Origin of the sequence: Pseudomonas eucalypticola (assembly GCF_013374995.1) — a bacterium.
In the GTDB taxonomy this organism is placed as follows: domain Bacteria; phylum Pseudomonadota; class Gammaproteobacteria; order Pseudomonadales; family Pseudomonadaceae; genus Aquipseudomonas; species Aquipseudomonas eucalypticola.
Map to the genome: position 1 here is coordinate 4,660,761 of NZ_CP056030.1, position 57,671 is coordinate 4,718,431.

Here is a 57,671-nt window from a genome sequence, read left to right on the forward strand (position 1 = left end):
TTGTCGATCACTTTACGGCCACGGTATACGCCTTCTGGCGATACGTGGTGACGCAGGTGTACTTCACCGGTGGTCTTTTCGACCGACAGGGTGCTAGCCGACAGGGCGTCGTGCGAACGGCGCATGTCACGGGCAGAGCGGGATTTTTTGTTCTGCTGAACAGCCATAATTGATTAACTCCTAAACGTTTGGGTCACGCTTTAACTGCGCCAATACACTGAACGGGTTGGACCGCGTTACCTCGTCCTCGCTCGGCTCGGGCTCATCTGCGCCCGCCGGCTGCTGGCATTCTTCCGGATGATGAGCAGGCACAATGGGCAAGGCGAGCAGAAGCTCCTCCTCGATCAATGCCTGCAGATCCAAAGGATCTTCGCCCAGTTCCAGCACGTCATAACCTTTCGGTAACGACTGGGTGTTCGCACCCTCCTTCACCACAGCGTAACTGCACTCGCTGTGGATCGGCAGGGTCACCAGCTCAAGACAACGCTGGCAAACCATCTTGACTTCGACGTCGAGATGGCTGTGGATAACCACTGCCTTTCGCTCGTCTCGTTCGAAAACGAATTTAGCCTGCACCGTACCGACGTTATCGGAAAGCGGGTCGCAGAGTCTCTCCAAATCGGATAATGGCAGCGAACCTTCTAGGGTTACGCCACGATCGGCCAATTTGCGCGGGTCAACGTGAGGTGGAATCGGGTCATTCAACATAGGCGCAGCATTCTAGGGACGACCCCCTCCCCTGTCAAAGGAAATTAGGCCTCAAGGCAATGATAGAATGACCGTTCATCCTCAGGAGACCGCCATGCAGCCCTTGCTACTCGCTTCAAGCTCGTCGTACCGCCGGGAATTGCTGGCCCGCCTGCGCCTGCCGTTCACCTGCGCGTCGCCCGACATCGACGAAAGCCGGTTGCCGGAAGAGCCCGCCGAAACCCTGGTCAAGCGCCTGGCCGAGCAGAAAGCCCGCGCCCTGGCCGAGAGCCACCCGGGGCACCTCATCATAGGCTCCGACCAGGTGGCCGTGCTGGGCGAGCAGATTCTGGGCAAGCCCCACACCTTCGACAACGCCTGCACGCAGCTGCTGGAAGCCAGCGGCACCAGCGTGACCTTCCTCACCGGGCTGGCCCTGCTCGACGCCACCACAGGGCGGTGCCAGGTCGATTGCATCCCTTTTACCGTGCACATGCGCGAACTGGACCTGGCGACCATCCAGCGCTACCTGAGGGCCGAGCAGCCTTATGACTGCGCAGGCAGCTTCAAGGCAGAGGGGCTGGGCGTGAGCCTGTTTCAAAGCACCCACGGGCCGGACGCGACAAGCCTGGTGGGGCTGCCGTTGATTCGCCTGGTGGACATGCTGCTGCAGGAAGGGGTGCAGGTGCCCTGACCCCCAGTGAATGCACGGGCCCGCCCCAGTGGGACCGGACGACGTTCGGCCCCACTGGGGCAATGCCCCCAACCATTCGGTCAGCGCAGGGACGGGCCGTTGAAGCCCATGTAGATCGCCAGCTTCTCGGCCACGCTGGCCCCCAGCTTCTTGGAAAAACGATCAAGCGCCGAGTCTTCGACGGTGAAGTCGACCAGCTCTTTCTCGCCCACAACGTCACGCGCCACGGAACTGGCGTTGCCCAGCCCATCGATCAGCCCGAGCGGCAGCGCCTGCTCACCGGACCAGATCAAGCCGGAGAACAGCTCCGGATGTTCCTTGTCCTTCAAGCGGTCACCACGGCCCTGCTTGACCACGCTGATGAACTGGTTGTGCGTGGTGTCCAGCACCCCTTGCCAGAACTTCGTCTCATCCGGCTTGGCCGGCTGGAAGGGGTCGAGGAACGACTTGTGCTCACCGGAGGTGTACGCACGCCGCTCCACCCCCAGCTTCTCCATGGTGCCGACGAAGCCGTAGCCGGCTGCCGTGACCCCGATGGACCCCACCAGGCTGGCCTTGTCGGCGTAGATCTGGTCGGCGGCGCTGGCAATATAGTAGGCACCGGACGCCCCCAGATCACTGATCACCGCATACAGCTTGGTATCGGGATGTTCCTTGCGCAGGCGACGAATCTCATCGACCACGTAACCAGCCTGCACAGGACTGCCGCCCGGGCTGTTGATGCGCAGCACCACGGCCTTGACCTTGGGGTCCTTGAAGGCCGCACGCAGGCTGCCAATGATGTTATCGGCGCTGGCGGGCTCCTGGTCGGCGATCATGCCGCGCACTTCGATCAGCGCCGTGTAGTGGTCACCACGGGTCGCACTCTTTTCCATGTCCATCAGGGGCGTGAACATGGCCAGGGCGAAGAACAGGTAAATGAAGGTCAGCAGCTTGAAGAAAATGCCCCAGCGCCGGGTGCGCCGGTGTTCGATCACGTTGGCCTGCAGGGTTCGCTCCAGCAGTTGCCAGCTTTTGTCGTCGCTGCGCTTTTCGGCGTCGGGCGCTTTCCATTCATCAGACATCGTTCAGTTCCCTTGGAAAAGTCAGGTCGTCGCGCCTGTCAGCCAGGCATGCAATTGGGTGAAGCGTTCGATGGCCAGCACCGGCTCATGCACCAGCAGACTGTCCAGCGGCATGGCACCATAACCCACGGCCACGGCATCAATGCCGGCGCTGCGCGCCATCAGCAGGTCGAACGACGCATCCCCCACCATCAGGGCGCGTTCGCGCGGCACCTGGCAATGGGCAAGGATCTCCTCGAGCATCAGCGGGTGCGGCTTGCTGCGGGTTTCGTCAGCGGCACGGGTGATGTCGAAATAGGCCTCCCACCCATGCGCCTTGAGCACCCGATCCAAGCCGCGACGCGCCTTGCCGGTGGCCACCGCCAGGCGGTAACCGGCCGCCCGAAAGGCCGCCAGCGACTCGGCGACGCCCGGAAACAGCGGCGACGGCTCGCTATCCATGGCCATGTAGCAGTCAGCATAGTGCTGGCGGAACTCCACCACCTGCGCATCGCTGAGCTGCGGATACAAGGTCAGGATGGCTTCGGGCAACGCCAGGCCAATGATGCCCTTGATCGCCTCGTCATCGCGCTCCACATAACCGGCCGTGCGTGCCGCCACTTTCATGGCCTCGACGATCCGACCGATGGAATCGGCCAGAGTGCCGTCCCAGTCGAAGATCAGCAGGTCATAGTCAGGGTGCACTGGCAAGGCGCTCCACGGTCTTGGCCCACATCTCGTCCACGGGCGCTTCGAGCTTCAGCGCACCGCCATCGGGCAGCGGCACGGTCAGTTGGTAGGCGTGCAGGAACAGGCGCTTGCCACCCAGCTCGCGGATTTCGCGACTGAAATCCTCATCGCCGTATTTGCTGTCGCCGGCGATGCTATGGCCGGCATGCAGGGCATGCACACGGATCTGGTGGGTACGACCGGTGATCGGCCGCGCCTCGACCATGGTGGCGAAATCGCCGAAGCGGCGCAGCACCTTGAACAGGGTCAGGGCTTCCTTGCCTTCTTCATCAATCTCGACCATGCGCTCGCCCGAACGCAGGTTGCTCTTCTGCAGCGGGGCGTTGACCTGCTTGCGGGCGGTGGCCCAATGGCCGCGCACCAGCGCCATGTAGCGCTTGTCCACGCCGTCGCCACGCAGGGCCGCGTGCAGGTGGCGCAGCATGCTGCGCTTCTTGGCGATCATCAGCAGGCCAGACGTGTCGCGGTCGAGCCGGTGCACCAACTCCAATTCCTTGGCATCGGGGCGCAACTGACGGAACGCCTCGATGACCCCGTAATTGAGGCCACTGCCACCGTGCACGGCAATGCCGGCCGGCTTGTTGATCACCAGCAGCGCCTTGTCTTCGAACACGATCGAGGCTTCCAGGCGCTGCAACAGCCCCTGGGCGAGCGGCACGGGCTCGTCGCGCTCGGGCAGGCGCACGGGTGGAATACGGACGATGTCCCCGGCCTGCAGCTTGTATTCGGGCTTGATCCGCCCCTTGTTCACCCGCACTTCACCCTTGCGGAGAATGCGGTAGACCAAGGTTTTAGGCACACCCTTGAGCGCGGTGATGAGGAAATTGTCGATGCGTTGGCCGGCATATTCCGGCGCAACCTCGAGCAGCTGGACGCCGGAGGTTGGAGGGGTTGTAGTCGTCATTTCCCCATAATAACAATTTTTTATGGATTTGAAGCACTTAATGATTGCTGCTATAGTCGCGAACGCCGCCAAAAGTGGCGGGCAAGCGGATATGCGGTAGTAGACCGGCCCTTGCCTACGCAATTCATGAGGACGCGAGGCCGTCCGACGGGGTTTTCGCTTGATTACGGGGTGGTATGCAACGTAACCGGCGCAGATGTGAGAAGACCGAGAGAAAGCCAAAAAGAGCGGTGTTTTTGCACTCATTTTCAGTTTTTTTTCGATGCCACTCCCATCCATCGCGGTCGTTGTCACTCGGTACCGGCGAATGCTTCGGAAATACAAAGCCTTAGCCATAAATGCGCAAGCGCCCTGTCGGCACTTGCGATAAATGCCAACCCGTTGCGGATTCAGCGCGCGGCAGCACCCGAATTATCAGGGATACGTGTAGGGTGGAGATGCACAATCGTCGGACCGTGTAGCACCGCGTCATGTCGAGAACTGCCACAGGCGCCTCACGACACGACCAGGGCTTGATCAAGACGCTTACGGGCGTCCACGCAGGACAATTGATTCCTCCTCCTGACTGAGTGCTTTTGACACCACAGCAAGCAGGAAGCGTCGTCGCGACTTCATCCCCGTTGGATGAACCTCGCTGGACACTGCAGTGGCCCCGCCACCGCTGACGCACCTGACACCGACCGTGAGAAGTCGTGTGTGCCGAACGCCGTTTCCGGCAGCCCGGAAACCGACGGTACTACATGAAAAGAATGCTGATTAACGCAACTCAACCCGAAGAGTTGCGTGTTGCCCTGGTAGACGGCCAGCGCCTCTACGACCTGGACATCGAGTCCGGTGCACGCGAGCAGAAGAAGGCCAATATCTACAAAGGCCGCATCACTCGCATCGAACCCAGCCTGGAAGCGGCCTTCGTCGACTTTGGCTCCGAGCGCCATGGCTTCCTGCCACTCAAAGAAATCTCCCGCGAATACTTCAAGAAATCGCCTGAAGGCCGCGTCAACATCAAGGACGTCCTGAGCGAAGGCCAGGAAGTCATCGTCCAGGTCGAGAAAGAAGAACGTGGCAACAAGGGCGCAGCCCTGACCACCTTCATCAGTCTGGCCGGCCGTTACCTGGTGCTGATGCCCAACAACCCTCGCGCCGGCGGCATCTCGCGCCGCATCGAAGGCGAAGAGCGCAACGAATTGCGTGAAGCGCTGAACGGCCTGGTCGCCCCGGCCGACATGGGCCTGATCGTTCGCACCGCGGGCCTGGGCCGCAGCAGCGAAGAGATGCAGTGGGACCTGGACTACCTGCTGCAACTGTGGACCGCGATCAAGGAAGCTTCCCTGGACCGTTCCGCGCCTTTCCTGATCTACCAGGAAAGCAACGTGATCATCCGCGCCATCCGCGACTACCTGCGCCAGGACATCGGCGAAGTGCTGATCGACAGCATCGAAGCCCAGGAAGAAGCCCTGACCTTCATCCGCCAGGTGATGCCGCAGTACGCCAGCAAGATCAAGCTGTACGAAGACAGCGTGCCGCTGTTCAACCGTTTCCAGATCGAAAGCCAGATCGAGACCGCCTTCCAGCGCGTGGTCGAACTGCCGTCCGGCGGCTCGATCGTCATCGACCCGACTGAAGCCCTGGTGTCCATCGACATCAACTCGGCGCGCGCCACCAAAGGTAGCGACATCGAGGAAACCGCCCTGCAGACCAACCTGGAAGCGGCCGAGGAAATCGCCCGCCAGCTGCGCCTGCGTGACATCGGCGGCTTGATCGTCATCGACTTCATCGACATGACCCCGGCCAAGAACCAGCGCGCCGTGGAAGAACGTGTCCGCGAATGCCTGGAAGCCGACCGTGCCCGCGTGCAGATCGGCCGCATTTCGCGCTTCGGCCTGCTGGAAATGTCCCGTCAGCGCCTGCGTCCTTCGCTGGGCGAAAGCAGCGGCATCGTCTGCCCGCGCTGCAGCGGTACCGGCATCATCCGTGACGTGGAGTCCCTGTCGCTGGCCATCCTGCGCCTGATCGAAGAAGAAGCCCTGAAGGACCGTACCGCCGAGGTTCGCGCCCAGGTGCCGATTCCGGTCGCGGCCTTCCTGCTGAACGAGAAACGCAACTCGATCACCAAGATCGAACTGCGCACCCGTGCTCGCATCGTCATTCTGCCGAACGACCACCTGGAAACGCCGCACTTCGAAGTGCAGCGCCTGCGTGACGACAGCCCTGAAGCCCAGACCAACCAGTCGAGCTACGAGATCGCCGCGGCCGAAGCCGAAGAAGCCCAACCTGTCGCCGCCACTCGCACCCTGGTTCGCCAGGAAGCAGCCGTGAAGACGGCCCCGGCCCGCGCCAACGCCCCGGTCCCGGTGGAAGTAGCCGCCGCCCCGGTTGCCGCGCCTGCACCTGCCCCGGTCGTGCCTGAGCCAAGCCTGTTCAAAGGCCTGGTGAAGTCGCTGGTCAGCCTGTTCGCCACCAAGGAAGAGCCAGTAGCGCCTGCCGTGGTCGAGAAGCCAGCCACCCCCGAGCGCCCACAGCGCAACGAGGAGCGTCGCAACGGTCGCCAGCAGAGCCGCAACCGCAACGGCCGCCGCGACGAAGAGCGCAAGCCGCGCGAAGAACGCGCCCCACGTGAAGAGCGCGCCCCACGCGAAGCCCGCGAGGAGGCCCCGGCCGCCCGCGAAGAACGCGCCCCGCGCCCACCACGCGAGCCGCGCGCCCCGCGTGAAGACCGTCGCAGCCGTGAAGACCGCCCCGTTCGCGAACTGCGCGAGCCGCTGGACGCCGTGGCCCCGGCCGTACGCGAAGAGCGCCCGGAGCGCGCCCCACGTGAGGAACGTGCGCCTCGCGAAGAGCGTGCCCCGCGTGAAGAACGCGCTCCACGCGAAGAACGTGCGCCTCGTGAAGAACGCGCCCCACGCGAAGAACGTGCGCCTCGTGAAGAGCGCGCTCCACGCGAAGAACGTGCCCCTCGTGAAGAACGCGCCCCACGCGAAGAGCGTGCGCCTCGTGAAGAACGTGCTCCACGCGAACGTACGCTGCGTCCGGAAGTAGAGAACGAAGCAGCTGAAGCCGCCGCCGTTGCCGACGAAGCGTTGCCAAATGAAGAACTGCTGCAGGATGAGAACCAGGAAGGCGCCGAAGGCGAACGCCCTCGTCGTCGCTCCCGCGGCCAGCGTCGTCGCAGCAACCGTCGCGAGCGTCAGCGCGATGCCAACGGCAACGTCGTGGAAGGTAGCGAAGAAGGCCAGGAAGAAGGCAGCGAGCCATCGACCAACGAACTGGCTGCCGGCCTGGCGGTCACCGCCGCTGTCGCCAGCACCGTGATCAGTGCTCCGGCTGAAGCCCAGGCGGCAGCCCAGGCTGAACGCGCCAACGCCAGCGTCGCGGAAGCCGCACCTGCCGCTCCTGAAGCAGTAGACGCTCCGGTTGCCGAAGCCGCGCCGACCCCTGCCGAAGAAGCCGCGCCAGCCGTTCACGCCGAAGTCGTCGCTGACGAGCCTGTGGTCGTGACCCCGGTGTTCGAAACCCCGGCCGCCGAAGCCCCGGTCGAAGTGACCCCGGTTGTAGAGGCCGCCCAGGTCGCCGAGCCGGTGATCGAGCCGCTGGTTGAGCCTGCCCCGGCCGCTGAAGCAGCCCCGGTGGTTGAAGCCCAGCCAGAGCCGCAGGTGTTCGCCGCGCCAGTGGTCGAGCAACCCGCCCCTGTGTTCGAAGCGCCTGCGCCGAAGACCGTCGAGGAAGCGGCCGCCCCCGTGGTCGACATCCAGCCGGAGCCAACGCCTGAGCCGGTGAAAGCCGAGGCCGTCGAAGCCGCGCCAGCCCCTGTGGTCGAGCCTGCTGCCGAGCCAGCAGCCCCGGCCGCCGAGCCAGTGGTTGAAGCCAAGCCTGAAGAAGCGCCAGCGCCAGCCGCCGAAGCACCGGCCGTGGTCCTGACCAGCAATGGTCGCGCCCCGAACGACCCGCGTGAAGTGCGTCGCCGCAAGCGTGAAGCTGAAGCCGCCGCGGCTGCTGCGGCTGCCGCCGAAGCCGCGGTTGAGCACAAGCCGCACGCCGTAGAAGAACAGCACGAGCACAAGCCGTTCGTCTGATCTTGAAGCAATGAAAAGCCCCCGATGCAGCGATGCAGCGGGGGCTTTTTTTTGGTTCTTCACGGAATCCCGGGAAGGTTGTGGCACCACCACAGATCCGCAGTGAGCAAGCAGAGCGGACCAGGTAATGCCCCAGGCATAACTGGCCCGAAACAGATGTGGGAGTGGGGGGGGCGCCGAGCCCTTGCCCGGGAAGCGCCGCGCGGGCGGCGCTCGATTTCAAGGGCGCAGGAAATGCCAAGACAGGTATTTGGTGGCCTTCATGCGGTTGAAGGCGGGCCGATAGAATGTCCGTCGGAGCTCCTGGCTGGGGATTGCAGCAGGGCTACGAGGCGCCAGGCGATGATGTAGTGTCGCTGTTGAGATCGAGCGCCGTCCGCACGGCGCTTCCCGGGCAAGGGCTCGGCGCCCCCCCCACTCCCACATCCGTTTCGGCCCAGTTATGCCTGTGAGATCACCTGGGCCGCCATATTTGTCCGCTAAAGATTTTCGTAAGCACCACCCACTTTCCCGGCAATCCGTGAAGAACCTTTTTTTGCTGCGCTGATGACCCCCGTAGCAGCGGACCTGGCCGCGTCAGCCATCATGCGGTGTGCCTGCGGCTCCGTAGCGCCCCGGACGCGGCCGGGTCCGCTGCTACAGGTCCTGGGGCAGGTCGATGTCGCGGTAGATGCCAGGGTCGTCCACGGGCACTTCGATGACGTGCGCGCCGGCGAAGAGGCGTCGCGCACCCTGGTCACCGGTCAGCGCCATCAAAGGCGCGGCGAAGGCCCGCCCGAAAGCCACCGGGTGGCCGTAGCCCTGCCCCGCCACCGGCACGCAAATACATTCATCATCGAGAAGAGATAGCACCGCACCACACGTCTGCGGGCGTATGAAGGGCATGTCGCCCAACACCACCAGCCAACCTGTCGCTTCAGGCATGAACGCCACGCCCGCCGCCAGGCTATCGCCCAGGCCAGGGGACTGGGCCAGGACAACGGTGAAACCATACTGATGGCCCAATGCGATAATTTCGTGGCGCTCAGGACGGGTGACCAGCAGCCGATGCGCTGACAGGCCTTCGAGGTTGCGCAATGTGTGCTCGAGCACCGGCCGCTCGACACCCTCGAGCCCCGCGCAAGGGGCCAGCAACTTCTGCTGCCCTGCCCCCGCCTGCGCCTGAAACCGCGCACCCAGCCCTGCTGCCAGCACCACCACGCACGGTTGCATGCCACCCCCTAGTAGAGATTGGGCTCCATCTCCAGGTGCACGCCGAAGCGCGCGAAGATATCAGCCTGAATCCGTGCCGCCAGGGCCTGCAACTGCTGGCCGGTGGCGCTGCCGTAGTTGACCAGCACCAGTGACTGCAAACGATGAACCCCCGCATCACCTTCGCGAAAGCCCTTCCAGCCTGCCCGCTCGATCAACCAGCCAGCGGCCAGCTTCACCTGCCCGTCGGCCTGTGGGTAACCCACCAGGTCGGCGTGGTCGGCCTTGATCTGCTCGGCCACGGCAGCCGGTACCACCGGGTTCTTGAAGAAGCTGCCAGCATTGCCCAGCTCGGCCGGATCCGGCAGCTTTTCCCGACGGATACTGCAGATCGCCGCGCTAACATCACTGGGCGTCGGCGCACTGATACCCTGCTCGGCCAGGCGCTGACGCACCGGGCCGTAATCCAGGTGCAACTGCACCGCACGGATGAGCGTGAAGCGCACACGCAGGATCAACCACCGCCCCGGCTCACGCTTGAACAGGCTGTCGCGGTAACCGAAGCCGCAGTCCGCCAGGCTGAAATCGCGCAACTCGCCGCTCTGACGGTCCATGGCGGTCAGACCGGCGAACACGTCCTTGATCTCGACGCCATAGGCGCCAATGTTCTGCATGGGCGCCGCCCCGACCGTGCCGGGAATCAGGCTGAGGTTTTCCAGCCCAGCCAAGCCCATGGCCAGCGTCTGCAGGACAAAGGGGTGCCAGGGCTCCCCCGCCTGTGCCTCGACCACCACCTGCTGACCATCATCGCTCAGCACCTGTACACCCCGACTGGCCATGCGCATGACCAAGGCGTTCAGGTCACCTGTAAGCAGCAGGTTGCTGCCACCACCGATGGGCAACAGCACGACCTGATGCTCGCGGACCCAGGCCAATGCCTGACGCACCTGCTCGTCACTGTCGACTTCCACGAACCAGCGTGCCTTGACGTCGATGCCAAAGGTGTTGAACGGCTTGAGCGATACCTGCTCACGGATGTGCAGGCTCATGGCCGCCCCTTCAATTCATTGACCAGGCCTTCACAGGCCTGCTCGATCAGGTCCAGCACGTGCTCGAAACCCTGCTCGCCGCCGTAGTACGGGTCGGGGACCTCGTCGACCGGGGCGTGGTAGCGGCGCAGGAATAAATCCAGTTCGGCCCGGCCATTGGCAGGTTGCAGGCGCTTGAGGTTGCCCAGGTTGCTGTGGTCCATGGCCAGTATCAGGTCATAGCGGCCGAAGTCGGCGGCGCTCACCTGCTGGGCACGCTGGGCCGACAGGTCGTAGCCACGGCGCAGGGCCGCGGCACGGGTGCGGCTGTCGGGCGGCTTGCCCACGTGCCAATCACCGGTGCCGGCCGACGCCACCTGCACCTGCTCGGCCAGGCCAGCTGCGCGCAGTTGGTGGCGCAACACGCCCTCGGCAGTAGGCGAACGGCAGATATTGCCCAGGCACACGAACAAAACGCGCATCAGGCCTCCAGCAGGCGCCGCACGCGCTCCAGGTCCTGCGGGGTGTCGACACCGGCCGGCGGCGCCTCGACGGCGTCGGCGACGTGAATGCGCACGCCGTGCCACAGAGCACGCAATTGCTCCAGGCGCTCGGTCTCTTCCAGCCAGCACGGGCCCCAGGCCACGAAGTCCTGCAGGAAGCCGGCGCGGTACGCGTAAATGCCGATGTGGCGACGGAACGGCACGCCAGCGGGCAGGCTGTCACGGTCGTTGGCGAATTGATCACGCGCCCACGGCAGCGTCGCGCGGCTGAACGTCAGCGCCAGGCCATTGCGGTCAGTGACCACCTTCACCACGTTGGTGTTGAAGAGTGACTCGACGTCCTCGATAGGCTCGGCCAGGGTGGCCATGCCCGCTTCGGCGTGGGCGGCCAGGTTGGCGGCCACCTGGTCGATCACCGTCGGCGGAATCAACGGCTCGTCGCCCTGCACGTTGACCACGATGGCATCGGCGGCCAGGCCCAGGGCCTGGGCCACTTCGGCCAGGCGGTCAGTGCCCGACTCATGATCGGCACGGGTCAGCAGCACCTCGGCCCCGAAGGCCTGGCACGCCTCGACAATGCGCGCATCGTCGGTGGCAACCACCACCCGCTGGGCCGCGCTCTTACGCGCCTGTTCCCAGACGTGCTGCACCATCGGCTTGCCGGCGATCAGTTGCAGCGGCTTGCCCGGCAGGCGGGTGGAGGAAAAACGGGCGGGAATGACAACAGTGAACGCCTGGCTCATTTATCCAGGCGCTCTTCGTCGGTCAGGGTGCGCGCCTCGCTTTCCAGCATCACCGGAATGCCATCGCGAATCGGGTAGGCCAGGCCAGCACCCTTGCTGATCAGCTCGGTCTTGTCCGCGCTGAGTTTCAACGGCCCCTTGCAGATCGGGCAGGCGAGGATATCGAGCAGTTTGGTGTCCATGATAAGTCCTTGACAAAAGGTGCAGCGTGAAGGCAATAGGGTCAGGTGCGCGCCACCAAGCCCGGCAAGCGGCCGTCGAACCAGGCGACGAAGGCCGGCGAAGGCAGCGCGTCGACCGCCAGGTACCACCAGTCATCACGGGCGAAAGCGCGGCATTTGACGGCGTCTTTCTCGGTCATGACCAGCGGCAACGGCGGGGAGAACGTCAGCGCCGCCAGGCTGTACTCAGCGTGGTCGGCGAACGCGTGGGCCTGTGGCCGCCAGTGTAGCGCCTGCAGCGTGTTGAAGAAACGTTGCGGGTTACCGATGCCGGCCACCGCATGCACGGCCTGGCCTGCGGGGAAAAGGTCGAGGCCGCGGCGCTCACCGGTACGCACGTTGACCAGCGCCGTGGGTTGCAGCGTGAAGGCATAGCCATCGTCGCGGTCGCCGGCAGCGCCGTTGAACAGCACCGCGTCCACCGACGCCAGGCGCTCGGCCGGCTCGCGCAACGGCCCGGCCGGCAGGCAACGACGGTTGCCCAGGCCACGGGCGGCATCGATCAGCACCAGTTCCAGGTCGCGCGCCAGGCGGTAATGCTGCAAGCCGTCATCGGAGAAAACAAGGTCCAGCGGTTCAGCGGCAGTCAAGGACTGCACCGCGCGGCTGCGGTCGGGGTCGATGACCAGGGGCACGCCGGTACGCTGCACGATCAGCAAGGGTTCATCGCCTGCGACGCTGGCGTCCTGGTCGGCCAACACCCGCCACGGCAACTGCGGCGGCTTGGCGCCGTAGCCGCGGCTGACCACGCCGACCTTCAGGCCCTGGCGCCGGCAGTGCTCCACCAGCCACAGGATCAGCGGGGTCTTGCCGGTGCCGCCGACGGTGATGTTGCCCACCACCACCAGTGGCACGGGGGAACGGTAGACAGTGCCCTGGCCCTGCACAAAGCGCTGGCGCTTGTTCTGCACCACGCGGCGGTACAGGCACTCCAGCGGGCGCAACAGCGCCAGGGCCGGATGGCCGGTGTACCAGGCGGCCAGCAAGCGATCGGAAAAAGCCATCAGTTGCCGCCCTGCGCCTCGACGGTGGTCATGCTCAGATGGCTGAAGCCCAGCTTGCCGGCGGCGTCCATGGCAGTGATGACCGCCTGATGCGGGGTCTTGCCATCGGCGCTGATGGACAGCGGCAGCTTGCTGTCGCCACCCGACTCGGCCTGCACGGCATCCATCAGGGTGCTCAAGTCACTCTTGGGCAACAGCTTGTTGTTCACCGAATACACCCCGTCGGCGCTGATGGCGATGTCCACGGTCTTGCCCGCATCCTGCTCGGGGCTGCCACTGACGGCTTCCGGCAGGTCGACGCGCAGCTGGGTCTGCTTGGTGAACGTGGTGGTGACCACGAAGAACAACAGCAACACGAAGACCACGTCGATCAGCGACACCAGGTTGATGTCGATCTGCTCTCGCTGCTTGCGGCGGAATTTCACGCTTTGTCCTCGGCCAGATCGACTTCGCGGTCACCCTGCACCATTTCCACCAGCTTGATGGCTTCCTGTTCCATGCCCACCACCAGCTCGTCGATGCGGCGCTGCAGGAAGCGGTGGAAGAACACCGCGGGAATACCCACCATCAGGCCCGAGGCCGTGGTCACCAGGGCCTTGGAGATACCCCCGGCCAGCACAGCGGGGTTGGTGGCCATGTTGGCGCCCATGAACGAACTGAAGATCTCGATCATGCCCAGCACCGTGCCCAGCAGGCCCAGCAGCGGCGCCATGGCGGCGATGGTACCGAGGGTGCTGATGTAGCGCTCCATTTCGTGGATGACGCGGGCAGCCGCTTCCTCGATGCATTCCTTCATGATTTCACGGCCGTGGCGCGAGTTGGCCAGGCCAGCGGCGAGGATCTCGCCCAGGGGGGAATCGGCGCGCAGTTCCTTGAGCTTTTCCTTGTTCAACTGCTTGTCACGGATCCAGACCCACACCTGGCCCAGCAGATGCGGCGGGGTCACACGGTTGGCACGCAGAGTCCACAGGCGCTCGGCGGTGATGCCCAGGGCAGCGATGGAACTCAGAATGATCGGCAACATCATCCAGCCGCCGGATTTGACCAATTCCCACACAGTAACGACCCCCTCGAAAAAGTCCGCCACTCTAACATAGGGGGGCAACGGGTCGTAGACCGTCATGTCGGATCACGCCAGAAGCGGCGCTGTTGACGCTCGCCGCGCACGCCGTCGAAACGCCCCAGGCGCAGGTGCAGGGCGCCGTGCAAGGCATTGTCATGCACTTCCATGCCGTTGGCCTGGTAGCGCTGCAGCACCTGCGCATGCGGGTGGCCGAAGGCATTGCCATGGCCACGGGAAATCAGCGCACCGCGTGGGGCCATGGCATCGAGCAAGCGCTGGGACGACGAGGTACGGCTGCCATGGTGAGGGGACTGCAACCAGTGGCCGCGCAGGTCCAGGCCACTGGCGACCAGCGCGCGCTCGGCGGCGGCATCGATGTCACCGCCCAGCAACAGACGTTCACCCTGGGCTTCCACCAGCAATACGCACGACGATGGGTTGCTGTCGCGGGCAGCGGCCCAGCGCCACACCGTAAAGCTGACCCCGTCCCAGTGCCATTGCCGCCCGGACTCGCACTGCGAAGCCTGCAAGCCAGGCGCCAACTGGTCAGCCTCGCCTCCCCATACGGCGGCGACCGGCAGCCCACGCTGCACCGCTGGCGCACCACCGGCATGGTCCTGGTGGGCGTGGCTGATGAGCATCAGGTCCAGGCGGCGCACGCCCATGGCCAGCAGATTGGGCAGCACCACCCGCTCACCCGCGTCCTGCCCGGGGGTGCGCGGGCCTGCATCATAGAGAACGGTGTGGTGACGGGTGCGTACCACCGCCGCCAACCCCTGGCCTACATCCAGCTGCGTCACCTGTGCTTGCCCATGGGGCACGGTCGAAAGCGGCGGCCAGGCGGCCAGCAGCACCAACGGCCAGCCCAATGGGCGCATGGGCAAGCCGGCAGGCAGCAGCAACAGCAGGGTCCCTGCCAGCACCAGCAACCCTAACCACAGCGGTAATCGCGGGGGCACCCAGGCAGGCGCCTGCAGCGACAACCACGTCAATGCCTCGAACAGCCACGCCAGCAACCCACCGACCAGCCATAACAACGCTTCGCCCACCCATGGAATGGGTAACAGGGCCGCCCCGAGCAATGCCGCAGGCAACACCGCGATGCTCACCCAAGGCACCGCCAGCAAGTTGGCCAGCGGGCCGCTGACGCTGATGGGCAGCCCCAGCGCCAGCAAGACCGGCAACAACCCCACCGCCATCAGCCACTGGGCGCGCGTCCAGCCTCGCCACCAGCGCCACGCCCCCAGCCGCCCGGCAAACACCAGCATCAGGACGGCGACCGCCGCGAACGACAGCCAGAAGCCCGGTAGCAAACTGACCAGCGGATTGACCAGCAACACCGCGTTCAGGGCCACCAGCCAGGGCAGCCCAACCCCCAGGTGACGAAACCGCAGGCGCCACAGCAACACCAACCCCAGCATGATGCACGCCCGCTGTACCGGCACCCCGAAACCGGCCAGTGCGCCATACCCCAGGGCCGCGCCGAACGCCAGCCCACAGGCCCAGGGTAGCCACGGCAGGCGGGCCGGCCATGCCCCCCACCGCGCCAGCCCGGCCACCAGGCCGTAGACCAGCCCGGCCAACAGACCGATGTGGGTACCGGAAATCACCATCAAATGCACCGTACCGGTGGCCTGCAGCACCGCCCACTGGTCGCGGTTGATGGCCGAGCCGTCACCCAGCACCAGCGCCACCAGCACACCCTGGTAGCCCTGGGCGTCCACCGCCAACAACCGTTGGCGCAGGGTATCGCGCCAACTGCCCGGGGCCGCCACCAGCAACTGACCATCCTTGACACTGCCGCTGGCCCCGATACCCCGGGCGAGCATCCACGCCTCGATATCCATGCCGGCCGGGTTCACCACCCCCCTCGGCCGCTTGAGGGTCACGGCCACGCGCCAGCGTTCACCGCGGCTGACGGCCGGCCCGTTGAACCACGACAGGCGCACGGTGCGAGGCAGTGAATAGCGGGCGCTCTCGATATCAGTCAGCTCGAAGCGTACCGACTGGCCCTGATTGTCGGGCAGGCTACCCACCCGCCCTTCCAGCCAGAGGGTGCGGCCATCAAGCTCGGGGGCCAGGCGGTCATCCAGCGCCCACTGCCCGTGCAGGCAGGCCCAGGCCAGGCCGACCAGCACCAGGCCCGGCGCCCTGGCCCGCCGCCAGCCCAGGCAGGCCAGCCCAAACGCCGCCATGGCCGCCAGCCAGGGAGTTGGCGGCAGCAGGGGCATGAACCGCAAGGCAACCAGGCCAATGGCCAGCGCCAGCAAGGCAATGCGCATAGACTCATCCTTGAGTTTTCCAACGCGCAGCATCAGCGTAAACGGTCAGGGCTGCCGCTAAATATTTGTCACAAAGTCTGAACCTGCCTGTCAGGCAATCCGGGCATACTGCGGCTACGCCCTCTTGGCTTGCCTGCGAGAAACCTGCATGCCGCGCCGCCTGTTCCAACGCTACATGCCCGACCCCGAGCGCCTGCGCCAGCACCCGTCGTTACGCTTCCTCGGCCGCCTGCTGCATGACCCCTACCTCTGGCACCTGAACCGCCACGGCGTGTCGCGGGCCATGGCCGTGGGGCTGTTCGTGGCGTTCCTGCCCATCCCCTTGCAAATGCTGGTGTCAGCCGCACTGGCGACCCTGGTACGCGGCAACCTGCCCATCGCCGTCGCGCTGGTGTGGCTGACCAACCCGCTGACCATGGCGCCGGTGTTCTTCGTGACCTACCAGGTGGGGGCCTGGTTGCTGGGCACCCCACCGCGCAGCCTGCCTGATGACCTGACATGGGAATGGGTCACCGGCCAGTTGGCCACGCTGTGGCAGCCCTTCCTGCTCGGCTCGGTGGTGACGGGACTGGTCATGGGTGCGCTGGGCTATATGGCGACCCAAGGCTATTGGCGCTGGTGGGTGAGGCGCCAGTGGCGCCGCCGCACCCAGCACCGCTCGGGGCAGTAGCAGCGGACCCGGCCGCGTCAGGAACGCCGCGCCCAGGTCTGCTGCCACCCCCGGGGGAAGGGGTCGTCAGCTACGCATGCCGCGGCCACTGACCAACAGGCGGGCACACCCCAGATAGAGCACCACCGTCGCCACCAGCATGAACGCCACGGCCACGCTGATGCGAATATCCGACACACCGAGGATGCCGTAGCGGAAGGCGTTGACCATGTGCAGCACCGGATTGGCCAGCGACACGGCCTGCCAGAAGGGCGGCAGCAGGGAAATCGAATAGAACACCCCGCCCAGGTAGGTCAGCGGCGTCAGCACGAAGGTCGGGATGATGGAGATATCATCGAAATTGCGTGCGAACACCGCGTTGATGAAGCCCAGCAGCGAGAAGATGGTCGCCGTCAGGATCACCACCAGCAAGGTGATGCCCAGGTGGTGCACCTGCAAATGGGTGAAGAACAGGGACAGCAGGGTCACGATGATCCCCACCGCCAGGCCGCGCAGCACGCCGCCCACCACGTAGCCGGTCAGAATGATGTGCGGCGACACGGGCGACACCATCAATTCCTCGATGGAGCGCTGGAACTTGCTGCCGAAGAAGCTTGATACCACGTTGCCATAGGCGTTGGTGATCACTGACATCATGATCAGCCCAGGCACGATGTATTCCATGTAGGTGAAGCCACCCATGTCACCGATCTGTCGGCCGATCAGGTTACCGAAGATCACGAAATACAGGACCATGGTGATGGCCGGGGGCAGCAGCGTCTGCGGCCAGATACGCATGAAGCGCCGCACTTCGCGGTAGACGATGGTGTTCAGCGCGACCCAGTTGGCTTTCACTTCGAAACTCATTGGGCCACCTTCGCCAGGTTTTTTTCCACCAGGGACACGAACAACTCCTCAAGACGGTTGGTTTTGTTGCGCAGGCTGAGCACCTCGATGTTCTGCAGCGCCAGTTGGCCGAACAGCGCGGTGATGCCGACTTCCTTGTCTACCTGCACTTCCAGGGTGTGGCCGTCGACCAGCCGGCACGGATAGCCATGCAGCACCGGCGCCTGGGCCAGGTCCGCCTTGAGGTCCAGCAGGAAGGTTTCCACATGCAGGGTACCGAGCAGCTTGCGCATGCTGGTGTTCTCGACAATGGTGCCGTGGTCGATGATGCCGATGTTGCGGCACAACTGCTCGGCTTCTTCCAGGTAGTGGGTGGTGAGGATGATGGTGATGCCTTTCTGGTTCAGCTCGGTGAGAAAGGTCCACATGGAGCGGCGCAACTCGATGTCCACGCCGGCGGTGGGCTCGTCGAGAATCAGCAGGCGCGGCTCATGGATCAGCGCGCGGGCGATCATCAAGCGGCGCTTCATGCCCCCGGACAGCGAGCGCGACGGTACGTCCCGCTTGTCCCACAGCCCCAACTGGGTCAGGTATTGCTCGGCCCGCTCCTTGGCGATGCGCGGCGGGATGCCGTAGTAACCGGCCTGGGTGACCACGATGTCGAAGGTCTTCTCGAACTGGTTGAAGTTGAATTCCTGGGGCACCACGCCAATGCAGCGCTTGAGCGCTGCCGGGTCGCGGTCCAGGTCGTGGCCGAAGACATTCACCGTGCCGCCGGTCTTGTTCACCAGGGTGGAGAGGATGCCGATGGTGGTGGACTTGCCGGCCCCGTTGGGGCCCAGAAGGGCGAAGAAATCGCCTTCGGCCACGTCCAGGTCAATGCCCTTGAGGGCCTGGAAACCGTTGCCGTAGGTCTTGGTCAGCTGCCGAATGGACAGAGCAGAACTCATAGATAAACCATGCACCGAAAAAGAAAGAAGGGGAAAGAGCTTTAATAAAGACACCACGCGCACTTCCGAAGTGCGGCGGTTTTGACTAATGGTGCTAGCAAGAGACGCACATGTACAGTGGTCCGTATCGATATTGCTTATCAGCCTGGGACTAGGCGCGATCACTTTCGGCCAGGCGAACTCGCCAGCTCGCCCGGGGTCACTAATCTGAAGCTGCATCGCCCCATCATCATGGAGGACTGAATATGCTGTTGTTGTGGATCGTGGTTCTGGTCGTCGGCAGTGCCTGGCTGGCCCATCGGCGCGTAGCGCCCCTGCCCGCCCTGGGCATCATCGCCGTGTACCTGCTGGCCATGGGTATCTTCAGCCATGCGCCGGGCTGGCTGCTGGCCATTTTCTGGGTACTGCTGATCGCCGGGACCCTTCCACTGCTGCTGCCAGACCTGCGCCGCAAGCTGTTCACGGCCCCGCTGTTCAACTGGTTCCAGCGCACCCTGCCGCCCATGTCCCAGACCGAGCGCGAAGCCATCGACGCCGGCACCGTGTGGTGGGACGGCCAACTGTTCAGCGGCCGCCCCGACTGGAATACCCTGCTGGCCTACCCCAAGGTACAGCTGACCGCAGAAGAACAGGCGTTCATCGACGGGCCCACCGAAGCACTGTGCGCCCTGGTCAGCGACTGGCAGATCGGCCAGGACATGGACCTGCCGCCCGAAGCATGGGCCCATATAAAGGAACACGGCTTCTTCGCCCTCATCATTCCCAAGGAATATGGCGGCAAGGGCTTTTCCGCCTACGCCCACTCCCAGGTGGCGATGAAACTGGCCACCCGCAGCGGCGACCTGGCGTCCACGGTCATGGTGCCCAACTCCCTGGGCCCGGCCGAACTGCTGCTGCACTACGGCACCGATGAACAACGCAACCATTACCTGCCGCGCCTGGCCCGTGGCGATGACATCCCCTGCTTCGCCCTGACCGGGCCGCTGGCGGGTTCAGATGCCGGCGCCATGCCCGACACCGGGGTCATCTGCAAGGGCCAGTGGCAGGGCGAGGAAGTGATAGGCCTGCGCCTGAACTGGGAAAAACGCTATATCACCCTGGGGCCCATCGCCACGTTGCTGGGGCTGGCCTTCAAGGCCTATGACCCCGACCACCTGCTGGGCGACCGGGATGACCTGGGCATCACCCTGGCGCTGATCCCCACCGACACCCCCGGCGTGACCATCGGCCGCCGCCACCTGCCACTGGGCGCCGCTTTCATGAACGGCCCCAACTCCGGCAAGGACGTGTTCATCCCGCTGGATTACTTGATCGGCGGCCAGGCCATGCTCGGCAAAGGCTGGATGATGCTGATGAACTGCCTGTCGGTAGGCCGCTCCATCTCCCTGCCCGCGGTAGGCACCGGCGCTGCCAAATACACCAGCCTGGTCACGGGCCAGTACACCCAGGTGCGCGAGCAGTTCAACGTACCCTTGGCCGCGTTCGAGGGCATCCAGGCGGCCATGGCGCGCATCGGCGGCAATGCCTGGCTGATGGACGCCGCGCGGATGCTCACCGCCAACGCCGTGGACCTGGGCGAGAAGCCTTCGGTGCTGTCGGCCATCCTCAAGTACCACCTGACCGAGCGCGGCCGCGAGTGCATCAGCCACGCCATGGACGTGCACGGCGGCAAGGGCATCATCATGGGCCCCAACAACTACCTGGGCCGCAGCTGGCAAGGCGCGCCGATCTTCATCACGGTGGAAGGCGCCAACATCCTCTCGCGCAACCTGATGATCTTCGGCCAGGGCGCCATTCGCTGCCACCCCTTCGTGCTCAAGGAAATGGCCTTGGCCGCCCGGGAAGACAAAGCCCAGGCCCTGGTGGAATTCGACGCCCTGCTGCTCAAGCATATCGGCTTCGCCATCAGCAACGCGGCGAGCACCTTCGTGCTCAACCTGGGCCTGGGCCGCTTCGAACGGGCCCCGGGCAACAGCCTCAGCCAAGGCTACTTCCGCGCCCTCGACCGCCAGGCCGCCGCCTTCGCCCTGCTGGCCGACCTGAGCATGATGTTGCTGGGTGGCGAACTGAAACGCCGCGAGCGGCTGTCGGCGCGCCTGGGCGACGTGCTCAGCCACCTGTACCTGGGTTCCGCCGCGCTCAAGCGCTACCACGACCTGAACTCGCCCGATTACCTGGAGCCACTGGTGCGCTGGGCCCTGGAGGAAAGCCTGGGCCAGGCGGAGCGGGCCCTGGACGAACTGCTGAAAAACTTCCCCAGCCAGGTCCTGGGTTGCTTGCTACGGGTGCTGGTATTCCCCTTCGGCCGCCGCCACACGGGCCCTTCCGACCGCCTGGACGCCGAAGTCGCCGCCGTGATCGGCCGCGCCAAAGGCGACCCGGCGCTGGAAGAACTGCTGGCCGGCTGCTACCGCCCCCAGGGCGAGGACGACCCCGTCGGTGCCCTGCAGGTCGCCAGCGACTTGCTCGCGGCCAGCCACCCGCTGCAGAAAAAACTGCACACCGCCTACAAGGCAGGCCAGTTCACCCTGGCACCGGAGCAGACACTGATCGACGCGGGGCTGGAAGCAGGCGTACTGCAAGCAGGCGAAGCAGAGACCCTGCGCCAGGCTGAAAGCGCCCGGCGCAAGGTGATCGATGTCGATGATTTCGACAAGGAAGCACTGAAACCGGCTGAAGGCCGTACCCGCTGAGCCGAACCTGCCGTGCGCCTGACAAGCAATCGGCATGAGACACACAGCACCGGGCGCCGTATACTCCCGCGCCCGTTTTGCTCATGAGGACCCTCAACATGGCCACCCCTTACATCGACCACCAGCTTGTGCTGCTCGACCACCTGCGCGGCATCCTGGTTGCCCTGGGTGAAGCCGAACAGGTGCCCGACGAGAGCCACGCCCTGTTTCTGGAACGCTACGATGAATTGCGCCTGGAATTGCCCATCGACCCCGTCAGCAGCGCCTACCTGGGCCAGGACCTGATGTGCCAGATCATCCAGCGCTACCCGCAGATCGCCCACCTGATTCCGCGCGACCTGCTGTGGTTCTTCGGCGGCGATTGCCTGCATTACATGCCGGATGAAGAAATCGACCTGTACCAGGCGTTGGAAGAACGCCGCTTCGAGGCCGAGGAGAACGACGAACCGTTCGACTGGAATCAGGAGAAACAGTTGATGGCGATGTCGTTGCAGGACAGCAACAAGCACTGATGGATGGGGTGTCAGAAAAAGCCGCTTTCGAGCGGTTTTTTTGTTTTTGAAGCGTGCCGATCTTGGCGCTGATGAAAGCGCGACTGCCGAGCCGATACCACTGGTCGGGTTTTACCTGAAATAAATCTGTAACCGTCCTGAAAAGTTGCCCCAAGCTGTTGAGTATAAAGACTAAAGGCCTCGAACGACGTGCCCTCCAGGCCTATGACTGACATCTTTTCTATCAGAAATGTCATTTGCTTTTCTGGAACCAAACGGCTTGACGCTTGTCCGGGCGCCGTTTAACCTCCCGCGCCACATGGAAGCAGTCTGCCATCCCCCATCAGCAGATTCGTTCTCTGAAAATGAATTCCATCGCTCGCCCCCCGCTACGGGCGGCGACGCTGTGCGGAAATGCTCGTGAAACCTCGCTCCTCCTTCCAAATTCAAAAATCCGTCATTTTTGCCCTGATCCTCCGCGAGGCTCGTGCGCGTTTTGGTACGCGCCGATTCGGCGCAGCGTGGGCGCTTTTGGAGCCGATGTGCCACCTGCTTGTCGTTAGCCTGCTGTACACGTTCTTGCGCGGTCGCTCGCTATCTGGCGTTGAATATCCGGTTTTCGTCCTGGTCGGCCTGGCGCCGTTCCTGCTGTATCGCAATACGGCACTGCAACTGATGGACAGCCCCCGGGAAAACCGTTCGTTGTTCGCTTACAAACAAATCAAGCCGCTCGATACTTTCATCGGGCGCGTGATAGTCGAAGCCTGCATGTCAACTACCGTTTATGGCGTGCTCGTATTCGGTTTCGCGTGGTTCGGCTTCGACATGCGGATTACCCATCCCATTGAGTGGCTGGCCATCGTGACCCTCGGGTTGGTGTTCGCGTTCTCGTTGGGCATGCTGCTCGCGCTCATCGCTCATGCACTTCCGTCCAGCAAGTCTGTCATCCGGATGATGTTTTTTCCGTTGTACTTCCTGTCCGGCGTACTGGTCCCGGCGGCGTACCTTCCACATGGCCTGCTGCCCTACCTGCTGTACAACCCTTTCCTTAATCTGCTCGAACTCATCCGTGCAGAAGTTCTACCACTCTACACCCCGGTAGAAGGGGTTTCGCTGGGCTACGTAGCAGCGTGGACAGTGGTGCTGCTGTTCGCCTCGCTGGGTACCTACCGGGCACGCCGACTTCATCTGGTTTCCAGCAAAAACGGTTAATGACGGGCTTATCGTGTTCGAACTGAGAAATGTCACCAAGTCTTATTTGACCCCCAAAGGCCGTCGATATATTTTTCGCGACCTTTCACTCGCTATTCCACCCGGAAAGAACATCGGTCTTATCGGCCGTAACGGCGCGGGTAAATCGACGCTCATGCGCCTGCTTGGAGGCGCCGATATCCCGGATTCGGGCACCATCGCAACTGACCAGAGCATTTCCTGGCCGGTGGGTCTCACAGGCGGTTTTCAGGGCAGCATGACCGGGCGGGAGAACATCAAATTCGTCTGCCGGGTGTACGGCGCGACCGGCGATGCCATGCGAGAGAAAATCCGTTTCGTCGAGGAGTTCGCCGAGATTGGCAACTGGATCGACGAGCCTATCAAGACCTACTCCTCCGGCATGCGGTCGAGGGTCGCGTTTGGGCTGAGCATGGCGTTCGACTTTGATTACTACCTTATTGACGAAGTCATGTCGGTAGGCGATGCGCAGTTCAAACGCAAAAGCACTGAGTTGTTCAAAGACAAGCTGCAGAAATCAAAAGTCGTGCTGGTCACCCACAGCATGCGCGAAGTAGAAAATCTGTGCGATATCGTGCTCCACGTTCGAGACGGGCAAGTGCAGATTTACGAAGACGTACAAGAAGGCATCAAAGCTTACAAAGCCTAATACGCCTTCGTGGCAAGCAGATTTTTCAAGGATGCAGTACATATGAGCAGTACCAGTAAATACAAAGGCTGGCGCCTGGCGCTTGGAATCGTGGCCATCCCGTTCGTGTTGGCAATCGTGTATTACGCGTTTTTCTCGGTTGACCGGTACGTCAGCACAGCAGAAGTCGTCGTCCGTCAAGACGGCAACAATCCTGGCGCGCAGATACCTGGGCTCAGCACCCTGTTGACTGGCGCCAACCCTGCCTCTCGCGAAGAAACCCTCTACCTGCGGGAGTTCATCACGTCCTACGACATGATGAACCTGCTGGAAACCCGTCTGCACTGGAGCGCGCATTACGCAGGGCAGCGAAAAGATATCTTCTTCCTATTGGACAAAGACGCGCCAGCAGAAGACCGCTTGGCGTTTTACCAGCGCATGGTGACTGCTCGATACGACGAAACCACTGGGTTGCTAACCGTGGAAGTACAGGCGTTGACCCCAGCGATGGCGAAACAAATGCTGGCGGTCATCCTGGAGGCAAGTGAACACTTCGTGAATGAGGTGTCTCACAGCATGGCCCGCGAGCAGATGAAATTTGCCCAGGCTGAACTGGAAGGCGCCCGCAAGAATTACAACCTCCGCAAGCAGCAGTTACTGAGCTTCCAGAACGATAATAAAGTACTGGACGGCCAAAACTCGGCTCAAAGCCGGGCGGGCATTATCGCTGCGCTTGAAAGCGCTTATTCGACTGAACAGGCCAACACCGCTCGACTGCAGTATCGCTTGCGCGAAGACTCGCCGCAGGTGGTACAGCAAAAAGCAAAAGTTCGCGCTATCCGGGAACAACTGACCGCCGAGAAGCAACTGCTGGTATCAGCCCCAGACGGCGACCAGGCGAACGTTGTCGCCTCGCGTTTCCAGCAGTTGATCCTTGATGCCGGCATCGCCGAAGACACATACAAGACATCCGTAGCTGCCCTCGACAATGCCCGGGTCGAAGCGAGCAAAAAAATTCGCACGCTGGTCACTGTCGTCAGCCCCAACACGCCGGATCTCGCCCTTTATCCAGAGCGTCTGTACAACCTGGCAACCATTTTGCTGGCGCTTGTTCTGCTCTACGGTATCACCCGCTTTATCATCGCTTCGATCGAGGATCACCGTGATTAAATCCCAGTCTGTTGTTGCTCTTGGCCCCCTTACCTCGAGTATGCGTAAAATCGGCCTGGTTGGCTTGATGACGGCAACCCTCGCCGGCTGCGGCGGAACGCTTTCGGGTGCCGGCCCTTACAAAGGCGATATCGAGACGAAAAATTCGACCTACAAACTGGTCGAAATCAATGCCACTACCATTGCACCGTTCATGCGTGGCACGGTGAAAGCGCCGCTGGCCAGAATCACCAACCCGGCGCCTCAGGCTGTGCGGTTGATGGGCGGTGACGTGCTCAACATTCTGATCACTGACAACGTGGCGGAGGGTGTGGGGCTGTTCGCACCGCTCTCTACCGGCGGCACTCAGTTCAAGGTCAGGATTGACGACCAGGGGATGATTTCGCTGCCCTACGTCGGGCACCAGTTCGTAGCGGGCATGACCCTGGTTCAAGTCGAAAACATGCTGCGCCAACGTCTCAAGGGCGTGACCACAGACGTACAAGCGCATGTCGATCTTGTGGGCGATCTGTCTGGCTCGGTACTGGTGGCTGGCGCAGTAAAGGCCCCTGGCCGATTTTCGACCCTGCAAGGCCCGCTGACGCTCCTGGACGCGATCAACCAAGCGGGAGGACCTGTTTTGGAGCCTCACCTGGTGAACGTGACAGTGCGAAACGGCAGCCAGGTCACCACGCTCAACTATGAAGACGTGCTGAACGGCAACAATGCCGTGCTGCGGCCAAACTCTGAAATCGTGCTGGATCGCGCCCGCCAACGCTTCGTCGCCATGGGTGCAGTCGGCGAGCCGGGCCTGCACGATTTGCCGCAACAAAACACCAGCTTGCTGGACGCGCTGGGCGCAGTAGGTGGACTGAATGAGCGCAATGCGAACCCACAGGGCGTATTTGTGTTCCGGATGGATGATACCCAGGCGGATACCAAGCCAACCGTGATGCGTATCGACATGCGCGATCCTGCCGCCATCTTCTATGCCAAGCAGATCATGATTCGCCCCGACGATACAATTTACGTCACCAACGCCGCTGTCTACGAATGGCAAAAAATCATTGGGCCGATCGTGCAGACGATGGTTCTGGGGCGTGCTGTAGGCGTGAATTATAAATAACGGGGCTATTTAGCACGATCACGCGGCTAGTCAATACAGCGTTTCGCTTAGCAATAAGTATTGCCCTGTTTGACAGCAGCCGCGCGCCCGCCGCGCAGCCACGCCTGGATTTGCAAACGCAATGACTAGGCGTGGCGCTTCCGTGCATCAGATAAACACTGGTTCCATCCCTCTCAAGGACGCGTGAGCGACACCATGACCGATATCACAGCTATCGTCCCATTAGATTTGGGGTATCGCCCCAAGGACATTCTGGACAAGGCGATTCGGTTAGCGGATGCCGCGGAAAAAGCCAACGTTCGCATGGTATTCGGATTAAACGATCGAGGTACCAGGATCGATCGCGAACTGAAAAAGCGTTTGGAAGGATTCACCACGTCCACGATCGTCCTCGGAAAGCTGGATTACGACTCGGTCAATATGTCAGCGCTACGCAACCTGGCCTTCTCGGCGGTTGAAAGCGAATACCTGGTACTACTGGACGTCGATATATGGCCCGACTTCCAGATCCTCCAGAAATACCAGGAAAAAATAGGCAGCGGGCATCGCCCCTTCTATTTTCTGCCCTGCCTTTACCTGACCGAAGCGGGCTCCCGGCACCTGGCAAAACAAGCAAAGGACACGGCGGCGCTGACCGCCAAATACTTTTCCTTCTCACGCAAAGAGTTTTTGCACCTGGCCTCCCCTTCTTCGATCACCGTGATGCAGAGCAGGGATTACCACGCCATTGGCGGCTTCAACGTGAGTTTTGTCGGGCATGGATATGAAGACTTCGACTTCATGCTTCGCCTCGCCGCGCGCTATGACGAGGTCCACACCTCACCTGATTTCCTGACGCGCGGATCCGCTCGATCGCCACTCTTCGCGACCGGCTTTAAACGAGACCTGGGGCGAATTTGCTTTGATCCATTATTGGAAAAGGATTTCGTTTACCACCTACATCACGAAAAAGCGCCCACCAGCCGTTTCTACGCCGCACGTACGGACAACTTCGAACGGTTCGCTGCTATCCACTCCTCTTTCGTGGAAGGAGCGGATCGCGACGACCCGACACTGATCTCGGAATTTTTGATGCATTGCCGCCAGTCCGGCAAGAACATCAATGATTATTCCATCCTGTTTGAAAACAAGCCTGGACATATCGACCGCTACGATACGTTTAGACGACGCCTAAGGTTTTTGCTCCCATGAACAAGCCGGTTAGATTCAAAAAACTCAAAAAGCTCATTCGTGACCCGAACATGTTTTTCTATGACATGTTCAGGAAACGTGTATTCAAGGACGCACCGCCCACTACCCTGGCGAAGGTTTCGTCCACACCGGCGAACACTACCCCGCTGATCAACCTGGCGGAAGTTCGAAAATTGGGTGTCGTCAATTACATCCGCAGCAACCTGGAAGCCTATACCGGCCCTGAAGACGGCGGCGACCCCAACAGCCTGCTGTTGTGGAATGGCTACTTGAATTGGCTGATCTCGTTCCTCGGCGCCCTCAAGGACGCCGCGTCTCTGGATATCACCATTTACACGCTGGGTGGCGGCTATAGCCTGACGTGCAAGGCAGATGCAGCGTTCAACATTCAAGGCGTCTACAAAGCACTGCGTTCCAAGCCTGACTTCGTGGTCGAGCTGAGCAATGTGTTCGGCAACCTGAACGTACTCCATTTTTATGTGTTCGACCTGGCGGCCGATGGTTTGGCCACCGTGCGCTCCAGCCGCGCCTGGATTCGTCGCTTCATGCTGACCGATATCGAAACCATCTACAGTGACACCGCCTCCATCCGCCATGCCTGGCCCACTATCGACGCGGTTTACACGTGGGTCAACCACGCGGATGAGCATTGGCAACAACTGTGGGCGGAGACGTTTCCACAAGAGCCTTACGACCCTGACCGCTATACCAGCAATGACGAATTGCGCTATTCCCTGCGGTCTCTCAACAAATATGCACCGTGGCTGAACAAGATCTACGTCGTCACCAACTGTGCCAAGCCCGATTGGCTGAACAGCAATGAGCGCATCGTATGGGTCCAGCATGAGGAGATTTTCCCTGACCTTTCGGCATTGCCCACGTTCAACTCTCACGCGATCGAAGCCTGTCTACACCGCATCCCTGGCCTGTCGAATCATTTCCTGTACCTAAATGATGACTTTGTACTGGGCCAACCTTGTCTGCCTTCGGACTTTTTCGACGAAACCGGCCGATCCCTGTCGTACTTCGAACCTTACGGCATGGTGGATGAGACGGACCGCAACGATGCCCCGGACTACCTGGTCGCCGCCAAGAACTCTCGCAAACTGATTTCGACCCGCTTCCCGGGCTATCAAGCACGCAATTTGCACCGCCATGTTCCTTATGCATTGCGAAAGGACACGTTGAACGCCATTGAAGCAGCATTCCCCGGCGCCTTCGAAGTGACCCGTAGCGCCAAGCGCCGCTCACCAGAAGATATCAACCTGACCTCCTTTCTATACCACCACTTCGCCTATGCAAGCGGCATTGCGGTGAAGGGCGACGCCACAGGTCTGATTGTGCGGCCCGGCAACATTCGCTCGATCAACGGCAAGGACTCATTCAAATACAAACTGCTGTGCTTCAACGACGGCAACGGCAGTGCAGAAAACGAAAACTATAAAATCAACTGCCAAAAGTTTTTCGACAAGCGATTCTCTGAACGTGCCCCTTGGGAAACCAATCACCTTACTCAAGATACGTCGGAAGTCCAAGAGAGCGAAGAAGAATCTCTCACCCTTCAAGAATCTCCAGAGCCCGTATGACTCGGTGCATGACAAGCAGAGAACTGAATATGCGTAGCACGAAAGAAACGACGATCATCACCTATGGCACGTTTGACCTTTTCCACGTGGGCCACGTGCAACTTCTGAAGCGCGCCAGAGCCCTAGGCGATCGCTTGATCGTTGCCGTTTCAAAAGATGAATTCAATGCATCCAAAGGCAAGTCGGCCTATTCAAGCTACGAAGATCGCAAAACAATCGTTGAAGCGTGCAAATATGTAGACCTGGTGATCCCTGAGGAGAACTGGGAACAAAAACGGGCTGACATCATCGCCCATTCCGTGGATATATTCGTCATGGGCGATGACTGGGAAGGAAAATTCGATTTCTTGGCCGATGTTTGCCGCGTGCACTACCTGAGCAGAACCCCGGACATCTCGAGCAGCCTGATCAAACAGCACTTGGACAAATCCAAAACCGAGTCAGAGGCAGCCTTGGCATGAGCGGCAAGAAAGTAAACTACGTTTATGTGAGTGGGGAAAACCTTCGCCAACTGGAAGAAGAGTTTGCCGCCGGCATTACTCATGAACTGGGCGACTGGTCGTCTTCGAGCACCATTGTCACCACCTCCCCAGGTGATGTAAACGTTACGTTCTTTATCTACCGCCGGGCCCACATCATGATGTCTCACGGTGTCGCGGATAAAAACTACCTGCTGCGACCCGATGAGCTGGGCGGTCTTGAGGTCAACAAGTACCGCACCGTGTGCGTTCCCGGCCCCTGGATGAAACGCAAGCTGCTCGCGCATCCGGGCGTAGAACTTTCGGAACAACAGATCAAGATCGTCGGTTGGCCGCGAATCGACAAATTGCTCGCAGAACAAGCCAGGCAGCGAACCCTGTCCGTGCCTGATGCTCCGACGGAAGGAAAGAAGATCAAGGTACTGTGGGCTCCCACCCACGGCGCGGCGAATGCCAAGCATGTCGTGTCGAGCTACCCGTCATTTCTCGGATATGAAGAGAAGCTGAAAGAACTGTTCGACTATGACTCGTCGCTTCATCCGAATGTTCGGCCATCGAAAACACCCACCTTTCAGAAGCTTATCGATGCAGACGTCGTGATTGCTGATCGTGGGACGATGGTGTATGAGGCTTGGGCGCTCGGCAAGCCAGTCATTTTTCCAAGCTGGCTGATCAAAAAAGGTAATATCAAGACCTGTCCAGGCTCGGCCGAGAATCATATTTTCCAAGAAAAAATAGGGCTGCACGCTAGAAGCTTCGAAGAGCTGATAGGCATGATTTACACAGCGACAAAACCGGATGCAACGGTCGAGGCGTTCATGGAGGATTACCTCCCTGCCGCCACGCATGGCAAGTCCTATAAATTGCTCGCAAACGCCGTGCAAGAAATTTGGGCCTCGAACGATCTTCGGATTAAAAAGAAGGTGAAGGCTCCTGAAGCGTCCCTGAAAGCGTGAATGGGGTCTGGAGGGCAGGCCCTCCAGACGTTTCAGTGGATACCGAGCTCCAAAGCCAGGCAACTGCTCACTGCAAGTGAGCAGTTTCTCCGCCCCCCACCGTCACTCGCAACGACCCACCCGGGATACAGTGCTGCCTTAGCCCACTACACCTTCGGCTAAGCGGTCTGGAACCCGCCGGCCTTCTCCATAGAGTTCTACGGCCTTCTGAATAATCAGTGCACTCATCAATCGACCATATTCGGTACTGGCGTGATGATCATCGCCATTGAGACGCTCATAGTATTCAGCACGCAAGGAATGGTCCGAATTCAACGTCGACAGTGGCGCGGACAAATAGGGAATATCATTGTCGTCATACCATTGCTGCACAATTGTCCTGAACAGTGGATCGAGGGCCAGGTGCCCGTGCAAAGCAGGTGCAATCGCCCCTACCCGGTCATCCAATCGTGGACCAGGCGGCGCCACCAGAAAAAACCTTATACCCAGGTCTTGAAGATCCTTAAAGAATCGAAAGAGGTATTCGTTAAACCCATGAACCAGCGCTTTTGTCTCGCCCATGGATATGCGTCGAACCCCTTGAACATCGGGCAGGACATGCCAGGGCAAAATACCCTCCCGAAGCATTGTTTCAATCAAGCCTCGGTGATAAAAGCCAGACGAGAAGGCAAACACCGGATCACCATACTGCTTGGCAATATGGCGCCTCCCCGTCAACGCTTTCAGTTTATTCTTTAACTTTACACCCTTGAACTTGATAACATCTTCAGTGCGCTGATAAAACTCCGTACCCACTCGGTAACCCGGGTAAAGAAATTTTGCATCAACGCGCGCAATGCGTTCGTCAACCTGGCCGGCCTCCTTTAATTGTTCGAGCCCGCGGGACAGTGCAAGGGTGTGAGAGTCGCCAACAATATATAGATTCATTCTATTTCCCCGCCACCTGCGCCGCTGATGCATCCAATCTTTCTTCGTCACAGATGACTTCAGATTCAGATTTCAAAATGCGCGAGCGAGCCTTTGACGATTCCGCTCTGGTAAGTTGGTGTTCAGCAAAAAAGTAGGACATCACGTGTCCCACCCCATGCATTGTTACACTTCGCATATTGGGCTCATAGAACATGGCCCGTGACGAAGCCGCGGCGATGATTTCGTAGGAAGGAAAATAGTCGATAAAGTCGTATGCGTTATACAAATCACCCGCGACCGCCCGCAATACCGACTTTGAGTACGAATTCGCCGAAAGGATATGTTCCCCCGACGCCGTCGCCGTCAGGGGAACCGGCGATACTGTCAGAAGGAACTTGATATCAGGATTAATGCGTCTCGTTCTTTCAATGACGTAGGTGAAGTCTTCTAGAATTTCCGGATACGTGAAGCTGTGGAATCTGTATTTTTCAGCATCAAATGTCCCCGCCACGGTCCCTGGGCAGGTAGGAAACACTGAACCATCACGGTTCGCGATCCAACCTTCGGTAAGCCCCAACGTAAACACGAACACATCGGCGCTGGTAAACATTTTCTTGACGGCTTCCAGGTGCCCTGACTGAACAGCGAGCAGCTCATCAACCGTTTCGTAACCGCCTGGCTCAATGGATGGCCGGAAAGGGTCATAGTATCGACCATCGTTTTCCCAGTATTGTTCGTCTGGCACGAACTCGCCAAAAGCGCGCAAGAACAGCTGCTTCAGCTGGCGCACGGTATAAATGTTTCCAAACCTCGCGGAATACATTTTATAACCGTAGGACCTTGCCGCGTCGTCCTGCATATAGCTGGGCGCCGGCTCAAAATCCTTGAAGGCAAAACCCCGCTCAACCATTTGCCGGCCGATGTGTTGCGCGAAACAACTTCCGGCAGTCGCCACCGCATCGGTCGGGCGAATAGAGAATTTCTTTCTATAGAGATCAGACACTTCCAGGTGATTCTTTCCAGCCACCCCTGTCCGCCAATACGCTCTACTCGGCAGCCCGCTGTAAGGATTATCCACAATTCCCCCAATATACCTACAAAACATGTAGCATGCTCGGGCTACCCCAAGCAGCCGGCGATCCTTCAGTCAAAGTATGCAGCGCTCTCGACAACAAGACGCCTACAATGCGCACGCTTCATTTTACCTCAGTTACGCTACCGCTCGCACCTTTAAAAACTGCACACCAACACCATCGGACACGGCGTTTCGAGAGCACTCATAAACAGGAAGGGCGTGACACCCTTGAATATTCGCTCTCAACGCCACAGTGTGGCTGAAACGTGCATTTCGCCTACTTTTTAGGTACCATGCTTGATGCGCAACGCAGGCGTGCTATCGACGAGCATTGGTCGACCGCCCTATTTCCATCGTTTTGGTTTGGAATGACTATACACATCCCCTCTCAACGCCATTTCAAATCGGCATATTGGTTAAGCGCCGGCACTGTAGAGCAGCGCCTTGCCCATCTGCTGTCACCGCGCGCCGTGCGAGAAGCGTGCATTGATACCACTAAAATGTCCGGAAATTCTGCCTTCGTAAACTATGTTTACCGGCACACCATTACCGAAAGAAGCTCCGGACAATCGCTGGAAATCATTGAAAAATCGATTAAAAAACTGATGTTGACCCCCTCGTCCGAGTCCTCTTTTTATCGAGAGCGGAGCATACTGGCCCGCAGCAGTAAATTCCGACACCCCCGATGCTACGGGGTAATCGAAACCCCCTTCGAAAGTATTATTTTCACGCGTTTCGTCAACGGCCGCCCACCGAGAATGGCTGATGTTTGCGGGGCCATAGCGCGCGGCATATCCGAACTGGAATGCATCACTCACGCCCATTTGAACAATACTGGCAACCGACGGCGCATTGCGCACTGGTGCATGAGCTTTTTCCAGCCGTGGTACCTGTTACGACCAAAGTACAACCACTCAACACTATTCAAGCACCTCGACCTGCTGGGACAGACGCGCAATTACCGCATGCCCACCCGCGGGGAGTTCAAACGGAAGTTATCCCCACTCATTGCCCAACTCAAAAGCAATGCACTATCGTCGCCACGGTGTTTTTCACATCTTGATTACCTGAGAAAAAACCTGATTCAGTCGAAAAATAGTCTCTTTCTTATTGACTGGAGCGAAGTGAGAATTGGCCGGATAGGCTTCGACTCAGGCGCCTACCTCAGCAACCTGTTCAGGAACTCAGACATTCAGACGTTCGAGACCCTGGCGAGCAAATACCTGACGACATACTATCGCGAACTGCCAAGCGAACATCGAAACGCTACAACCGCCAATAACATACTCTACATCTTCCTACTGCACTCAACATGGTATTGCATGAGAAAAGACGTGATCAAGAACGCCGCGACCGACATCGACCCCGCCCCGCTTGGTGAAAAGCTCAATTACCTGCTGAACGTAGACATCAGACAATTCCAACCGACTCAATGATATTCAGCACCGAAGATTCTGTTCAACTCCCCAGCCAACCGCACACCCGCAGCATACAGTCTTCCCTCTACCACAGGGCGGATAGCATCAAGGTAATCAGGCTGTATTGACATGGAATCACTCGCCGCAAGACGTTCATCGCCATGATAAACGTAATTTTTCGCTATCTGATGAGTTTCTTCAGCCCATTTCACGGGCGTCCCCTGCACGACTGCCCCGCCCTTCCGGGTCAGGGACACGGCGATAGCCTGTGGGCTCATGTGGAAATTTCTAACTGACAACGTGTCCCAGACCTTGTGCAACTTATACGCCTTACCATCGACCTCGACGCTCATGGCGCCCGTTTCCTTGATCGTGTGCAAGGGCTGGTGAATATCGCCCACGTAATGAACCAAGAACTTTAACGCCCTCACCTTTGATTCCGGGCTTGAGCGGCTATCGCCAAGCGTTCGCTCAACATCATCGATGGCCTTTATGACGCACTCCCGCTTTTTGGCGCAATCACGGTCAGGGTCATAGGCATCCGCTGCAAACGGGATGCGCACGGCATGACTGGGCAGATCAGGCTCGGTTGTTCGCACATCATCCGCCCATGACGCAATTTGCGAAATAGAGGTTTCCCCCTCAACGTTGAGAATCGCGGTCACTTCAGCGCGTGCGCGTGGCGTGAGCTTGCCCTCCGCGATAATTGCGACCACTTTATGCCCTTCCCGCCCCCATGCGCAGGCATCCGAAAACCAACAGAGCAACCCACTCAGCACCAGTACTTGCACTATTGCCTTTGTATTTATCACACCCGTCATCCCGCGCTATCCCATCAAAATATAAGCAAACCAACCAAAACATTCAGTCCAAGCCTATTTGTCAACGCCAATGAGTCGTTCCGTTGGGTAACGTCAACATGACCGCCACCTCCCCGTTTCGCGAGTGATCCAGGCAGACTTCCAAGGCGGGAGCTAGCCTTGTCTTCAGGTTGTCACGTTACCTACCCAGTATGTGCTGACTGCCCAGCAACGATCACTGCTCCAAATGACCGGAGACAAGGGAATGACGCTTTTCATCGTGACCGCAAGCCTGATAGCCGCCCTACCGGTAATCGCCGCACTGGGCTGGCGTAGGCATTTGTCACAAATAGAGGATTGTTAGTCACGAATACAGGTTGCTGAGCGGAACCCCCCGCGCAGGCGAGGGAATATACAGCGATTCGCGACCAGGCAAAACCCTGGTCCAGACGGGTAATTATCAATACCTGCCCGGCCCCGACACTCGCTTCCGAGACCTCGGCCTTCCGGACACGGGCGCCGTTTATTCGGGATTTACCCCAGGGTTCGAACCATTCCCACTCTTCCTACCAACTGAGAGCCCAAAGAGAAAATCAGACAATTCGACTTTTCGTGTAGGAAATTTCAGGCAAAACGCCATCTTCTTCATAATTCTGTATTAAACTCGCCGCCGCCCGTTCTGGGCATGGTTTCCAGGACCCATCCATGTGGGTCCTGATTTCGGCATTCCCCCTGCAATCGGATTGTTCAGCAACTCACTTCTATGGATACAGAGTCCCCTTCGCGCGGCTGCCTGTTGGTATTGTCCAAGGGCGCGCAGCAGATAAGCACCCTTCCTGCGCTCCTTGCCGAGTACCGCGTGCTCAATGGCCGCGCCACGGATGTGGGCCAGGCCGACGCGCTCCTTGCCTGGGGGCGCAAGCCCAGCGCCGCGGTCGCCGAACGTGAGGCCGTGAAAGCAGGACTGCCCGTGATTCGCGTCGAGGATGGTTTTCTACGCTCGGTGGGATTGGGCGCCGACGAGCCGCCTTTGTCACTGGTGGTAGATGACCTGGGTATCTATTACGACGCTACCGCCCCATCGCGCCTAGAGCGACTGATTGGCCAGCCCCTGAGTGCCGCGCAAGGCGCGCGTGCTCGAGCACTGCAGGCGGCATGGCAGCAGCATCGCGTCTCCAAGTACAACGCGGCGCGCATCGAGGCTTTTGCGTCCACGGGCCAGCATGTGCTGGTGGCTGACCAGACGTTCGGGGATGTGTCGTTGCAGGGGGCAGGCACAGCCGACTTCCAGCGCATGCTGGATGCAGCGCTCGCCCAGCACCCGGATTGCACAGTGGTGCTGAAGGTTCACCCCGACGTGGTCGCTGGCCGCAAGAAGGGGCATTTCGATCTACCGCAGCTGGCCAGACACCCGCGGGTGCAGGTATTGAGCGCCGACGTTCATCCTGCCGAACTGCTGTCGCAGATGCAGGCGGTGTACGTAATGACGTCCCAACTGGGCTTTGACGCCCTGCTGTGGAATGTGCCGGTCCACACCTTCGGTATGCCTTTCTACGCGGGTTGGGGGCTGACCCATGACGCCTTGCCCGCGCCTGAACGTCGCCAACCGGCCAGCCTTGAACAGCTGGTGCATGCCGCCCTGGTGGACTACCCGCGCTATGTGAGCCCTGAAACGGGTCGCGCGTGCACGCCTGAAGTGCTCATGGCGTGGCTGGGGCTGCAGCGTCTCAAGCGCAGCAGCCTGCCAGCGTCGCTGCAGATGCTCGGGTTTACCCGCTGGAAAGAACCGCTGGTGCACCAATTTTTCAATGGCAGTGCCATTCGCTTCGCCAAGCACCCCAAGCGCTTGAAACGGTCGGCGCATACCGTCGCCTGGGGCTGCAAACACGACGAACACCTGGCCACCCACCCCGCCCCCATCACCCGCGTCGAAGACGGTTTCCTGCGCTCCGTGGGCCTGGGCGCCTCGAAGAATCGCCCGCTGTCCTGGGTCATCGACGACCTGGGCATCTACTACGACGCCACCCGCCCTTCGCGCCTGGAACACTTGTTGCAAAGCGGTTGCTCCGCAGAGCTGGTGCAGCGCGCTGCCGCACTGCGCGAGGCCATCTGCGCCGCCGGGGTCACCAAGTACAACCTGCCTGGCACCCAGTGGCAGCGCCCAGTGGGCAAAGCCAAGGTGATTCTGGTGACCGGCCAGGTGGAGTCGGATGCGTCCATCCGCTTTGGCGCGTACCGCATCCGCAGCAACCTGCAGTTGCTCAAGGCGGTGCGTGCCCGGCACCCGGACGCCTGGCTGTTGTACAAGCCGCACCCCGAGGTGCTCGCGGGCACGCGGCCGCGAGGTGCGGACGAGGATCAGACCGGTGCCTGGTGCGATGAGGTCGTGGGCGACACGCCGTTCCACCAGTTGCTCGAGGCCGTGGACGAGGTGCATGTGCTGACCTCGCAATCGGGTTTCGAAGCGCTGATGCGCGGGGTGCCGGTAACGACCTACGGCCAGCCGTTCTACGCCGGCTGGGGGCTGACGGCGGATGTCGACATGCACCCCGACGTCCAGGCCCGACGCCAGCGGCGCTTGAGCCTGGACGAGCTGGTGGCAGCGACGTTGATTCGCTACCCCACTTACGTGAGCCGTATCACCGAACGCTTCACCACCCCGGAACAGACGCTGCTCGAACTACAACACTGGCATGAATTACCCGCGCAAAAAGGAGCAAAACCCGCATGGCCGCAAGCAGTCCTCCGTTGGCTCCGGAGTTTTTCGAAACGGCCATTGCCGCAGAGCTGAAGCCTCCGCGCAGTTCACGCCTTCATGTCGCCGCGCCACAGCGCTCGTTCCTGCTGCTGCAAGGGGTGAGTTCGCCGTTCTTCGCCAAACTGGGCCAGGCGCTGCGCGCCGAGGGCCAGCGTGTGCGCAGTGTCACCTTCAACATGGGCGACCTGCTCTATGGCCGTGGTACGCGCAGCTTCTGCGCGGTGCCGCAGGCGCAACTGGACGATTACTACGCGCAGTGCTTCGCCGACCATGACATCACCGACGTGGTGCTGTTCGGCGACTGCCGCCCGGTGCACCAGCCCGCGGTGCGCCTGGCGCGCCAGCGTGGCATTCGCGTGCACGTGTTCGAGGAAGGCTACTTCCGCCCCTACTGGATCACCCTGGAACGCGATGGGGTGAACAACCACTCGCGCCTGCCGCGGGACCCGCAGTGGTACCGCGAGGTGGGCAAGCACATTCCGCGCTACAAGAATGGCAACGAGTTCAAGCTGTCGTTCACCGCCCGCGCCTTTCACGACGTCATGTACCACGTGGGCGGTGCGCTGAACAAAGTGACCTTCCCCCACTATCGCACGCATGCGCCGTTCAACGCGGCGGTGGAATACGCCGGGTTCATCCGCCACGGGCTGCGGCTGTTCCAGGCCAGCCAGCGTGACGCCGCGGTGATCGACCAGGTGGCGACCGAGCGCTACCCCACCTTCCTGTTGCCGCTGCAACTGGACAGTGACTCGCAGATCCGCGACCACTCGCCCTTCGCCAACATGACCGAAGTGCTGGACCACGTGATGACGTCGTTCGCCCGCCATGCGCCCGGCGACGCCCGCCTGGTGGTGAAGAACCACCCGCTCACGCCCGGCCTGGTGGACTACCACCGCATTACCCGCGAACGCGCCGCCCACTACGGCATGGCCGACCGCGTGCATTTCCTGGAAACCGGGCACATGCCCACGCTGCTGTCGCACGTGGCCGGCGTGGTGACCATCAATAGCACGGTGGGCGGTTCGTCGCTGCTGCATCATCGCCCGACCTTCACCCTGGCCGACCCGATCTACAACCTCGAAGGCCTGACGCACCAGGGCAGCCTCGACGATTTCTGGCGCTGCCCGCAGGCCCCCGACAACACCCTGTTCCAGCGCTTTCGCAACACGGTCATCCACACCACCCAGGTCAACGGCGGTTTCTACACCCGCTGCGGCATCGACATGGCAGTCAGCAACTCACTGGAAGTGATGATGGCAAAAACTTCACGAATCGAACTCTACCTATGACGCAATCCCCCCGCTGCATCCTCATCACCGGTGCCACTGGCGGCATCGGCGGCGCCCTGGCGCCCGCCTATGCTGCCCCCGGCGTGACCTTGATCCTGCAAGGCCGACGCACCGACCGCCTGGAAGAAATGGCCACGCAATGCCGCGCCGCCGGCGCCCGTGTGCTGCTCAAGGCCCTGGACGTGCGTGACATCGAAGCCCTGCGCACCTGGGTTGCCGAAGTCAGCGCCGCCGAGCAGCCCGACCTGGTGGTCGTGGGTGCGGGCCTCAATACCGACATTGGCCCCCAGGGCGAAGGTGAGGTGTGGAGCAACACTCAAGCGCTGGTGGAAGTGAACGTGGTGGCCGCCATGGCCACGGTAGAAGCTGCGCTGCCGGCGATGCGCGCGCGACGCAGCGGGCAGATCGCGTTGTTCAGTTCCCTGGCGGGCTGGCGTGGCTTGCCCACCACGCCCAGCTACAGCGCCAGCAAGGCGGCGATGAAGGCCTATGGTGAAGCGATTCGCGACTGGCTGGCACCCGAGGGCGTGCGCGTCAACGTGATTGTGCCTGGTTACGTGGAATCGAAGATGTGCTTCGAGATGCCCGGGCCCAAGCCGTTCCTGTGGACGGGCGAGCGAGCCGCGGCGCGCATTCGCCGCGGCCTGGCGGCCAACCAGGGGCGCATCAGCTTCCCGTTCCCGCTGGACCTGGGTTGCTGGCTGCTGGGGATAATCCCCCAGCGTCTTTCTTCTGTCATTTTGCGTTGGCTGGATTACGGTGCCTGATTTGTTCGCGTCCCCTCTTTTTGCCCTGGCGCTTGCCGGGCTGTTGCTGACCCTGGGCTTCGAAGCGCTACTGGTCCCCCGCCCGGGCCTGCGTCGCCCGTTGAGCAGTTGGCTGCTGCACGCCGGCAGTTGGCTGGTTTCGCTGGGGGTGCTGTACGCGCTCACCGGGCGCCCATGGTTCAGCACCGTGAACGCGCTGTGCGTATGGCTGCTGGTGGTGCTGGTCAGCAACGCCAAGTACCACTCGCTGCGTGAGCCCTTCGTGTGCGCCGACTTCGAGTATTTCAGCGATGCGGTGCGCTTCCCGCGCCTGTACTTGCCGTTCTTCGGCATCGGCAAGGCCATCGTCCTGGCGTTGGCGTTTGTCGCTTACCTGGGCTGCGGGCTGTACTTCGAGCCCCGCGCGCCGTTTGCCTTTTACGATGCCGGGCAGACGCTGCTGATCGGCGCCGCGCTGCTGGCCGGTGGCCGTCGTCGCCTGCCAGCGCCCAGCTTCGATGCCTCGGCGGACCTGCAGCGTTTCGGCCTGGTCAGTTGCCTGTGGAACTACTACGGCGCGGCGCGCCGGCCGGTGGATGTGAACGGCCTGGGCTCGCCCTTCACCGCCAGCCCGGCGCCTTCCGCCGCGCAACTGCCTGACCTGGTTTCGGTGCAGAGCGAATCGTTCTTCGACGTGCGCACCCTGTGGCCAGGCGTTCGCCCCCAGGTGCTGAGCACATTCGACCAGTTGCGTGCCGAAGCCGTGGCTCACGGGCCGCTGCAGGTAGCGGCGTGGGGCGCCAACACGGTACGCACCGAGTTCGCCTTCCTCAGCGGCATCGCTGGCGACCGCCTGGGCGTCCACCGTTTCAACCCCTACCGCCTGCTGGCGCGCAAAGGCGTGCCGAGCATTGCCATGCACCTCAAGCGCCAGGGCTACCGCACCGTGTGCATCCACCCCTACGACGGCTCGTTCTACGGCCGCGACAAGGTGCTGCCGGCCCTGGGCTTCGACGAGTTCATTGACGTGCGCGCCTTCGACGATAGCCAGAAAGCCGGTCCTTTCATTGGCGACTGCGCGGTGGCCGAGAAGATCAACCAGTTGCTCAGTGAACCGGGCCGCACCCAACCCTTGTTCATCCATGCGGTGACCATGGAAAACCACGGCCCGCTGCACCTGGAACAGGTGCAGGCCGCCGAACTGGATACCTGGTTCGACCAGCCATTGGGCGATGGTATGCGCGACCTGGGCCCTTACCTGCGCCACATCGGCAACGCCGACCGTATGCTGGGCATGCTGCGCAGCCACCTGCTGACGCTGCCGCGCCCCACTGCCCTGTGCTTCTATGGCGACCACGTGCCTATCCTGCCGGATGTGTACACGGCCCTGGGCGCGCCCGTGGGCGACACTGAATACTTCATCTGGAGCAACCGCGGCCCTGGCACCACGCAGGCCCACGCGCTGCCCGTGCACGACCTTGCCAAGCTGTTCGTCGAGCGCGGCCAGGCCGCCGGCGAGACCAAGGCCGACTATGCCCAGGCTGTCTGAGCCGTTGCGAATCGTGGCAGGCAATGAACTGGCCTTGCCCGATGAACAGCTGGCGCGCATGGTGGCACGCGGGCGGGGGTCCTTGCGGATGATCCTGGGCAACGACGCCTGCCGCTACCGCCTGCTGCACCAGAGCATCAACTGGGACCGGCTGCTGTTCGCCTTTCACGGTAACGAAGCGGTTGGCCATGCCAGTTTCAAGCATGGCGGGCGCGGGCCGTTTTCACCGCCAGGGCAGGCGTTCGTCGATGAGTTCGGGCGCTGCCGGGGCTGGCTGCGCTTTGCCCTGTACCGCTTCACCGAGTACCGTGAACGCCACCACGCGTTCTTCCTGTACGGCCTGCGTGTCGGCAAGGAACACCGCCGCCAAGGCATCGCCACGGCGCTGATCGAAGCCGTGTGCGCCCAGGCGCGCGCGCTGGGCGCCGACACGGTGGCGCTGGAAGTGCTGGGCCGCAACCGCGGTGCCCGGCAACTGTACCGGCGCAACGGTTTCCACCTGGCCAGCCGCTTGCCGCTGCCCGGCCTGCACGTGCTGGGCATGCGCCGCAGGCTGGCGCCATGAGGCCACCGGTGATGCAACTCGACAGCCTGGTGCCGGGCGAAGGCTGGGTGGGCATCATGTCCCAGTGGGTGGCGTGGAAGGTGCTGCACCTGCCGCGCTTCCTCGAACCCGAAGGCCAACCGTTCTGGCTGTGGCGCCGCGGCGCACGTGCACCCAAAGGGCTGAAGGCCATCGCCGGCATCGGCTACAAGCGCTCTTCGGCCCGCGCACGGGTGCTGTGCGCGCGTTGGGGCCTGCCCTACATCGCCTTGGAAGACGGTTTCCTGCGTTCCTCTTCGCTGGGCGTGGAGGGCGACACGCCGATGTCCATGGTGGTCGACCCGATCGGCATTCACTACCTGGCGGACCGTCCTTCGCTGCTGGAAAACCTGTTGCAGGCGCCCGAGCAATTCGACCCGCAGGAACTGGCCACCGCCCAGGCGCTTATCGAGCTGATGCGCCAGACCGGCATCGGCAAGTACAACAATGCGCCCGACCTTGCGGCGCAGCAGGTACCCGGCCGCGAGCGCCCGCTGGTGCTGGTGGTGGACCAGACCTACGGGGACTTCTCCATTCCCGGCGGCGGCCTGTGCGAAGCCGACTTCGTGCGTATGCTCGACTGCGCACTGGCGGAAAACCCTGACGCCGACGTGCGCGTGCGCATTCACCCCGACTGCCTGCGCGGGCACAAGAAAAGCTGCCTGCTGGACGCCGCCCGCGCCCGGGGCGTGGCGCTGGAAAGCCGCTCGGTGTCGTGGGCGTCGCTGGCTCGCCACGCCCGCCGGGTGTACGTGGGCACCAGCCAGGCCGGCCTTGAAGCGCTGATACTGGGCGTACCGGTAACCTGCTTCGGGCTGCCCTTCTATGCCGGCTGGGGGCTGACCGACGACCGCATGCCCATCCCCCGTCGCCAGGCCCGGCCCACCCTTGGCCAACTGGTGGCGGCGGCCTATATCCGCTATTGCCGCTATGTCGACCCACTCACCGGCCAGCTCACCGACGTACTGACGGTGGCGCGCCAATTGGCGCGGCAGAAAGCTCAGGACAGCGAGTTCGCCGGGCCCATCGTGGTGCTGGGCGTCAAGCGCCACAAACAGCACAACGTGCGCCGGTTTCTCGGCAGCCGCTGGGGCCAGTTGCGCTTTGCCCAGGACAGCCCCGAGCTGCTTGGCCGCGTGGCCGAGGAAGGCGCACGGCTGGTGGTATGGGCCGGGCGCGAGCCGCCGGGGCTGAGCATGCGAGCGCAGGCGTACGGCGTGCCGCTGTGGCGCATCGAAGACGGTTTCCTGCGCTCCAGCGGGTTGGGCGCGCTGAACGCCCCGGCCATGTCGCTGGTGCTGGACCGCCGGGGTATCCATTTCGACCCCAGCACCGACAGCGACCTGTTCCGCTACCTGCAAGGCCGAGAGTATTCCCCCCAGGTGCTGGCTGAAGCCGCGCAACTGCGCGAGCGCATCGTCGCCAGCGGCGCCAGCAAGTACAACCTCAAGGGCGCGACCCCACGCCTGGGCGCCGCCACCGGCCAGCGCTGCATTCTGGTACCCGGCCAGGTCGAGGATGATGCTGCGGTACTGCGCAGCGGCCCGCAGCCGTGGAGCAACCTGCAACTGCTGCAGGCAGTGCGCCAGCGCGCGCCGGACGCCTTCATCGTCTACAAGCCGCACCCGGATGTGGAGGCCGGCAAGCGCGTGGGCGCCCTGGCCCGCGACCAGGTGCTGGCATTCGCTGACCAGATCATCGAGTACGGCGACATCGGCGCGCTGTACCCACAGGTCCAGGAACTGCACACGTTCAGTTCCACCGCTGGCTTCGAAGCGCTGTTGCGCGGCATTGCCGTGCACACCTACGGCCAACCGTTCTACGCGGGCTGGGGCCTGACCCACGACCGCCTGCGCATGGCGCAACGCACCCGGCGTCTGCAGCTCGACGAACTGGTGGCCGCCACCCTGCTCGACTACGCACGCTACGCCGACTGCCAGCACCACCTGCCGTGCGATGCCTGGCATGCCCTGGCGCAACTGCAACAACAGCCGCGCAATGCCTTGGCGCCGCGCATGCTGCCACCCTCTTTAGGGCACTACTTCCGGATAATGCTGGGCATGCGTCACCGCCTGGCTGCCCCTCAGTCACAGGACCCGACACATGCCTGAGTTATTCAAGGCCCTGGGCCGCTACGCCAGCCTGCCCTGGCACTGCCTGCAACTGGCCACCCACGCCAAATCCTTTCAGGACAACCCGGTACTGGGCAGCGCGCGGCTCAACGCCATGGGCCTGCACGTGAAACGCCGGCAACTGGCGATGCACATGGCGCAATTGCGCCGCCGTCAGCTCGCCAGCCGCCTTGCGCCTGAAGACCTGGCCAGCTTCGAGCGCGACGGGTTCTTCCTGCGCGAGCAGTTCCTGCCGCCCGACCGCTTCAAGGCCCTGCGCGATGAAGTGCGCGAGTTGCGCACGCTGGGCTGGGAGATGCGCCAGGGCAAGGCCGTGACCCGGCGCCTGAGCCTGGACAGCGATGTGCTGGCAGCCAACCCGGGTTGCGAATCGGTGGTACGCGATGCGGGCATGCGCGACTTGATCAGTTATGCCTCGTCCAATACCGGGGGCATCACCTACCAATTGCAGGCGATTCTGGTGAACGCTGTGGCCGCGCCCATGGACCCGCAGACGTGCCTGCACGCGGACACCTTTCACCCCACCGCCAAGGCCTGGTTGTTTCTGGATGACGTGGAAGATGACCAGGGGCCGTTCTGCTACGTGCCCGGTTCGCACCGCCTGACACCTGAACGCCTGGCGTGGGAGTACCAGAAGAGCCTGGGCGCGGCGACGTCCAGCGAGCAGATGCACCGCGAGGGCTCGTTCCGCATCAGCGAGGCGGAGCTGGCCAGCCTGGGCTTGCCAGCACCCCGGCGGTTCGCGGTACCGGCCAACACCCTGGTGGTAGCCGACACCTCGGGCTTCCATGCCCGCTGCGCCAGCGTGCAGTCCAGCCACCGGGTGGAGATCTACGCCAGCCTGCGGCGCAACCCGTTCCTGCCCTGGCGTGGCGCGCACCTGTTTGGCCTGCCACTGATTGCCGACCACCACATGCGCTGGGACATCCGTTTGAAGCAGTGGATGGGCTTTGCCCAGCGCAGCCATTGGAAGTTCCTCGACCGGCTCAACGCCTACGACCCTTCCAACCTGTGACGCTGGGCAGGCGCGCCATTACAGGCGCGCCAGCTCTCGGGCTACCAGGGCCACCGTGTCGGCGATCTGCTGCTCGGAATGCAGGCATGACACGAAGAAGCGCACCCGCGCTGCCTTTTCCGGCACCGCTGGGTACAGGATCGGCTGCGCGTTGACGCCGTGCTGGAATAGCGCCGCCGACAGCTGGGTGGCCTTCAGCGAGCTGCCGGTGATCACCGGAATGACCGCCAGGCCGGTGCTGGTGGCCACATCCAGGCCGGCGGCGCGGGCCAGGCGCAGGAACTGCTCACCCCGCGCCTGCACTGCCGCCACGGGTGACGGATCGGCCTTCATGCAGCGCAGCGCGGCCAGGGCAGCGGCCGCCACCGGTGGCGGCATGCCCACGCTGTAGAGAAAGCCGGGCGCCAGGAACTTCAGGTGTTCCACCAACGCCGCCTCGCCGGCGATGTAGCCACCGCAACTGGACAGGGTTTTGCTCAGGGTACCCATCCACAGGTCCACGGCATCGCCAGGCAGGCCGAAGTGCTCACGGATGCCCTTGCCGGTGGCGCCCATCACGCCCAGGGAATGCGCCTCGTCGACCATCAGGAACACCCGGTGGCGCTGCTTGAGCGCCACGAAACGCGGCAGGTCGGGGTAGTCGCCGTCCATGCTGTAGATACCTTCGAGCACCACCAGCACCCGCTCGAAATGCTGGCGCTGTTCGCCCAGCAGGCGGTCCAGCGCCTGCCAATCGTTGTGCGGGAAGCTCAGGCGCCGGGCGCCGGACAGCTGGATGCCCTGCAGCACGCTGTTGTGAATCAGCTCATCATGCACGATCAGGTCACGCGGGCCGAACAGGTACCCCAGGGTGGTGACGTTGGTGGCATGGCCACTGACGAAAGTGATGGCGTCCTCCACGTCATACAGCTCGGCCAGTTCGCGCTCCAGCTCACGGTGCAACGGGCGGTCACCGGACACCGGTCGGCTGGCCGACACCGAGGTGCCGTACTGGTCGATGGCCTGCTTGGCCGCGTCAACCACCTGCGGGTGGTTGGCGTAGCCCAGGTAGTTGTAGCTGGCGAAGTTCACGTAGGCCTGGCCACCAATGGTGGTGCTAGCTTCCGCGCGCCCTTCGTGCAACTTGAAGAACGGGTTGCTCAGGCCCATCTGCGCGGCGCTCTGCATCATCACGCGCAGCTGCTGGTAACCGGGGTGCAGGGCGAAGCGGTAGAACTGCTCCGGCACCTTGGCGGCGGCCTGCTGCGCAGCTTCCAGGGACGGCGCCGGCTCAGCGCCGGCCTGGCGCAGGCGGCGTTCGCGCGCCTGCTGAATCAGTTGATCCTTGGCGGAGCCGGCCAGGCCGGCCGGGGGGGTGCGGTTCATGGTAGCCATCTCAATTGATCAACCGGGTGGAGGCAGCGCCATCGAGTTGCGCCAGGTCCTGCGCGCTCAGCTCGACGCCGTGGCGGGCCAGGGTGTTCTTCGCCAGGGCCTGCTGCTCGTCGCTGTCCGACACTGCCTGGGTACCGCGCAACAGCTCGATGATGCGGCGGGTAAGCTTGTCGATGGACGAGCTGTCGCTCAGTTCCATCACCGGCAGTCGAATGCCGAAGCGCTCTTCAACCGCCACCACCAGTTCCACGCTCATCAGCGAGTCCAGGCCCAGCTCCTGCAGGGGTCGGCTGGCATCCAGGCGGGCCACCGGCAAGCGCAGGATCTCGCTGATTTCCTGCTTGAGCATGTGCGCGAAGACCTCCGTCAGCGCTTCATCATCCAGCTCGGCCAACAGGCGCTGTACGTCGTCAGCGTCGCTGTCGTCCTCCTGTTCGCCGCCTTGCAGGCGCGCCAGCTCGGAGAACTTCGGCGCACCGGCGGTCGGCAGGAAGCGCGACAGCGCTTTCCAGTCGAGCTCCAGCACGCCCAGGCCCGAGCGCCCTTCCAGCAGCATGCCTTCTAGGTTGTCCAGCGCCTCGGCGGCTTGCAGCGCAGCGCCGCCCATGCGGCCTTGCAGGGCTTGCTTGATGTCCTGGTTGCGGGCCAGGAAACCGGCGTCGTCGATCGCCCCCCACAGCACGCTGGTGGCCGGCAGGCCGAGGGCGTGACGGTGGCGCGCCAAGGCTTCGAGCCAGTGGTTGGCGGCCACGTAGTTGGCCTGGCCAGGGTTGCCGAACAGGGTGGTGGCCGACGAGAACATCACGAAGAATTCCAGCGCCACGCCACGCGTCAGCTCATGCAGCAACTGCGCGCCCATGGCCTTGGGTTCCAGAACTCGTTCCAGTTGCTCGCGCTGCAGGTTGCGGATCAGCCCGTCATCGATGACGGTGGCGGCGTGCACCACGCCGCGTAGCGGCTGGGCGCGGCCGGCGATGTCGGCGATGACACTGGCCAACTGCGCGCGGTCAGTGATGTCACAGGCCACGGCGCGTACGTCGATACCCTGCTCGCGCCAGGCGCGCAGGGCCGGTTGTGCCTCCTCGGTGGCCGGGCCGCGACGGCCCAGCAGCACCAGGTGGCGGGCGCCCTTGCTGACCAGCCACTGCGCGGTGCGCAGGCCAAAGCCGCCCAGGCCACCGGTGACCAGGTAGGTGCCTTGGGCATCCAGTTGCAGGCTGGCCGGTACCTGGGCCGTACGCTGGGCCACTTGCTGCAGCGGCGTGCGGTAGGTGACCACGATCTTGCCGATCTGGCGAGCCTGCTGCATGTAGCGGAAGGCTTCGACGACGTCGTTGGCATCGAATTCGCGGTACGGCAGCGGCGTCAGGGTGCCGTCATTGAACAGGTCCATCATCTGCGCGAACAAGCGACGCGTCAGCTCGGGGCGTTCGCTCATCAGCTGGTCGGCGTCGATGCCGAAGTAACTGATGTTGTTGCGGAACGGCCGCAGGCCGATCTTGGTGTTCTGGTAGAAGTCGCGCTTGCCCAGTTCCAGGAAGCGGCCAAACGGCTTGAGCACGCGGAAGTTGCGGTTGATGGCTTCACCGGCCAGGGAGTTGAGCACTACGTCGACGCCGCGGCCGCCCGTGATGGCCAGTACTTCATCGGCGTACGCCAGGGAACGCGAGTCGAACACATGCTCGACGCCCAGCAGGCGCAGGAAGTCGCGCTTCTCGTCACTACCCGCCGTGGCGTAGATCTGCGCCCCGCACCATTTGGCAATCTGCACGGCGGCGATGCCGACGCCACCGGCGGCGCCGTGGATCAGAATCTTCTCCCCCGGCTCCAGGCGTGCCAGGTGCTGCAAGGCGTAGAACACCGTGAAGAAGGTGCTGGGGATGGTGGCGGCCGCTTCGAAGGACATGCCTTCAGGGATGCGCGCCACGGCGTTGGCCTGGGTCACCAGGCGGTTGGCAAAGCTGCGCGGACCGAAACCGACCACCCGGTCGCCGGGCTGGAAGTCGCCCTGCACATCGCCACCCTTGCCCCGCACCACGCCAGCAAATTCGAAGCCCAGCGTAGGCCCGGAGAAGCCGTTTTCAATGGCTTCATCCGACAGCAGGCCCAGCGCGTACATCACGTCGCGGAAGTTCAGGCCAGTGGCCTGCACGTCGATGTCCAGCTGGTCACTGGCGGCGCTCAACGGTGGCTGCACCTGCCAGCGCAGGTTGCGCAGTTGCCCCGGCTGATCGAAACCAAGGCTGACCACCGGTTGCTCGCCGTCCACCTGTGGCGGCCGCGCCGGTGACTGCAAACGCAGGCGTGGCACGAAGCGATACCCCTGGGCGTCGACGGCCATTTCGGTTTCCGCGTCGGCCGCCAGGAGCACCGGCAGCAGCGCCGCCGCCGATGTATTGGCGGCCAGGTCCAGCAGACGCACGCGACAGGCCCCACTTTCGTTGGCCAGCGTGCGGCCGAAGCCCCACAGGGCGGCGTCGGCGATGGCGTCCAGGGGTTGCTCGCCTGCCTGGGGATGCCAGGCATTGCTGGTCAGCAGCCAGCAGGTCGGGGCGATGCCCGCGGCCTCGCAGCCATGCACCAGCCGCGCCGCCAGCAGGCAGCGGTCGCTCTGGCCCGGCAGGCCCTGGCCACCGAACAGGCCGGCCAGCAACACAATATGATCGGTGCCGGGGTACACGGCACCTGTCTCGACGGCGTCGGCAGCCAGCAGCGACACGCCCTGCCCCGCGCCCTGCAATACCGTTTGCAGGGCTTGGCTCAGGGTGGCTTCGGGGCCTTGCGGGTCGGCAACCAGCAGCCATTGCTGGGCAGGTACCTGGGCGGCTGGTTGCGCGGCACGTGCCTGGGCCGCCTGGGCTACCAGCACGTAGCTGCCAGCGGCCATGCCTGGGGCCAGTTCCACGGGGGCGGCACAGGCCAGGCCATGGCGTTGCAGCTCTTGCTGCCAGAACGCCGGCCGTTGTTGTGCGCCCAGGTTGCCTTGCTCGGGCAGCGCCAGCCACCAGTCAGCGCAGGCGCCGAACAGGAAGTCGGCCCAGCGTGCCGGGTGCTGCGCCAACAGCACCAGCTGGCCGCCATCGGCCAGTACCGCGGCGCCCTGGCGTAGCCCCTGGCTGATACTGTCCAGGGCAGCCAGGTCCCCGGGCACCAGCACCAGGTCGAACACCGCGTTCAGCGCATCGCCGGGTACGCTGACGTGCACCTGGGCGAATTCGGCGTTGAGCAGCTCCCCGGCTTCGGCGTCGGCGCTGCGGTAGTGGTAGTCGATGCGGTCGAAGTCCAGCACCGGGCCTAGGCCCTGGGCCAGTGGTTGACCCTGCAGGCCGATTTCCAGTACCCGCAGGCGCTGGCCAGCGGCCAGGCCGTCGAGGCGCTGCGCCAGGGTGTCGAGCAATGCCTGAATCAGCGCCTGCTGGCCGGCGGCCCCCAGCACGTGGCGCGCCAGGCCGGCGCGCGAGGTTTCGCGCGGCAGCAGGTGCTGCACGTCGCGCTCGCCGCGCAACAGCGCTGGTAAATGCAGGCCCACCTGGCCTACCGAGTGAATCAGTTGGAAGTGTTCCGGGTAGCCATGGAACAGCGCCTGCCAGATAGCCTGGCTGCCGGGACGCGGGCCTGGGTCGGCCAGGCGCCAGGTGTCGCCCTCGGCCAGCAGGCTGCCGTCGTCGCGGCCGTACTCCAGCAGCGATGCCAGCAAGGCCGCGGCCTGGGGCGCCTGGGCCACCACGGTTGGCACATGCAAAGCGCCGCCGTGGCTGTCGACCAGGTCTTGCACGAAGCTGCTGCACAGGCTGTCCAGCAGCGGCTCCACCTCATCCACGTAGCGCTGGGCCATGGCATCGTTGGCCAGTGCGCCCAGCCGCGCCTGCAACGCAGGGCTCAGGCTGTCGGCCGCCAGCGCCGGCGCAGGCATGCCCGGCAGCGGCTTGGCCACCGCCACGGTAGCGACCTGCTTGACGTCCTCGGAACGGTCACGGTGCAGACGCACGCCACGGAAGCGCGCGTTACTGATGCTGATGACGGCAGCACCGGTGCTGTCGTACAGCACGAAGTCGGCCAGAAGCGAGTGCTCGGAACGACGCACCAGGCGCACTTCGGCCAGGCACGGCGTCGAGGCCTGGCGGCTGAAGGCGATGCGCCCCAGTTTCACCGGCACGAACGCCAGTGCGCCACGCTTGCGGCCTTCGCCTGCCAGCAGCTGGGTGATCAGCTGGAAGGCGCTGTCCAGCAGCGCCGGGTGCAGGTGCAGGGTACTCAGTTCGGCGGCGATGGTGGCCGGCACGCTGAGGCGCGCCAGCACCCGATGGCCGTCGATCCAGCCTTCTTCCACAGCCTGGTAGGCGGGGCCGTAGTTCAGGCCTACGGCACTAGTCAAGCACAGGTGAGCCTGACGGTCGAAGTCGGGTTCACGCGCAGGCAACTCAGGTGCGCGCGCCTCCAGCATCACACCGCGCGCCTCCCCCGGAGACCGGGCCACCACGTGGTGCACCCAGGCTTCGTTTTCGCCATGGTGGCGCGAACTGATGTGCAGGGTGCCGTCGCTGTCGTCAATGCGCACGCGGGTCTTGCGGCTGCCTTCGGCCCCCAGGATCAGCGGGTTGTGAATTTCCAGCTCTTCGATGTCGACGAACTCGCCCGGCTGGAATTGCAGGGCCGCCGCCAGCGCCAGTTCGGTAAAACCGGCACCCGGGAACAGCACGGCTTCACCGACCTTGTGGTCAGCCAGGGTGGGGAACAAACGGGTGTCCAGACGGTTCTCCCACACCAGCGGGGTGTGGGGCAGGCCGTGGCCCAGGTAAGGGTGCACGCGCTTGCGCTGCAGCAGATCGGCGGTTTCGCTGGTGACCGGCAGCACGAAGCGTTCACCCTGCCAGGGGTAGGCCGGCAGCTGCACGAAGCGCCCGGCTACGGGGAAGGTATGGGCCAGTTGCGGCTCTACCCCGGCGATCAGCAGGCGCGCCAGGCTGCGGTCCACCAGCTGGGTGCTGTGGTTGTTGCGTTGCAGGGTGGCGATCACAGCGCCTTCGACGCCCTCAGCCAGCAGCGCATCGTTGACGTAGCTGCGCAGGATGGGGTGCGGGCCCACTTCCACGAACACGTTCAGGCCATCGGCGACCAGGCTTTGCACCGCTTGCTGGAACAGTACCGGCTTGCGGATGTTGTGCCACCAGTATTCGGCGCCCAGGCCTTCACCGCACAGGCGCTGGCCCGTCACGGTGGAATAGAAGGGAATGTCGCCGGCCGACGGTTTGATATCGGCCAGCGCCGCTACCACCTGCTCGGCGATACCGTCCATGGCCGGCGAGTGGAAGGCGTAGTCCAGCGCCAGGCGGCGGACAAAGATCTGGCGTTCGTTGAGCACTGCCTCGAACCGGCTGAGGTCGGCATCGGCGCCGGCCACGGTCGAGCCCTTGACGCTGTTTTCACCGGCAATGAACACCCGGCCGTGCAGCCCCAGTTCTTCGATCAACGCCAGGGTAGCGTCGGCCGGCAGGCCAACCGCCGACATCTGCCCGGTGCCACGCGTCAAACCCTGTAGGCGGCTGCGCTGGTAGATGATGTGCGTGGCGTCGGCCAGGCTGAGGGCGCCACAGGCCCAGCCGGCGGCGACTTCACCCACGCTGTGGCCCAACACGGCCACGGGCTGTACGCCACGGCGCTGGAGCATGCGGGTCACCCCTACCTGCAGGGCGAACAGCGCTGGCTGGGCGATTTCGGTCAGTGCGTAGCGGCCTTCGCCGTTGTCACCGGCAAGTTCCGCACGCAGGGAATAGCCGGCCATGGGCTGGAAGATGGCGTCGATCTGGGCCACGGCCTCGCTGAAGTCCGGCTCGTCGAGCAGGGCCTTGCCCATGCCCTGCCACTGCGAACCGTTGCCGGAGTACACCAGCACCGGGCCGCTGGCCTGGTCGGGGGCGCGGCCGCTTTCCACCAGGGAGCTCAGCTCGCTCACCGAAGGGTCGGCGGCGAAGTCCACCAGGGCCTGGGCCATGGCTTGACGGTCGGCATCGATGACCACCAGGCGGTGGGGAAGCAGATCGCGGCGGTACAAAGCCTGGTAGGCGACGTCGTACAGCGCCGGTGGGGTGCCAGCGGTGAGGAATTCGGCCATCTGCCCGGCGGCCTGCGCCAGCGCGTCGCTGTCCTTGGCCGACAGCACCAGCGGCAACGCACGGTTTTCCACCGGCTGCGCGGCGGCAGGCGCGGCCACGTGGCTGCGCAGGATGACGTGGGCGTTGGCGCCCCCGAAACCGAACGAGTTCACCCCGACGACCAGCTCACCTTCAGGCTTCAACGCCAGGGTGTCGGTAACCACCTGCAAGTTGAGGTCGGCGAACGGGATAGTGGGGTTGAGCGTGGTGATGCCAATGGTGGCTGGCACTTCGCGATGCTGCAGGCAGTACAGCGCCTTCATCAGGCCCGCAGCGCCAGAAGCGGCTTCCAGGTGACCCATGTTGCTTTTCACCGAGCCGATCGGCAGTACCCGGCTGCGCCGCGCGCCCAGGGCTTCACCCAGTGCACGGGTTTCGATGGGGTCGCCGACCGCGGTGCCGGTGCCGTGGGCTTCCAGGTAGTCGAGCTGGTCGGGGTGGATACCGGCGTTGCCGTAGGCCTGGCGAATAAGGTCGGCCTGGGCGTCGGCGCTTGGCAGGGTCAGGCTGGATTTGCGCCCGTCGGTGTTGACGGCGCTACCTGCCACCACGGCCAGAATGTTGTCGCCGTCGGCCACCGCCAGATCGTAGGCCTTGAGCAGAAACAGGCCGGCGCCTTCGGAGCGCACATAGCCATCGCCGGATTCGTCGAAGGAGTGGCAGCGGCCAGTCGGCGACAACATGGACGCCTTGGAGAAGATCAGGAAACCGAACGGGTGCAGGTGCAAGCTGATGCCGCCAGTGATCGCCTGGTCGATATCGCCGCTCTGGATGGCCTTGTGCGCTTGGTGGAATGCCACCAGGGACGAGGAGCAGGCGGTATCGACCGTCATGCTCGGGCCGCGCAGGTCGTAGAAGTACGATAACCGGTTGGCGGTGATGCTCGACGAGTTGCCCGTGGCGGTGCCCGCGTCGATCGCCGCCATGTCCTCGGTGAGCCGGTAGGCGTTGTCGACGCTGGCTACACCCAGGTAGACGCCGCAGTTGCTGCCACGCAGGCGCGAGGGTTTCACCCCGGCGTTTTCGAACAGCTCCCAGCCCATCTCCAGCAGAAAACGCTGCTGGGGATCCATGCTCGCCGCTTCGCGCGGGGAAATGCTGAAGAAACCGGCGTCGAAACGGGAAATGTCTCCCAGCGAGCCTGCCGCGAAGGTGTAGGCCGTACCCAGGTGCGCCTTGTCCGGGTGCAAGTACTCGTCATGCGACCAACGCGAGGCATCGGCCTGGGTTACCAGGTCCCGCCCCTGCTGGAGGTTCTGCCAGAACGTCTCGCGATCAGAACCCGGGAAGCGGAAAGAGGTACCGATGATTGCAACTTTTCTTAACATTGACGAACACATTCCTTGGATCGTCGCGAGCATGATCACTGGGCGGCGTGATCAACCCCACGGCTACTATATAGAAGGCAGACAAGGCCACCAGGCGCCCTGTGCAAACCTGAGACGCACGACGAATGACACGTAGAGGCGCGAGATGGAAAAAGGCGAAGGCTGGGGCTGTGCCAGGAGGGTGCCAAGGCGAGTTCGAACCGCGCCGAACGGCCTGACGACCCCATTTTGCGGCGCGAATGATGGCACATTGGGGGGCGGAGTGAAGGCTGGATAATGCCGCACCCCCGTACCTGTCGTCGGCCAGGATACGCAAAAACAAAAACGCCGCTCAATGAGCGGCGTTCTTGATTTAATTTGGAGCGGGAAACGAGACTCGAACTCGCGACCCCGACCTTGGCAAGGTCGTGCTCTACCAACTGAGCTATTCCCGCAAAAGACAACTAACTGAGCAGCTATCTTATTGAAATCGTTGATATTTCATCAACGTTTCGATGGGGCAGATTTTGAATCCATTTGGATTGTTTGGCAAGCCCTTTTTGAAAATATTTTTCAAATTCATGCATTTAGCGCGTTTCGTCTAGCCCGGGACCGCGGCGAATACCGCCCCCGCGCAAATCACGCACACACAAAAACGCCGCTCAGCGAGCGGCGTTCTTGATGAATATGGAGCGGGAAACGAGACTCGAACTCGCGACCCCGACCTTGGCAAGGTCGTGCTCTACCAACTGAGCTATTCCCGCAAATGGCGTCCCCTAGGGGACTCGAACCCCTGTTACCGCCGTGAAAGGGCGGTGTCCTAGGCCACTAGACGAAGGGGACACGCTGCCCGGAACACATGGTGTGTGTTTCGGTGCCCAGCCCCGCACCCTAAGGCTTGGTTCTGGTTTCACTCAACCCCGCCCGAAAGCGAAGCTGTTTAAAATTGGAGCGGGAAACGAGACTCGAACTCGCGACCCCGACCTTGGCAAGGTCGTGCTCTACCAACTGAGCTATTCCCGCATTGGCGTCCCCTAGGGGACTCGAACCCCTGTTACCGCCGTGAAAGGGCGGTGTCCTAGGCCACTAGACGAAGGGGACACACTACAACATTCACTCCCTGCCGCGTTTCGCTGTGTGCTTTACGCTGCAAGTGGCGCGCATTCTAGGGGTGGTTTGAAGAGTCGTCAACCCCCTGTGATAAATTTATTTAAATCAATGACTTCCCTGCCGATACAGCGACTGGGAGCGGCATCGGGCACCCTGCCCCCGCACGCGCCACTATCCGGGTAGGGGCTTAGCCTCTACACTCAAATGGACGATAACCTGACGAGGCTTACACGGTGACACCACTCATGATCACCCTGCTTATAGTAGCGGGGATCGTTATATTGATTGCCATTGGCTACCTGAACAATGTGGTGGAGAACAACAAGCTGGAGAAAAAGAAGCTCAGGCTGGAGCTCAACGACCGCTTGCGCCGCTGTGGCGAAATCACCGAAACCTTTCCAGGGCAGTTGATGACACCGGCGCTCAAGCTGTTGCTCACCCGCCTGGAGCTCAACCTCAACCAACGGATACTCGCCCAGGACAAAGGCAATGCGGCCGTTCGTGAGCGGCTGGGTGAACTGGAAGCGGAAATAGCCAAGGGCGAAGGTATTGCGGTGAACAACCCACCCACGCCGATCCAGACCGAAGCCAAGGCCAAGGACGTGCGGTTTCTCCTCGAGGCACTGCACAGCCAGATCACCCGCGCGGCCCAGGACGGCTTCCTGCCGGCCAATGAGGCGAAACACTGGATCCGCGAAGTCCGCCACATCCTGGTGCTGCTGCATATCGAGTTCTTCAACAACCTGGGCCAGGCGGCGCTGCAGGCCGAGCAGCCCGGCCAGGCGCGGCTGGCCTTCGAGCGTGGCGTGCAGTACTTGCGCAAGCAGCCGGAACCGGCGGTTTACCAGGAACAGCTGCAGTACATGGAGAAACTGCTGGGTCGGGCCAACGCCATGGTGCTGGACAAGACCGCCCCCACCGAGGACGACCACAACGAGCTGACCGATGGGCTCAAGGAAGTCGAGCCGGAATGGAAGAAGAAGGTCATTTACGACTGACCGCGTTAATAGCGGAACTGGCCGCGCGGTACAGGTAGACCGCGCGCGCTGCTGACGCGGCCAGGTCCGCTGCTACAACGGTCTGTAACGTCACCAACACCGCGCCGCTGCAGGCACACCGCATGCACCGCCGACGCGGCCGGGTCCGCTGCTACAGATTCCTGGTCAGCAGTCGGTCAGGCGCAGGAACACGCTCACCAGTTTTTCCATGCCGGCCTGGTCAGCTTCGGCAAAGCGCGCCAGCTTCGGGCTGTCCAGGTCCAGCACGCCGATCAGGCGCCCGTCCTTGATCAACGGAATCACCAGCTCGCTGTTCGACGCGCTGTCACAGGCAATGTGGCCCGGGAAGGCATGCACATCTTCCACGCGCTGGGTTTGACGGGTAGCGGCCGCGGCGCCGCACACCCCCTTGCCGAACGGGATGCGCACACAGGCCACCTGGCCCTGGAATGGACCCAGCACCAGTTCTTCGTTGCGGTTCAGGTAAAAGCCGGCCCAGTTCAGGTCGTCGACATAGTTGTAGAGAAACGCCGAAAACTGCGAGGCATTGGCAATGAAGTCGCGCTCGTCGGCGAGCAGCGATTCCAGTTGCGCGGTCAGCATCGCGTAGCCTTCGAGGCCCTGGCCGGTGCTGTTCAAATCGATCATTGCGGTTGCTCCAGTAATTTGAGGCCCACCCAGTAACGGGCGAATTGGTAAGCGCAGCGGCCGTTGCGGTTGCCGCGGCCGGTGGCCCAGCGCGCCGCCAGGATGTCCAGCTCCTCGGTGCGTTGCCAGACGAGGCCGGCCTGGGCGGCGAACTGGCCGACCCAGTGCTCGACCACGTCGAGAAAATGTTCCTGATTGAACGGGTAGAACGACAACCACAGGCCAAACCGGTCCGACAGTGCGATCTTGTCTTCCACCGCCTCGCTGGGGTGAATCTCGCCATCGACGTTCTGCCAGTGGGCGTTGTCGCTCTCTTTCTCCGGCACCAGGTGCCGGCGGTTGGAGGTGGCGTACAGCAGCACGTTCTCCGGCGCCGACTCCAGCGAGCCATCGAGCACGCTCTTGAGGATACGGTAATCGCCCTCCCCTGACTCGAATGACAAATCGTCGCAGAACAGCACGAAGCGCTGGGGCAGGCGCACCAGTTGCTCCACCACCCGCGGCAAGTCGGCCAGGTGGTCGCGCTCGATCTCGATCAGGCGCAGCCCCTGGGCCGCATGCTCGGCCAGCAGGGCGCGCACCAGCGAGGATTTGCCGGTGCCGCGCGAGCCCCACAGCAGCGCATGGTTGGCCGGCAACCCTTGAAGGAACTGCCGCGTGTTGGCGCCCAGCTGATCACGCTGGCGATCGACGCCGATCAGGTCGGTCAGGCGCGTGTCCAGGCTCACCTGCAAAGGCATCAGGTAGCCCGAGCGGCCGTCGCGCTGCCAGCGCGCGGCCAGGCATTGGGACCAGTCCACTTGCGGTCGCACAGCGGGCAACAGGGGTTCGAGGCGCGCCAGCACCGACTCGGCTCGCTCAAGAAATGCACTCAAACGCGCGTCCATGGCTTTTCCTTTTTTCAGATTCACAGTAAAAGGCGACCCCACGCTGTCGATATACTCAACCACAGCGCCGAAACGAACAGGACTTCAGCTATGCTTGCCCAGCGCGCACGGAACGAAACACTGGCCCGGACCATATGGATATAAAGTTTACCCATCGGCTGTCGTACAAGCAGGCTCGGCTGACGGTAGTGGTCGGCTTCATCATCGGGACATTGTTGAGCATTGTGCAGATCGGCATCGATTATGCCAACGTCGATCTGGCCATCAACCGCGAGATGGTGTCGCTGCTGGAGATCAGCCACAACCCTGCTTCGCGCATCGCCTATAACATCGACGCCGAACTGGCGCGGGAACTGACCGCAGGCCTGCTGCATTCCGAATCCATCGTCGGCGCGCGCCTGTCCGACAACAACAATACCGTGCTGGCCAACGTCAGCCGCCCGCGCACGGAGAGCCGCTACCGGGTCATCAGCGACTTCCTCTTCGGCGAGCGCCGTACCTACGATGATGCCCTGTTCCTGAGCCACATGCCCACTGAGCGCCTGGGCACCCTGCACCTGGACGTGGACACCTTCGCGTTTGGCCTGCGCTTTCTGCGCCGCGCCGAAATCACCCTGTTCTCGGGCTTTCTGCGCAGCCTGCTGCTGGCGGCCATCATGCTGGGGCTGTTCTACACCATGCTGACCAAGCCCCTGGTGCGGGTCATCAGCGCCCTGAGCAATTCCAACCCCCATGCGGCCAAGCCCACCAAACTGGAATACCCG

General features: G+C 62.7%; 46 protein-coding genes and 5 tRNA genes (2 of these 51 cut by a window edge). 23 read left to right on the top strand and 28 right to left on the bottom strand.

Annotation, left to right across the window (positions count from 1 at the left end; translation table 11 throughout):
* Positions 1–167: the 5' portion of a 50S ribosomal protein L32 gene (rpmF, locus tag HWQ56_RS20685; RefSeq protein WP_008375086.1), read on the bottom strand. 16 nt of this gene lie to the left of the window's left edge; 167 of the gene's 183 nt are visible here — the first part of the coding sequence; the start codon lies at positions 165–167; its stop codon lies off the left edge, out of view.
* Between the two features lie 13 nt (positions 168–180).
* Positions 181–708 (bottom strand): YceD family protein, encoded by a 528-nt coding sequence (locus tag HWQ56_RS20690; protein WP_158155984.1) that lies wholly within the window; start codon positions 706–708, stop codon positions 181–183.
* A gap of 94 nt (positions 709–802) precedes the next feature.
* Between HWQ56_RS20690 and HWQ56_RS20695 the strand changes: the two genes are divergently transcribed.
* Positions 803–1,381, top strand: coding sequence for a Maf family protein (locus HWQ56_RS20695; protein WP_158155991.1), 579 nt, complete (start codon positions 803–805; stop codon positions 1,379–1,381).
* An 80-nt stretch (positions 1,382–1,461) separates the two neighbouring features.
* Here the strand turns inward: HWQ56_RS20695 and HWQ56_RS20700 are convergent, their stop codons facing one another.
* From HWQ56_RS20700 to rluC, 3 genes are read right to left on the bottom strand one after another with little or no spacing between them, the layout of a single operon-like run.
* A complete protein-coding gene (locus HWQ56_RS20700; RefSeq protein ID WP_176571665.1) occupies positions 1,462–2,445 on the bottom strand; it encodes a S49 family peptidase in 984 nt (327 codons plus the stop codon).
* 21 nt (positions 2,446–2,466) lie between these two features.
* Entirely contained in the window at positions 2,467–3,129 is a 663-nt protein-coding gene (locus HWQ56_RS20705; protein ID WP_176572453.1) for an HAD-IA family hydrolase, read from the bottom strand.
* Positions 3,119–4,078 carry a 23S rRNA pseudouridine(955/2504/2580) synthase RluC gene (gene rluC / locus HWQ56_RS20710; RefSeq protein ID WP_158155987.1) on the bottom strand — a complete coding sequence of 320 codons (960 nt, stop codon included), beginning with the start codon at positions 4,076–4,078 and terminating at the stop codon, positions 3,119–3,121. The genes HWQ56_RS20705 and rluC overlap by 11 nt, the downstream gene beginning before the upstream one ends.
* Before the next feature lie 740 nt (positions 4,079–4,818).
* On the opposite strand from rluC, the gene rne reads away from it, so the two are divergent.
* On the top strand, positions 4,819–8,148 hold the full coding sequence (gene rne / locus HWQ56_RS20715) for a ribonuclease E (RefSeq protein WP_176571666.1): 3,330 nt from the start codon (positions 4,819–4,821) through the stop codon (positions 8,146–8,148).
* 636 nt (positions 8,149–8,784) lie between these two features.
* On the opposite strand, the gene HWQ56_RS20720 is transcribed toward rne, so the two are convergent.
* The 9 genes from HWQ56_RS20720 to HWQ56_RS20760 form a co-directional block, all read right to left on the bottom strand.
* Positions 8,785–9,360 carry a nucleotidyltransferase family protein gene (locus tag HWQ56_RS20720; protein WP_176571667.1) on the bottom strand — a complete coding sequence of 192 codons (576 nt, stop codon included), beginning with the start codon at positions 9,358–9,360 and terminating at the stop codon, positions 8,785–8,787.
* Positions 9,361–9,368: 8 nt separating this feature from the next.
* Positions 9,369–10,388, bottom strand: a complete 1,020-nt coding sequence (gene murB / locus HWQ56_RS20725) for a UDP-N-acetylmuramate dehydrogenase (protein WP_176571668.1) — start codon at positions 10,386–10,388, stop codon at positions 9,369–9,371.
* On the bottom strand, positions 10,385–10,849 hold the full coding sequence (locus HWQ56_RS20730) for a low molecular weight protein-tyrosine-phosphatase (RefSeq protein WP_176571669.1): 465 nt from the start codon (positions 10,847–10,849) through the stop codon (positions 10,385–10,387). The genes murB and HWQ56_RS20730 overlap by 4 nt, the downstream gene beginning before the upstream one ends.
* Positions 10,849–11,613: a 3-deoxy-manno-octulosonate cytidylyltransferase gene (kdsB, locus tag HWQ56_RS20735; RefSeq protein WP_176571670.1), complete on the bottom strand. Its 765-nt coding sequence runs from the start codon at positions 11,611–11,613 to the stop codon at positions 10,849–10,851. The genes HWQ56_RS20730 and kdsB overlap by 1 nt, the downstream gene beginning before the upstream one ends.
* Positions 11,610–11,795, bottom strand: a complete 186-nt coding sequence (locus HWQ56_RS20740; RefSeq protein WP_027977460.1) for a Trm112 family protein — start codon at positions 11,793–11,795, stop codon at positions 11,610–11,612. The genes kdsB and HWQ56_RS20740 overlap by 4 nt, the downstream gene beginning before the upstream one ends.
* A gap of 41 nt (positions 11,796–11,836) precedes the next feature.
* On the bottom strand, positions 11,837–12,838 hold the full coding sequence (gene lpxK, locus HWQ56_RS20745) for a tetraacyldisaccharide 4'-kinase (RefSeq protein WP_176571671.1): 1,002 nt from the start codon (positions 12,836–12,838) through the stop codon (positions 11,837–11,839).
* Positions 12,838–13,263: an ExbD/TolR family protein gene (locus HWQ56_RS20750; protein ID WP_158154290.1), complete on the bottom strand. Its 426-nt coding sequence runs from the start codon at positions 13,261–13,263 to the stop codon at positions 12,838–12,840. The genes lpxK and HWQ56_RS20750 overlap by 1 nt, the downstream gene beginning before the upstream one ends.
* Positions 13,260–13,895 carry a MotA/TolQ/ExbB proton channel family protein gene (locus HWQ56_RS20755; RefSeq protein ID WP_176572454.1) on the bottom strand — a complete coding sequence of 212 codons (636 nt, stop codon included), beginning with the start codon at positions 13,893–13,895 and terminating at the stop codon, positions 13,260–13,262. Before HWQ56_RS20755 ends, HWQ56_RS20750 begins: the two co-directional genes overlap by 4 nt.
* A gap of 62 nt (positions 13,896–13,957) precedes the next feature.
* Entirely contained in the window at positions 13,958–16,183 is a 2,226-nt protein-coding gene (locus HWQ56_RS20760) for a DNA internalization-related competence protein ComEC/Rec2 (protein WP_176571672.1), read from the bottom strand.
* Between the two features lie 148 nt (positions 16,184–16,331).
* On the opposite strand from HWQ56_RS20760, the gene HWQ56_RS20765 reads away from it, so the two are divergent.
* Positions 16,332–16,853 carry a DUF2062 domain-containing protein gene (locus HWQ56_RS20765; protein ID WP_176571673.1) on the top strand — a complete coding sequence of 174 codons (522 nt, stop codon included), beginning with the start codon at positions 16,332–16,334 and terminating at the stop codon, positions 16,851–16,853.
* Between the two features lie 66 nt (positions 16,854–16,919).
* Here HWQ56_RS20765 and HWQ56_RS20770 read toward each other — a convergent pair whose 3' ends face one another.
* The gene (locus HWQ56_RS20770) at positions 16,920–17,699 is read right to left on the bottom strand and encodes an ABC transporter permease (RefSeq protein ID WP_158154287.1); all 780 of its coding nucleotides are present in this window, start codon (positions 17,697–17,699) and stop codon (positions 16,920–16,922) included.
* Positions 17,696–18,628 carry an ABC transporter ATP-binding protein gene (locus tag HWQ56_RS20775; protein WP_158154286.1) on the bottom strand — a complete coding sequence of 311 codons (933 nt, stop codon included), beginning with the start codon at positions 18,626–18,628 and terminating at the stop codon, positions 17,696–17,698. The genes HWQ56_RS20770 and HWQ56_RS20775 overlap by 4 nt, the downstream gene beginning before the upstream one ends.
* Before the next feature lie 245 nt (positions 18,629–18,873).
* Between HWQ56_RS20775 and HWQ56_RS20780 the strand changes: the two genes are divergently transcribed.
* From HWQ56_RS20780 to HWQ56_RS20825, 10 genes are all read left to right on the top strand, one after another.
* Positions 18,874–21,321 (top strand): acyl-CoA dehydrogenase, encoded by a 2,448-nt coding sequence (locus HWQ56_RS20780; protein WP_158154285.1) that lies wholly within the window; start codon positions 18,874–18,876, stop codon positions 21,319–21,321.
* Positions 21,322–21,419: 98 nt separating this feature from the next.
* Entirely contained in the window at positions 21,420–21,833 is a 414-nt protein-coding gene (locus tag HWQ56_RS20785; RefSeq protein ID WP_158154284.1) for a PA2817 family protein, read from the top strand.
* 393 nt (positions 21,834–22,226) lie between these two features.
* Positions 22,227–23,024, top strand: a complete 798-nt coding sequence (locus HWQ56_RS20790) for an ABC transporter permease (protein ID WP_176571674.1) — start codon at positions 22,227–22,229, stop codon at positions 23,022–23,024.
* A 13-nt stretch (positions 23,025–23,037) separates the two neighbouring features.
* Entirely contained in the window at positions 23,038–23,691 is a 654-nt protein-coding gene (locus HWQ56_RS20795; RefSeq protein WP_176571675.1) for an ABC transporter ATP-binding protein, read from the top strand.
* A gap of 42 nt (positions 23,692–23,733) precedes the next feature.
* A complete protein-coding gene (locus HWQ56_RS20800) occupies positions 23,734–24,840 on the top strand; it encodes a KpsE/RkpR family capsule polysaccharide export protein (RefSeq protein WP_176571676.1) in 1,107 nt (368 codons plus the stop codon).
* 40 nt (positions 24,841–24,880) lie between these two features.
* Positions 24,881–25,945, top strand: coding sequence for a polysaccharide biosynthesis/export family protein (locus tag HWQ56_RS20805; RefSeq protein ID WP_176572455.1), 1,065 nt, complete (start codon positions 24,881–24,883; stop codon positions 25,943–25,945).
* Positions 25,946–26,140: 195 nt separating this feature from the next.
* Positions 26,141–27,136, top strand: coding sequence for a galactosyltransferase-related protein (locus HWQ56_RS20810; RefSeq protein WP_176571677.1), 996 nt, complete (start codon positions 26,141–26,143; stop codon positions 27,134–27,136).
* On the top strand, positions 27,133–28,722 hold the full coding sequence (locus tag HWQ56_RS20815) for a stealth conserved region 3 domain-containing protein (RefSeq protein WP_209008691.1): 1,590 nt from the start codon (positions 27,133–27,135) through the stop codon (positions 28,720–28,722). The genes HWQ56_RS20810 and HWQ56_RS20815 overlap by 4 nt, the downstream gene beginning before the upstream one ends.
* Before the next feature lie 29 nt (positions 28,723–28,751).
* The gene (gene tagD / locus HWQ56_RS20820; protein ID WP_176571678.1) at positions 28,752–29,183 is read left to right on the top strand and encodes a glycerol-3-phosphate cytidylyltransferase; all 432 of its coding nucleotides are present in this window, start codon (positions 28,752–28,754) and stop codon (positions 29,181–29,183) included.
* Positions 29,180–30,157 (top strand): hypothetical protein, encoded by a 978-nt coding sequence (locus HWQ56_RS20825; RefSeq protein ID WP_176571679.1) that lies wholly within the window; start codon positions 29,180–29,182, stop codon positions 30,155–30,157. Before tagD ends, HWQ56_RS20825 begins: the two co-directional genes overlap by 4 nt.
* Before the next feature lie 138 nt (positions 30,158–30,295).
* Here HWQ56_RS20825 and HWQ56_RS20830 read toward each other — a convergent pair whose 3' ends face one another.
* A complete protein-coding gene (locus HWQ56_RS20830) occupies positions 30,296–31,084 on the bottom strand; it encodes a hypothetical protein (protein WP_176571680.1) in 789 nt (262 codons plus the stop codon).
* Between the two features lies 1 nt (position 31,085).
* Complete coding sequence (locus tag HWQ56_RS20835; RefSeq protein ID WP_209008692.1) at positions 31,086–32,069, bottom strand: GSCFA domain-containing protein; 984 nt, start codon at positions 32,067–32,069, stop codon at positions 31,086–31,088.
* 338 nt (positions 32,070–32,407) lie between these two features.
* On the opposite strand from HWQ56_RS20835, the gene HWQ56_RS20840 reads away from it, so the two are divergent.
* Complete coding sequence (locus HWQ56_RS20840; protein WP_176571682.1) at positions 32,408–33,577, top strand: phosphotransferase; 1,170 nt, start codon at positions 32,408–32,410, stop codon at positions 33,575–33,577.
* Here the strand turns inward: HWQ56_RS20840 and HWQ56_RS20845 are convergent.
* Positions 33,571–34,380, bottom strand: coding sequence for a S1/P1 nuclease (locus HWQ56_RS20845; protein ID WP_209008693.1), 810 nt, complete (start codon positions 34,378–34,380; stop codon positions 33,571–33,573). The genes HWQ56_RS20840 and HWQ56_RS20845 overlap by 7 nt on opposite strands.
* Before the next feature lie 742 nt (positions 34,381–35,122).
* Between HWQ56_RS20845 and HWQ56_RS20850 the strand changes: the two genes are divergently transcribed.
* From HWQ56_RS20850 to HWQ56_RS20880, 7 genes are read left to right on the top strand one after another with little or no spacing between them, the layout of a single operon-like run.
* Entirely contained in the window at positions 35,123–37,150 is a 2,028-nt protein-coding gene (locus HWQ56_RS20850) for a capsular polysaccharide biosynthesis protein (RefSeq protein ID WP_176571684.1), read from the top strand.
* Positions 37,087–38,406: a capsule biosynthesis protein gene (locus tag HWQ56_RS20855; protein WP_176571685.1), complete on the top strand. Its 1,320-nt coding sequence runs from the start codon at positions 37,087–37,089 to the stop codon at positions 38,404–38,406. Before HWQ56_RS20850 ends, HWQ56_RS20855 begins: the two co-directional genes overlap by 64 nt.
* Positions 38,403–39,173 carry an SDR family NAD(P)-dependent oxidoreductase gene (locus HWQ56_RS20860; RefSeq protein WP_158154271.1) on the top strand — a complete coding sequence of 257 codons (771 nt, stop codon included), beginning with the start codon at positions 38,403–38,405 and terminating at the stop codon, positions 39,171–39,173. Before HWQ56_RS20855 ends, HWQ56_RS20860 begins: the two co-directional genes overlap by 4 nt.
* Positions 39,166–40,701 carry an LTA synthase family protein gene (locus tag HWQ56_RS20865; protein ID WP_245217792.1) on the top strand — a complete coding sequence of 512 codons (1,536 nt, stop codon included), beginning with the start codon at positions 39,166–39,168 and terminating at the stop codon, positions 40,699–40,701. Before HWQ56_RS20860 ends, HWQ56_RS20865 begins: the two co-directional genes overlap by 8 nt.
* The gene (locus HWQ56_RS20870; RefSeq protein WP_176571686.1) at positions 40,685–41,266 is read left to right on the top strand and encodes a GNAT family N-acetyltransferase; all 582 of its coding nucleotides are present in this window, start codon (positions 40,685–40,687) and stop codon (positions 41,264–41,266) included. Before HWQ56_RS20865 ends, HWQ56_RS20870 begins: the two co-directional genes overlap by 17 nt.
* 11 nt (positions 41,267–41,277) lie before the next feature.
* Positions 41,278–43,395, top strand: a complete 2,118-nt coding sequence (locus HWQ56_RS20875) for a capsular polysaccharide biosynthesis protein (protein WP_245217793.1) — start codon at positions 41,278–41,280, stop codon at positions 43,393–43,395.
* Complete coding sequence (locus HWQ56_RS20880) at positions 43,388–44,431, top strand: phytanoyl-CoA dioxygenase family protein (RefSeq protein ID WP_176571688.1); 1,044 nt, start codon at positions 43,388–43,390, stop codon at positions 44,429–44,431. The genes HWQ56_RS20875 and HWQ56_RS20880 overlap by 8 nt, the downstream gene beginning before the upstream one ends.
* A gap of 18 nt (positions 44,432–44,449) precedes the next feature.
* Here the strand turns inward: HWQ56_RS20880 and HWQ56_RS20885 are convergent, their stop codons facing one another.
* The 7 genes from HWQ56_RS20885 to HWQ56_RS20915 all read right to left on the bottom strand — a co-directional run bounded on the left by HWQ56_RS20885 (position 44,450) and on the right by HWQ56_RS20915 (position 54,365).
* On the bottom strand, positions 44,450–45,796 hold the full coding sequence (locus HWQ56_RS20885; RefSeq protein ID WP_158154267.1) for an aminotransferase class I/II-fold pyridoxal phosphate-dependent enzyme: 1,347 nt from the start codon (positions 45,794–45,796) through the stop codon (positions 44,450–44,452).
* Positions 45,797–45,806: 10 nt separating this feature from the next.
* Positions 45,807–53,285 (bottom strand): type I polyketide synthase, encoded by a 7,479-nt coding sequence (locus tag HWQ56_RS20890; protein ID WP_176571689.1) that lies wholly within the window; start codon positions 53,283–53,285, stop codon positions 45,807–45,809.
* 358 nt (positions 53,286–53,643) lie between these two features.
* A tRNA-Gly gene (locus HWQ56_RS20895) sits at positions 53,644–53,719 on the bottom strand.
* Between the two features lie 233 nt (positions 53,720–53,952).
* Positions 53,953–54,028: transfer RNA gene (locus tag HWQ56_RS20900), tRNA-Gly, on the bottom strand.
* A gap of 3 nt (positions 54,029–54,031) precedes the next feature.
* Positions 54,032–54,107, bottom strand: a tRNA-Glu gene (locus tag HWQ56_RS20905).
* Between the two features lie 104 nt (positions 54,108–54,211).
* A tRNA-Gly gene (locus tag HWQ56_RS20910) sits at positions 54,212–54,287 on the bottom strand.
* 2 nt (positions 54,288–54,289) lie between these two features.
* A tRNA-Glu gene (locus HWQ56_RS20915) sits at positions 54,290–54,365 on the bottom strand.
* A 242-nt stretch (positions 54,366–54,607) separates the two neighbouring features.
* On the opposite strand from HWQ56_RS20915, the gene HWQ56_RS20920 reads away from it, so the two are divergent.
* Positions 54,608–55,372, top strand: a complete 765-nt coding sequence (locus HWQ56_RS20920; protein ID WP_176571690.1) for a hypothetical protein — start codon at positions 54,608–54,610, stop codon at positions 55,370–55,372.
* Between the two features lie 165 nt (positions 55,373–55,537).
* Here the strand turns inward: HWQ56_RS20920 and HWQ56_RS20925 are convergent, their stop codons facing one another.
* A complete protein-coding gene (locus tag HWQ56_RS20925) occupies positions 55,538–56,020 on the bottom strand; it encodes a GAF domain-containing protein (protein WP_158155562.1) in 483 nt (160 codons plus the stop codon).
* Positions 56,017–56,907, bottom strand: coding sequence for an ATP-binding protein (locus HWQ56_RS20930; RefSeq protein ID WP_158155564.1), 891 nt, complete (start codon positions 56,905–56,907; stop codon positions 56,017–56,019). The genes HWQ56_RS20925 and HWQ56_RS20930 overlap by 4 nt, the downstream gene beginning before the upstream one ends.
* A 134-nt stretch (positions 56,908–57,041) precedes the next feature.
* Between HWQ56_RS20930 and HWQ56_RS20935 the strand changes: the two genes are divergently transcribed.
* Positions 57,042–57,671: the 5' portion of a response regulator gene (locus HWQ56_RS20935; RefSeq protein WP_158155566.1), read on the top strand. It continues 1,692 nt past the right edge of the window; the window shows 630 of its 2,322 coding nt (coding positions 1–630); the start codon lies at positions 57,042–57,044; the stop codon falls past the right edge of the window.

Bases quoted from the DNA above. Each gene is read 5' to 3' on its own strand.
- HWQ56_RS20690 (WP_158155984.1), bottom strand. From the start codon at position 708: ATGTTGAATGACCCGATTCCACCTCACGTTGACCCGCGCAAATTGGCC.
- HWQ56_RS20695 (WP_158155991.1), top strand. From the start codon at position 803: ATGCAGCCCTTGCTACTCGCTTCAAGCTCGTCGTACCGCCGGGAATTG.
- HWQ56_RS20700 (WP_176571665.1), bottom strand. From the start codon at position 2,445: ATGTCTGATGAATGGAAAGCGCCCGACGCCGAAAAGCGCAGCGACGAC.
- rluC (WP_158155987.1), bottom strand. From the start codon at position 4,078: ATGACGACTACAACCCCTCCAACCTCCGGCGTCCAGCTGCTCGAGGTT.
- rne (WP_176571666.1), top strand. From the start codon at position 4,819: ATGAAAAGAATGCTGATTAACGCAACTCAACCCGAAGAGTTGCGTGTT.
- HWQ56_RS20720 (WP_176571667.1), bottom strand. From the start codon at position 9,360: ATGCAACCGTGCGTGGTGGTGCTGGCAGCAGGGCTGGGTGCGCGGTTT.
- murB (WP_176571668.1), bottom strand. From the start codon at position 10,388: ATGAGCCTGCACATCCGTGAGCAGGTATCGCTCAAGCCGTTCAACACC.
- HWQ56_RS20730 (WP_176571669.1), bottom strand. From the start codon at position 10,849: ATGCGCGTTTTGTTCGTGTGCCTGGGCAATATCTGCCGTTCGCCTACT.
- kdsB (WP_176571670.1), bottom strand. From the start codon at position 11,613: ATGAGCCAGGCGTTCACTGTTGTCATTCCCGCCCGTTTTTCCTCCACC.
- HWQ56_RS20740 (WP_027977460.1), bottom strand. From the start codon at position 11,795: ATGGACACCAAACTGCTCGATATCCTCGCCTGCCCGATCTGCAAGGGG.
- lpxK (WP_176571671.1), bottom strand. From the start codon at position 12,838: ATGGCTTTTTCCGATCGCTTGCTGGCCGCCTGGTACACCGGCCATCCG.
- HWQ56_RS20760 (WP_176571672.1), bottom strand. From the start codon at position 16,183: ATGCGCATTGCCTTGCTGGCGCTGGCCATTGGCCTGGTTGCCTTGCGG.
- HWQ56_RS20765 (WP_176571673.1), top strand. From the start codon at position 16,332: ATGCCGCGCCGCCTGTTCCAACGCTACATGCCCGACCCCGAGCGCCTG.
- HWQ56_RS20770 (WP_158154287.1), bottom strand. From the start codon at position 17,699: ATGAGTTTCGAAGTGAAAGCCAACTGGGTCGCGCTGAACACCATCGTC.
- HWQ56_RS20775 (WP_158154286.1), bottom strand. From the start codon at position 18,628: ATGAGTTCTGCTCTGTCCATTCGGCAGCTGACCAAGACCTACGGCAAC.
- HWQ56_RS20780 (WP_158154285.1), top strand. From the start codon at position 18,874: ATGCTGTTGTTGTGGATCGTGGTTCTGGTCGTCGGCAGTGCCTGGCTG.
- HWQ56_RS20785 (WP_158154284.1), top strand. From the start codon at position 21,420: ATGGCCACCCCTTACATCGACCACCAGCTTGTGCTGCTCGACCACCTG.
- HWQ56_RS20790 (WP_176571674.1), top strand. From the start codon at position 22,227: ATGCTCGTGAAACCTCGCTCCTCCTTCCAAATTCAAAAATCCGTCATT.
- HWQ56_RS20800 (WP_176571676.1), top strand. From the start codon at position 23,734: ATGAGCAGTACCAGTAAATACAAAGGCTGGCGCCTGGCGCTTGGAATC.
- HWQ56_RS20805 (WP_176572455.1), top strand. From the start codon at position 24,881: ATGCGTAAAATCGGCCTGGTTGGCTTGATGACGGCAACCCTCGCCGGC.
- HWQ56_RS20810 (WP_176571677.1), top strand. From the start codon at position 26,141: ATGACCGATATCACAGCTATCGTCCCATTAGATTTGGGGTATCGCCCC.
- HWQ56_RS20815 (WP_209008691.1), top strand. From the start codon at position 27,133: ATGAACAAGCCGGTTAGATTCAAAAAACTCAAAAAGCTCATTCGTGAC.
- tagD (WP_176571678.1), top strand. From the start codon at position 28,752: ATGCGTAGCACGAAAGAAACGACGATCATCACCTATGGCACGTTTGAC.
- HWQ56_RS20825 (WP_176571679.1), top strand. From the start codon at position 29,180: ATGAGCGGCAAGAAAGTAAACTACGTTTATGTGAGTGGGGAAAACCTT.
- HWQ56_RS20830 (WP_176571680.1), bottom strand. From the start codon at position 31,084: ATGAATCTATATATTGTTGGCGACTCTCACACCCTTGCACTGTCCCGC.
- HWQ56_RS20845 (WP_209008693.1), bottom strand. From the start codon at position 34,380: ATGACGGGTGTGATAAATACAAAGGCAATAGTGCAAGTACTGGTGCTG.
- HWQ56_RS20850 (WP_176571684.1), top strand. From the start codon at position 35,123: ATGGATACAGAGTCCCCTTCGCGCGGCTGCCTGTTGGTATTGTCCAAG.
- HWQ56_RS20855 (WP_176571685.1), top strand. From the start codon at position 37,087: ATGGCCGCAAGCAGTCCTCCGTTGGCTCCGGAGTTTTTCGAAACGGCC.
- HWQ56_RS20860 (WP_158154271.1), top strand. From the start codon at position 38,403: ATGACGCAATCCCCCCGCTGCATCCTCATCACCGGTGCCACTGGCGGC.
- HWQ56_RS20870 (WP_176571686.1), top strand. From the start codon at position 40,685: ATGCCCAGGCTGTCTGAGCCGTTGCGAATCGTGGCAGGCAATGAACTG.
- HWQ56_RS20875 (WP_245217793.1), top strand. From the start codon at position 41,278: ATGCAACTCGACAGCCTGGTGCCGGGCGAAGGCTGGGTGGGCATCATG.
- HWQ56_RS20880 (WP_176571688.1), top strand. From the start codon at position 43,388: ATGCCTGAGTTATTCAAGGCCCTGGGCCGCTACGCCAGCCTGCCCTGG.
- HWQ56_RS20885 (WP_158154267.1), bottom strand. From the start codon at position 45,796: ATGAACCGCACCCCCCCGGCCGGCCTGGCCGGCTCCGCCAAGGATCAA.
- HWQ56_RS20890 (WP_176571689.1), bottom strand. From the start codon at position 53,285: ATGTTAAGAAAAGTTGCAATCATCGGTACCTCTTTCCGCTTCCCGGGT.
- HWQ56_RS20925 (WP_158155562.1), bottom strand. From the start codon at position 56,020: ATGATCGATTTGAACAGCACCGGCCAGGGCCTCGAAGGCTACGCGATG.
- HWQ56_RS20930 (WP_158155564.1), bottom strand. From the start codon at position 56,907: ATGGACGCGCGTTTGAGTGCATTTCTTGAGCGAGCCGAGTCGGTGCTG.